This is a genomic window from Streptomyces sp. NPDC127114, from assembly GCF_042677525.1.
Taxonomy (GTDB): domain Bacteria; phylum Actinomycetota; class Actinomycetes; order Streptomycetales; family Streptomycetaceae; genus Streptomyces.
On the sequence record NZ_JBHXTJ010000058.1, the window covers coordinates 1 to 41,456 of the forward strand.

At 73.4% G+C, this 41,456-nt stretch carries 37 protein-coding genes; 20 read left to right on the top strand and 17 right to left on the bottom strand.

Features of this window, described 5'->3' with window-relative positions:
• Nucleotides 1–232 precede the first annotated feature (232 nt).
• Entirely contained in the window at nucleotides 233–910 is a 678-nt protein-coding gene (locus tag ACFVGS_RS34095) for a bifunctional DNA primase/polymerase (protein ID WP_384420995.1), read from the bottom strand.
• A gap of 331 nt (nucleotides 911–1,241) precedes the next feature.
• On the opposite strand from ACFVGS_RS34095, the gene ACFVGS_RS34100 reads away from it, so the two are divergent.
• Both ACFVGS_RS34100 and ACFVGS_RS34105 read left to right on the top strand, forming a co-directional pair.
• Nucleotides 1,242–2,624: a transcriptional regulator gene (locus ACFVGS_RS34100; RefSeq protein ID WP_384420993.1), complete on the top strand. Its 1,383-nt coding sequence runs from the start codon at nucleotides 1,242–1,244 to the stop codon at nucleotides 2,622–2,624.
• Between the two features lie 525 nt (nucleotides 2,625–3,149).
• Nucleotides 3,150–4,418 (top strand): hypothetical protein, encoded by a 1,269-nt coding sequence (locus ACFVGS_RS34105; RefSeq protein ID WP_384420991.1) that lies wholly within the window; start codon nucleotides 3,150–3,152, stop codon nucleotides 4,416–4,418.
• A gap of 31 nt (nucleotides 4,419–4,449) precedes the next feature.
• On the opposite strand, the gene ACFVGS_RS34110 is transcribed toward ACFVGS_RS34105, so the two are convergent.
• Nucleotides 4,450–5,754: an ABC transporter substrate-binding protein gene (locus ACFVGS_RS34110; protein WP_384421005.1), complete on the bottom strand. Its 1,305-nt coding sequence runs from the start codon at nucleotides 5,752–5,754 to the stop codon at nucleotides 4,450–4,452.
• A gap of 193 nt (nucleotides 5,755–5,947) precedes the next feature.
• Here ACFVGS_RS34110 and ACFVGS_RS34115 point away from each other — a divergent pair, with 193 nt between their 5' ends.
• Together ACFVGS_RS34115 and purU are read left to right on the top strand one after the other, a co-directional pair.
• Nucleotides 5,948–6,394 (top strand): hypothetical protein, encoded by a 447-nt coding sequence (locus tag ACFVGS_RS34115; protein WP_384421003.1) that lies wholly within the window; start codon nucleotides 5,948–5,950, stop codon nucleotides 6,392–6,394.
• 138 nt (nucleotides 6,395–6,532) lie between these two features.
• Complete coding sequence (gene purU, locus ACFVGS_RS34120) at nucleotides 6,533–7,384, top strand: formyltetrahydrofolate deformylase (RefSeq protein ID WP_384420989.1); 852 nt, start codon at nucleotides 6,533–6,535, stop codon at nucleotides 7,382–7,384.
• A gap of 60 nt (nucleotides 7,385–7,444) precedes the next feature.
• Here the strand turns inward: purU and ACFVGS_RS34125 are convergent, their stop codons facing one another.
• Both ACFVGS_RS34125 and ACFVGS_RS34130 read right to left on the bottom strand, forming a co-directional pair.
• Nucleotides 7,445–8,794: a zf-HC2 domain-containing protein gene (locus ACFVGS_RS34125; RefSeq protein WP_385696013.1), complete on the bottom strand. Its 1,350-nt coding sequence runs from the start codon at nucleotides 8,792–8,794 to the stop codon at nucleotides 7,445–7,447.
• On the bottom strand, nucleotides 8,791–9,384 hold the full coding sequence (locus tag ACFVGS_RS34130; protein ID WP_384420985.1) for a sigma-70 family RNA polymerase sigma factor: 594 nt from the start codon (nucleotides 9,382–9,384) through the stop codon (nucleotides 8,791–8,793). The genes ACFVGS_RS34125 and ACFVGS_RS34130 overlap by 4 nt, the downstream gene beginning before the upstream one ends.
• A 261-nt stretch (nucleotides 9,385–9,645) precedes the next feature.
• Between ACFVGS_RS34130 and ACFVGS_RS34135 the strand changes: the two genes are divergently transcribed.
• Nucleotides 9,646–10,020 carry an STAS domain-containing protein gene (locus tag ACFVGS_RS34135; protein ID WP_384420983.1) on the top strand — a complete coding sequence of 125 codons (375 nt, stop codon included), beginning with the start codon at nucleotides 9,646–9,648 and terminating at the stop codon, nucleotides 10,018–10,020.
• A 78-nt stretch (nucleotides 10,021–10,098) separates the two neighbouring features.
• On the opposite strand, the gene ACFVGS_RS34140 is transcribed toward ACFVGS_RS34135, so the two are convergent.
• Entirely contained in the window at nucleotides 10,099–11,616 is a 1,518-nt protein-coding gene (locus ACFVGS_RS34140; RefSeq protein ID WP_384420981.1) for a class I adenylate-forming enzyme family protein, read from the bottom strand.
• A 165-nt stretch (nucleotides 11,617–11,781) separates the two neighbouring features.
• Between ACFVGS_RS34140 and ACFVGS_RS34145 the strand changes: the two genes are divergently transcribed.
• The 3 genes from ACFVGS_RS34145 to ACFVGS_RS34155 all read left to right on the top strand — a co-directional run bounded on the left by ACFVGS_RS34145 (nucleotide 11,782) and on the right by ACFVGS_RS34155 (nucleotide 14,603).
• Nucleotides 11,782–12,915 carry an acyl-CoA dehydrogenase family protein gene (locus ACFVGS_RS34145; RefSeq protein WP_385696018.1) on the top strand — a complete coding sequence of 378 codons (1,134 nt, stop codon included), beginning with the start codon at nucleotides 11,782–11,784 and terminating at the stop codon, nucleotides 12,913–12,915.
• Nucleotides 12,916–12,923: 8 nt separating this feature from the next.
• Nucleotides 12,924–13,808 (top strand): acyl-CoA dehydrogenase family protein, encoded by an 885-nt coding sequence (locus ACFVGS_RS34150; protein ID WP_385696021.1) that lies wholly within the window; start codon nucleotides 12,924–12,926, stop codon nucleotides 13,806–13,808.
• A 342-nt stretch (nucleotides 13,809–14,150) separates the two neighbouring features.
• Nucleotides 14,151–14,603: an ATP-binding protein gene (locus ACFVGS_RS34155; protein ID WP_384420975.1), complete on the top strand. Its 453-nt coding sequence runs from the start codon at nucleotides 14,151–14,153 to the stop codon at nucleotides 14,601–14,603.
• Between the two features lie 154 nt (nucleotides 14,604–14,757).
• Here the strand turns inward: ACFVGS_RS34155 and ACFVGS_RS34160 are convergent, their stop codons facing one another.
• On the bottom strand, nucleotides 14,758–15,684 hold the full coding sequence (locus ACFVGS_RS34160; RefSeq protein ID WP_384420974.1) for a cyclase family protein: 927 nt from the start codon (nucleotides 15,682–15,684) through the stop codon (nucleotides 14,758–14,760).
• 102 nt (nucleotides 15,685–15,786) lie between these two features.
• On the opposite strand from ACFVGS_RS34160, the gene ACFVGS_RS34165 reads away from it, so the two are divergent.
• Nucleotides 15,787–16,719, top strand: coding sequence for an SDR family oxidoreductase (locus ACFVGS_RS34165; RefSeq protein ID WP_385696025.1), 933 nt, complete (start codon nucleotides 15,787–15,789; stop codon nucleotides 16,717–16,719).
• Nucleotides 16,716–17,765: a Zn-dependent alcohol dehydrogenase gene (locus tag ACFVGS_RS34170; RefSeq protein WP_385696029.1), complete on the top strand. Its 1,050-nt coding sequence runs from the start codon at nucleotides 16,716–16,718 to the stop codon at nucleotides 17,763–17,765. Before ACFVGS_RS34165 ends, ACFVGS_RS34170 begins: the two co-directional genes overlap by 4 nt.
• 3 nt (nucleotides 17,766–17,768) lie before the next feature.
• On the opposite strand, the gene ACFVGS_RS34175 is transcribed toward ACFVGS_RS34170, so the two are convergent.
• Both ACFVGS_RS34175 and ACFVGS_RS34180 read right to left on the bottom strand, forming a co-directional pair.
• Nucleotides 17,769–18,725, bottom strand: a complete 957-nt coding sequence (locus ACFVGS_RS34175) for an NAD-dependent epimerase/dehydratase family protein (RefSeq protein WP_385696032.1) — start codon at nucleotides 18,723–18,725, stop codon at nucleotides 17,769–17,771.
• Nucleotides 18,722–19,309, bottom strand: a complete 588-nt coding sequence (locus ACFVGS_RS34180) for a hypothetical protein (RefSeq protein ID WP_385696035.1) — start codon at nucleotides 19,307–19,309, stop codon at nucleotides 18,722–18,724. Before ACFVGS_RS34180 ends, ACFVGS_RS34175 begins: the two co-directional genes overlap by 4 nt.
• A 132-nt stretch (nucleotides 19,310–19,441) precedes the next feature.
• Here ACFVGS_RS34180 and ACFVGS_RS34185 point away from each other — a divergent pair, with 132 nt between their 5' ends.
• Nucleotides 19,442–20,131, top strand: coding sequence for a TetR/AcrR family transcriptional regulator (locus ACFVGS_RS34185; RefSeq protein WP_385696038.1), 690 nt, complete (start codon nucleotides 19,442–19,444; stop codon nucleotides 20,129–20,131).
• 226 nt (nucleotides 20,132–20,357) lie between these two features.
• Nucleotides 20,358–21,572: an MFS transporter gene (locus ACFVGS_RS34190; RefSeq protein WP_385696041.1), complete on the top strand. Its 1,215-nt coding sequence runs from the start codon at nucleotides 20,358–20,360 to the stop codon at nucleotides 21,570–21,572.
• Here the strand turns inward: ACFVGS_RS34190 and ACFVGS_RS34195 are convergent.
• Nucleotides 21,539–22,510 (bottom strand): GlxA family transcriptional regulator, encoded by a 972-nt coding sequence (locus ACFVGS_RS34195; protein ID WP_384420960.1) that lies wholly within the window; start codon nucleotides 22,508–22,510, stop codon nucleotides 21,539–21,541. The genes ACFVGS_RS34190 and ACFVGS_RS34195 overlap by 34 nt on opposite strands.
• Nucleotides 22,511–22,631: 121 nt before the next feature.
• Here ACFVGS_RS34195 and ACFVGS_RS34200 point away from each other — a divergent pair, with 121 nt between their 5' ends.
• From ACFVGS_RS34200 to ACFVGS_RS34210, 3 genes are all read left to right on the top strand, one after another.
• Nucleotides 22,632–23,918, top strand: a complete 1,287-nt coding sequence (locus ACFVGS_RS34200) for an MFS transporter (protein ID WP_385696064.1) — start codon at nucleotides 22,632–22,634, stop codon at nucleotides 23,916–23,918.
• A 132-nt stretch (nucleotides 23,919–24,050) separates the two neighbouring features.
• Complete coding sequence (locus tag ACFVGS_RS34205; RefSeq protein ID WP_384420999.1) at nucleotides 24,051–25,424, top strand: MFS transporter; 1,374 nt, start codon at nucleotides 24,051–24,053, stop codon at nucleotides 25,422–25,424.
• Between the two features lie 22 nt (nucleotides 25,425–25,446).
• Nucleotides 25,447–25,950, top strand: a complete 504-nt coding sequence (locus ACFVGS_RS34210; protein WP_384420958.1) for a hypothetical protein — start codon at nucleotides 25,447–25,449, stop codon at nucleotides 25,948–25,950.
• A gap of 8 nt (nucleotides 25,951–25,958) precedes the next feature.
• Here the strand turns inward: ACFVGS_RS34210 and ACFVGS_RS34215 are convergent, their stop codons facing one another.
• Nucleotides 25,959–26,540, bottom strand: a complete 582-nt coding sequence (locus tag ACFVGS_RS34215) for a flavin reductase family protein (protein WP_385696066.1) — start codon at nucleotides 26,538–26,540, stop codon at nucleotides 25,959–25,961.
• Nucleotides 26,541–26,630: 90 nt separating this feature from the next.
• On the opposite strand from ACFVGS_RS34215, the gene ACFVGS_RS34220 reads away from it, so the two are divergent.
• Nucleotides 26,631–27,092 carry a hypothetical protein gene (locus ACFVGS_RS34220; protein ID WP_385696044.1) on the top strand — a complete coding sequence of 154 codons (462 nt, stop codon included), beginning with the start codon at nucleotides 26,631–26,633 and terminating at the stop codon, nucleotides 27,090–27,092.
• A gap of 87 nt (nucleotides 27,093–27,179) precedes the next feature.
• Here ACFVGS_RS34220 and ACFVGS_RS34225 read toward each other — a convergent pair whose 3' ends face one another.
• From ACFVGS_RS34225 to ACFVGS_RS34240, 4 genes are all read right to left on the bottom strand, one after another.
• Complete coding sequence (locus ACFVGS_RS34225; protein ID WP_385696046.1) at nucleotides 27,180–27,971, bottom strand: enoyl-CoA hydratase/isomerase family protein; 792 nt, start codon at nucleotides 27,969–27,971, stop codon at nucleotides 27,180–27,182.
• On the bottom strand, nucleotides 27,971–30,211 hold the full coding sequence (locus tag ACFVGS_RS34230; protein WP_385696049.1) for an acetate--CoA ligase family protein: 2,241 nt from the start codon (nucleotides 30,209–30,211) through the stop codon (nucleotides 27,971–27,973). The genes ACFVGS_RS34225 and ACFVGS_RS34230 overlap by 1 nt, the downstream gene beginning before the upstream one ends.
• Nucleotides 30,212–30,408: 197 nt before the next feature.
• Entirely contained in the window at nucleotides 30,409–31,314 is a 906-nt protein-coding gene (gene bla / locus ACFVGS_RS34235) for a class A beta-lactamase (RefSeq protein ID WP_384420949.1), read from the bottom strand.
• Between the two features lie 120 nt (nucleotides 31,315–31,434).
• Nucleotides 31,435–32,589 carry a flavin-containing monooxygenase gene (locus ACFVGS_RS34240; RefSeq protein ID WP_385696053.1) on the bottom strand — a complete coding sequence of 385 codons (1,155 nt, stop codon included), beginning with the start codon at nucleotides 32,587–32,589 and terminating at the stop codon, nucleotides 31,435–31,437.
• 157 nt (nucleotides 32,590–32,746) lie between these two features.
• Between ACFVGS_RS34240 and ACFVGS_RS34245 the strand changes: the two genes are divergently transcribed.
• Nucleotides 32,747–33,229, top strand: a complete 483-nt coding sequence (locus tag ACFVGS_RS34245; RefSeq protein ID WP_384420946.1) for a Zn-ribbon domain-containing OB-fold protein — start codon at nucleotides 32,747–32,749, stop codon at nucleotides 33,227–33,229.
• On the opposite strand, the gene ACFVGS_RS34250 is transcribed toward ACFVGS_RS34245, so the two are convergent.
• Nucleotides 33,189–34,097 carry a GyrI-like domain-containing protein gene (locus ACFVGS_RS34250; protein ID WP_385696056.1) on the bottom strand — a complete coding sequence of 303 codons (909 nt, stop codon included), beginning with the start codon at nucleotides 34,095–34,097 and terminating at the stop codon, nucleotides 33,189–33,191. The genes ACFVGS_RS34245 and ACFVGS_RS34250 overlap by 41 nt on opposite strands.
• Nucleotides 34,098–34,314: 217 nt before the next feature.
• Between ACFVGS_RS34250 and ACFVGS_RS34255 the strand changes: the two genes are divergently transcribed.
• Nucleotides 34,315–35,085 (top strand): MerR family transcriptional regulator, encoded by a 771-nt coding sequence (locus tag ACFVGS_RS34255; protein ID WP_385696059.1) that lies wholly within the window; start codon nucleotides 34,315–34,317, stop codon nucleotides 35,083–35,085.
• 168 nt (nucleotides 35,086–35,253) lie between these two features.
• Here ACFVGS_RS34255 and ACFVGS_RS34260 read toward each other — a convergent pair whose 3' ends face one another.
• Nucleotides 35,254–37,536, bottom strand: a complete 2,283-nt coding sequence (locus ACFVGS_RS34260; RefSeq protein ID WP_384420940.1) for an MMPL family transporter — start codon at nucleotides 37,534–37,536, stop codon at nucleotides 35,254–35,256.
• A gap of 204 nt (nucleotides 37,537–37,740) precedes the next feature.
• On the opposite strand from ACFVGS_RS34260, the gene ACFVGS_RS34265 reads away from it, so the two are divergent.
• Complete coding sequence (locus ACFVGS_RS34265; protein ID WP_384420939.1) at nucleotides 37,741–39,681, top strand: glycoside hydrolase family 15 protein; 1,941 nt, start codon at nucleotides 37,741–37,743, stop codon at nucleotides 39,679–39,681.
• On the opposite strand, the gene ACFVGS_RS34270 is transcribed toward ACFVGS_RS34265, so the two are convergent.
• A complete protein-coding gene (locus ACFVGS_RS34270; RefSeq protein WP_384420937.1) occupies nucleotides 39,630–40,811 on the bottom strand; it encodes an alkene reductase in 1,182 nt (393 codons plus the stop codon). The two genes, ACFVGS_RS34265 and ACFVGS_RS34270, sit on opposite strands and share 52 nt — an antisense overlap.
• A gap of 62 nt (nucleotides 40,812–40,873) precedes the next feature.
• On the opposite strand from ACFVGS_RS34270, the gene ACFVGS_RS34275 reads away from it, so the two are divergent.
• The gene (locus ACFVGS_RS34275; protein WP_384420935.1) at nucleotides 40,874–41,269 is read left to right on the top strand and encodes a MerR family transcriptional regulator; all 396 of its coding nucleotides are present in this window, start codon (nucleotides 40,874–40,876) and stop codon (nucleotides 41,267–41,269) included.
• Nucleotides 41,270–41,456 lie beyond the last annotated feature (187 nt).

Here is a 41,456-nt window from a genome sequence, read left to right on the forward strand (position 1 = left end):
CAACCCCAACCTGCGGCCGCTTCCTTTTTTTTTTAATACCCCCCCCGGCGGCCCGGGGGGGGGCCCCCCCCCCCCCCGGCCCCCCCCCCCGCCGCCGCGAACTCTCCGTCGTATGCCTGGTCAGGCATCATGTTCCGTCAACCCTTCGGTTGTCCCCGTACAGTCGAGGACCACCTTACGGCTGAGCTCCTTCCGGCCACATTGCCTGAATCCAGCGGGAAGGACGGCTCGTTCACTGCCGACGTGACCGCGCGTCCGCCGCCTCCCGGCCGCACGCGTACGCCAGCGGGCTGATCAGCTCCTCCGCGTCGGGCAGCCAGCGGTTCGCGGGCGTGGGCTTGCGGGCCCACTGCACCGCCCCGAAGCCGCCGACCCGGGTCGGCGGCGCCGCCACGTAGAAGCCCTCGCCGCGGGTGGTCAGATCGATCGAGGACGGCACCCAGCCCAGCTTGCGCACCAGGTCCGGCACCTTGGCCGCCGCGCCGGGCAGCACGAAGAAGAACATCCGGCGGTCGGGCGTGCAGGTGACCGGGCCGAGCGTCAGCTCCATCCGCTCCATCCGCGCCAGCGCGAGGAAGCCGGCCGACTCGGGCACCTCGATCGCGTCGAAGGTACGGCCGGTCGGCAGCAGGATCGACGCCTTCGGCTGCTTCGACCACATCCGCCGGGCCCCGACGGCGCTGCCCGTCGCCTGGGTCGACCAGTCGGGACGGGCCGCGTGGGCGCCGGGCGACGGGCACGCCTCCGCGCCGCAGGAGCAGCGCTCCCTGCCCTCGACCGCCTCCAGCCAGGTCCCGGGGAACACGTCCCAGTGCCGCTCTTCCGCGTACCGCACGGCGTTGTCCAGCAGCAGCTCGCCCCGCTGCTTGGGGATCTGTGCGGCTTCCGTGACTCCGATGGTCTCTTCCACGTCGAACTCAACTCCCGCCGCCACCTGGGGTTACGGGCGTCACGGCGAGCGGTGTGACGCATCGATCCTGCATGCGGGGCGCACGGGTGCACGGGCGGGGGCGCGCGTGGGGCCGGGAAGCGGCGGGCGGGTAGACACGGACGGGGGGCGTCGGCGCCGTGCCGCTCCGATTCGCTCTGTGCCGCTGTGTTCCGCTGTGTTCCGCCCTGTTCGACTCGCGGCCGTGCGACCGACGTGTCCGGTTTCGCGTGTTCACATCTGCATTGACCGGATATCCGCCGGGCAGTGATCAGCCAGTCGATCACCGCACCGGCCTCAGGGGGTAGTCACCATGGCAGCCAGGCCACTCGTCGCACGCCAGCCCAACGAACGGCTCCAGGCGCTCATCCAGGAGGCCGGGTGCTCCAACGCCGGCCTCGCCCGCAGGGTCAACATGGTCGGCGCGGAGCGCGGCCTCGACCTGCGCTACGACAAGACCTCGGTGGCCCGCTGGCTGCGCGGCCAGCAGCCGCGGGGCCGGGCGCCGGGCATCATCGCCGAGGCGCTCGGCCGCAAGCTCGGCCGCACGGTCACCATCGACGAGGTCGGCATGGCCAACGGCCGCAACCTCGCCTCGGGCGTCGGCCTCCAGTTCGCGCCGACCGTGCTCGGCGCGATCGAGCAGGTCTGCGAGCTGTGGCGCAGCGACGTGGGGCGGCGGGACTTCCTGTCCGGCTCGACGGTCGCCGCGTCCGCGCTCGTCGAACCGAGCAGGGACTGGCTGATCACCGGCGCCGACCCGCTGGTCGCGCGGTCCGCCGGGGCGCGGGTCGGCGCCTCGGACGTCGCGGCGGTACGGGCGATGACGACCGCCCTGGTCGACCTGGACCGGCAGTTCGGCAGCGGCCACGTCCGGCCGGTCGTCGTCCACTACCTCAACAGCGTGGTGTCGGGCATGCTCTCCGGCTCCTACCGGGAGGCGGTCGGGCGGGAGCTGTTCGCGGCGGCCGCGCGCCTCACCGAACTCGCCGGGTACATGGCCGTCGACACCGGTCAGCCGGGGCTCGCCCAGCGCTACTACATCCAGGCGCTGCGGCTCGCGCAGGCCGCCGGCGACCGGGCGTACGGCGGTTACGTGCTCGCCGCCTCCATGAGCCACCTCGCCGCGCAGCTCGGCAACCCGCGGGAGATCGCGCAGCTCGCGCGGGCCGCGCAGGAGGGCGCCCGGGGCCAGGTGCCGCCGCGCGCGGAGGCGATGTTCCTCGCGGCCGAGGCCCGCGGCCACGCGCTGCTCGGCGACGCCCACGCCTTCGGCCGGGTCGCGGCGCTCGCCGAGGACGCCCTGGGCGCGGCCGAGCCCGAGTCGGGCGACGACCCGACCTGGATCGCCCACTTCGACGAGGCGTACCTGTCGGACGAGCTGGCCCACTGCCACCGGGACCTCGGGCAGGCACGGGAGGCGGCCCGGGCGGCCGAGCGCTCCCTCGCCGGACACCCGGAGAGCCGGGCCCGGCGGCGGGCGATCGGCCTCGCGCTGCTCGCCGCGGCGCAGGTGCAGCAACGCGAGGTGGAACAGGCCTGCCAGACCGGCACCCGCGCGCTCGAACTGCTCTCGACGCTGCGCTCCTCCCGTGGCGCGGAGTACCTGGGCGACCTGAAGGAGCGCCTGGAGCCGTACGCGGGGGAGCCGGCGGTACGGGAGTTCGGGGCCCGGCTCGACCTGCACGCGGCGTGAGGTGGCACACGCCGCGGGGGCCGTACGGGGCGTGGGACCACGCGTTTTCGGGAGGCTGCGCACGGCGTGAGGGCGGACGCGTCGAGGGGGCGTACGCGGCGAGGGACCGCGCGCCTTCGGGAGGCCGCGCACGGCGTGAGGTGGCACACGCCGCGGGGCCGTACGGGGTGTGAGGATGTGCGCCTTCGGGAGGCTGCGCATGGCGTGAGGACGGATGCGCCGCAGGGCCGTACGGGGTGCGAGGCCGCGCGCCTTCGGGAGGCCGCGCATGGCGCGAGGGCGGATACGTCGAGAGGGCGTACGCGGCGGGAGACCACGCGTCTTCGGGAGGCTGCGCATGGCGTGAGGGCGGACGCGTCGAGGGGCGTACGCGGCGGGGGACCACGCGCCTTGTCGGGCCGTACGCGGCGTGGGGCACGCGGTGCAGCGGCGAACGTCACACCTGTGTCACACGTGTGTGCGGGCCGCCCGGCGCACCCGGTAGCGTGAGCCGACGATTCCGTAGGTCCATCAGTAGGAGTCCCGGTGACGCACAGCGGACAGGGGCCGGAGCAGCAGTATCCGGCCGCTCAGCCCCTCCCCCCTGAGGTGACCCCTGGTGGCCCCTCGGACGCGCAGGCGACGCAGTACCTGCCGCCGGTCCCGCCGCAGCCGCCGGCCGCGGCGCCGGGACCGCAGCCGGGCTACGGCTACCCGCCGCCCGCCGCCCCGCAGCCGGGTTACGGCTATCCGCAGCCGGACTCGCAGGCGACGCAGTACCTCGGGGCGGTGCCGCCGCAGGCGCCCGTGCCGCAGGGGCCGGACGCGCAGGCGACCCAGTACATCCCGCCCGTGGCTGCGCCGGCCGAGGCGCAGACGCAGTACCTCCCGCCCGTCGCGGGGCCGGTCGGGGGCCCGGACGCCCAGGCGACCCAGTACATGGCGCCCGTACCGCCGCAGCAGGCGCAGCCGGAGCGGCCGCCGCTCGCGGACTTCGACAACCTGTTCCGCAGCGAGACGCCGCAGCACCAGGCGCCGCCCGCACCGGCTCCCGGGCCGCAGCAGCACTACCAGCCGCCGCAGCCGCCGCAGCACCATCACCCGCAGCAGGCCCAGCAGCACCAGTCGTACGGCTACCAGGACGCTTACTACGAGGAGCCCGAGCCGCCCCGCCGCAAGTCGCCGGTCGCGCTGATCGCGGCCGTCGTCGCCGGGTGTGCCGTGGTCGGTCTCGGCGCGGGCGCGCTGCTCAGCGGCGGTGACGACGACAAGGGCGAGAAGACGGGCGACAAGGCGGGGACCGTGGCCGCCAGCTCCGCCGCGCCCTCCGCCGGTGCCACCGACAAGCCCGCCGACCCGGCCGAGGAGCAGGCGAAGGAGCTCGACAAGCTCCTCGCGGACAGCAACAACAGCCGCGACGCGGTGATCCGCGCCGTCTCGTCGATCCGGCAGTGCGACAACCTCGACCAGGCGGCGAGCGATCTGCGCGGCGCGGCGAAGCAGCGGCGCGAGCTGGTGACCCGTCTCCAGTCGCTGAGCGTGGACAAGGTGCCGGACCACACGGCCCTGTCCGCCGCCCTGGTCAAGGCCTGGCAGGCCTCGGCCGCCGCCGACGACCACTACGCGGCCTGGGCGGACCAGGCGAAGAGCAACAAGAAGGTGTGCAAGGACGGCCGCGCCCGGAACACCAGCCACACCAACGAGGGCGACAAGAAGAGCCAGGAGGCGACGGCCGCCAAGAAGCAGGCGGCCGGGCTGTGGAACCCGACCGCCACCACGTACGGACTGCCGAAGCGCACCTACACCCAGCTGTAGACGGCCGGCCGCGCCCCGCGGGTCCCGGCCGTCAGGGCGCGGTCAGGACCGTCTCGCCGACGTCGACGAAGCCCGGCTTCTGTGCGACCAGCTTGCCCTGGCGCACCACCTGGAACGTCACGTCGTGGTTGACGATCCGCGGGAAGTCGCGCGCGCCCAGCAGGTCGTCGTAGCGCCAGCGCAGCGGTGGCGTGAGGCCGCCGGTGTCGATCTTCGTGCCCTGGTCGAGGGCGTGGCTGATCCGCAGCGAGGAGACCGAGTCGCTGTCGAGCGACTCGATGACCTGCTTGAGGACGGTGTACGCGATCCAGGTGGTCTGCACGCCCGCGTCCGCCGGGTCGACCCGGTTGTCGACGAAGGCGTGCTCCTTGATCACCTGCTTCATCGGCTCCCAGGCCTTGTTGTCGGCGTCCGGGTACCAGCCGGTGACGAAGGCGCCCTCGAAGGGGCTGTGGGCGCCGCCCGAGCGGTCGATGAGCGGCTGGCCGACGCTGCCGAGGACGGAGGAGATCCGCACGGTGCCGCCGTCGTCCTCGCCGTCGCCGGACTTCGCGTCGGACGTTCCGTCGGAGTCGTTCCGTTCGCCGGGCAGTCGGCGGAAGGAGTCGAAGAAGGTCTGGGTGCGCTCGCCGAGCACGGCGGTGACGCAGCCGTCCTCGGCGCCGGCCTTGGTGCGGGCCTTGCTCGCGGACGCGGTGTACTCGGCGGCGTCCTCGACCGCCGGGATGTCGACGGCACCGCTGTGGCTGGCCTTGCGGAGGCCGGAGTTGAGCAGGTCGGGCAGCTTGTCACCGGCGATGGTGTCGGGGCGGACGAGGGAGACCTTGCGGCAGTTCGCGGCGAGCTGCATGCCGTGGCCCGCGATGAGCGAGGCCTGGCCGCCGTTCACGGGGTAGGAGAGGGAGCTGGTGAACTCGTCCTCGGAGATGCCGTAGCCGCCGATGTACGGGATGCCGGCGGCCTCCAGCGGGGCCATGAAGGCGCGGCCGAACTGGCTGTAGGAGCCGACGACCGCGACGGCGCCCTCCTGGACGGCGCGACGGGCGCAGGCGGCGGCGCCGGCGTTGGTGTTCTGCTCGTTGCAGGTGAGGACGCGCAGCTCGTGGCCGTCGATGCCGCCGTTGGCGTTGACCCAGCGGGCGTAGGCCTGGGCCATGGCGGGCATTCCGGGCATGTTGGTGGCGCGGGTCTGGTCGGGCGCCCAGGTCATGACGGTGACGGGCTCCCTGGAGCCCCCCGTGGCTCCAGGGAGTACGCCGCAGCCGGTGAGCAGCGACGCTCCGGTCGCCGCTGTCGTGACGTACGCGAGGAGTGAGGAAAGTCGCCTACCGGTCATGGGCATGCACAATTCCGCCCCACGGGTAACGCGACAGTGAGCGAGGATCAACGCGGGGTGACGTGAAGGTGAATTACGGGGGTCGGCCGGGGCCGGAAAGGGCGCTGTCGGCGGCGGAACGTACGATCGAACGGTGTCCGCCACCACCTCCCCTTCGATGAACTCTTCCCGTCGCGCCCGCCGCTCCTCCACCATGGGCGGCATGCCGCTCAACGACATGCCGTGGTGGCGCTGGCGCGCCAACGTGCGCTCCGCGCTGCACATGCTCTCGGACCCGGAGTTCCACGAGACGACCTGGCTGGCCGGCCAGGAGGGGTTCGGCGACGTCACCGACGCCGTCTACCGGCTGGTGGAGGACACCTGGCTGGACAGCTGGTCGGCCGAGAAGTACGTGGGGACGATCTTCCGCGACTCCGGCGAGGCCGCTCTGGTCGACGTGGCCGTGCTGCGGGTGCTGCGCATCATGCACCAGGTCGGCGCGGACGCCCCGGTCTCCGCGTACCTGGAGCACCACGGCTGGCCGGAGGCCGTGCGGGCCGCCCGCGAGGCGCACGTCCGCATGGCGACGGCGGACGGCGAGGACCCGGACGTCCCGCCGCGCTCGCTGGAAGTGCTCCGGATCATGACCCGTTCCGCCTGACACCCGCCGAGGTGCCCGACGTCCGCTGATGCCCGCCGACGTCCGCCTGTGTCCCCCGGCGTCCGCCTGGTGTCCCCGTGATGTCCGCGTGACGGACGAGGCGGCTTTCGCGTCCTCCGGGTGTGGCAGGCTAGGCGAATGACCGACCAGTACGTCCTCACCCTCTCGTGCCCCGACAAGCAGGGCATCGTGCACGCCGTGTCGAGCTACCTCTTCATCACGGGATGCAACATCGAGGACAGTCAGCAGTTCGGAGACCGTGACACGGGTCTCTTCTTCATGCGGGTCCACTTCTCGGCCGAGGCCCCCGTCACCGTGGACAAGCTCCGCGCGAGCTTCGCCGCGGTGGGCGACTCCTTCACGATGGACTGGCAGATCCACCGGGCCGACGAGCGGATGCGCGTCGTGCTGATGGTGTCGAAGTTCGGTCACTGCCTGAACGACCTGCTGTTCCGCTCGCGGATCGGCGCGCTGCCGGTCGAGATCGTCGCGGTCGTCTCCAACCACACCGACTTCGCCGAGCTCGTCGCCTCGTACGACATCCCGTTCCGGCACATCCCGGTCACCAAGGAGAACAAGCCCGAGGCCGAGGCGGAGCTGCTGGACCTGGTCCGCGAGCAGGACGTCGAGCTGGTCGTGCTCGCCCGCTACATGCAGGTGCTCTCCGACGACCTGTGCAAGCAGCTGTCGGGCCGGATCATCAACATCCACCACTCCTTCCTGCCGAGCTTCAAGGGCGCCAAGCCCTACCACCAGGCCCACGCCCGCGGTGTGAAGCTGATCGGCGCCACGGCGCACTACGTGACCGCCGACCTCGACGAGGGCCCGATCATCGAGCAGGAGGTCGAGCGCGTCGGCCACGAGGTCACTCCCGACCAGCTCGTCGCCATCGGCCGCGACGTCGAGTGCCAGGCGCTGGCCCGCGCGGTGAAGTGGCACGCGGAGCGCCGCATCCTCCTGAACGGACGCCGTACGGTCGTCTTCGCGTAGCCCCTGGTCCTCGCGCAGCCCTGAGTCCTCCCCCGGCTCTCGTCCTCGCGCGGGCCCGCGCTACATCCGGCTCAGCGAGGCCGCCGCGAAGAGCACGTCGCGGATCGCCTCGCGGTCGCCGTCCTGGCCCGCCGCCGCGTCCTGCGGCGGTACGTGGCCCGCGACGAGCTGGCAGAACTCGACGCCGTCCATCGCGACCTGGGCCACCGCGTGGTCCGGGGAGCCGAGGGCGGCGGGCGAGTCCAGGGCGATGTACCAGTGGCCGCCGCCCGCGCCCTCGATCTCCAGGTGGAGCGAGCGGCCGGGCGAGCCGGCCGTGACGAGTTCGCGGGCCGGGGCCGCGAGGCCCAGGCGGCGGCGGTCGGCGAGGGCCGCCGGGAGGAGCCGGGCGGCCAGGTCGATCATGCCGTGCAGATGGCTGCCGCTCGGCGGGTTGTACGGGTAGGCCACCGCGTTCGCGATGTCGTCCGCGTGCACCCAGCACTCGAAGGCCCGCTCCAGCAGCGAGTCCCGCAGCGGCAGGGCGAAGTCCCCGTAGGTGACGGTCAGGTCGGCGACCCCGCGTCCGGCGAAGGACACCGTCCGGATCAGGGTGTGGCTCTGGTCCCGCCACGGCTCGCGGATCGTACGGGTCGGCGGCCGGGCGGAGGCCTTCCAGTACGCCTCGGTCCGCTCGGCCGGCGACAGCTCCGCGATGCCCGCGCCGAGCGGGTCGTCCAGACCCAGCGAGGCCGCCACCAGACCGTCCACGGCCAGCAGATGACCGATCACGCCGGCCACCGTGGTCTTCCGGTTCACGGCGCGCTCGCCCTCGAACCACTTCAGCCGCACCGGCGCGTGCCACTCCGCCTCGCCGATGTCGCGCAGCAGCGCGTCGAGCCGGGCGGTCTCCGCGTCGTACGGCGAAGCCCAGGCGGGCACCGGGATACGGGCGGGGCGGCGGCCCAGGCAGTTCTCCAGGACGCGGGAGCGCAGCAGCGGGTCCAGGTCGAGGTCGCGCTCGGCGTGCAGCAGCCCGACCGCGTCGCGCAGCCGCAGCGCCTCGTCCGCGCACGGGGCGCACTCGGTGAGGTGGGCCTCGACGGTCCGGGTCTCCTCGGGCGAGCAGGCGGACAGGGCCCACGCGCCGAGGAGCGACTTCAGGGTCCGGTGGGGCAGGTCGAGCAGTTCCAGGGCTTCCACGGCTTCCGGTGCTTCCGGGGCGGCCGGGACTTCCGGGGCCGTTTCGGGCCCGGGTGCCTTCGCGCGCGGGCCGTCCCCGTAGACGTCGTCGGCGAAGGGAGAGGACGCGGCGAACGGCGACGGGTCAGGCGGAGGGGTCAGGTCCGCGTGGTCGTCGGCCGCCGGGCGCGGGCCCGGTATCCGCGGAGCGCGTGCGATCTCCTCGGGATCGTCGTTCGCCCCGGTCACAGCGACCGTCCGTAGCCGCCGGTGCCGGGCGGCGAGGAGCCTTCCAGGGGGCGGGTGTTGGCGGTCGAGAGAAGCTGGAGCCCGAGCCGCAGCCGGCGCCGTGCCTCGTCCTCGGTCACGCCGAGGTCCGCCGCCGTCTGCCGGTAGTCCCGGCGCTGGAAGTAGGCCAGCTCCAGGGCCTGTCGCAGCGGAGTGGGCATGGACGTCACGATGTAGTCGGCGCGGGCAGCGACCGAGGCCCGGCGCACCTTCTGCTCCAGTTCCTCCGCCGTGCCCTCGCCGCGCTCCGCGAAGGCCACCGCCTCCGCCTGCCGCAGTCGGTGCACGGCCTGCCGCTGGGTGAGCCGGGCGACCCAGGAGCGCATGTTGCCCTGCTTCGGGTCGTAGGCGTCGGGGTTCTCCCAGATGTAGCCGAAGACCTCGCGGGTGATCTGGTCGGCGGCGTCGTCGTCGTCGAGCACGCGGTGGGCCAGGCTGTGCACGAGGGAGGCGAACCTGTCGTAGAGCTCGCCGAGGGCGGCGGCCTCACCGCGCGCCAGCCGCTGCTGCATCCTGCGGTCCCAGCGTGGCGGTGTGTCCTTCGTCGCCATGCGACACCCTCCCGACGACCTTGCCCGACGGCCTGCCCGATGACCTTCCCGACCCGATTTCCCTTCCCAAAGTAATGCGCCCGGACCCGGCGCACTTCTCTTTGCCGCAAGTGCGCCCTTGACGGTTCGCCGGATGGTAAGGAAAGCGCCAAGCCGACGTCCAGGGGTTTCGGAGCGCCGCGAGCGGGCAGCGGGAGGGCACAGGAAGGGCGGGCTCCGTTTGGCTCGTTCGCGTGTCCCGATGTCTGAAAGGCGCCGCTCGTGACGATCCAGGTCGACGAGGACGAGCAGGAACCGTGGACCGTGCTGCGCATCAGCGGGGAGTTGGACCTGGTCACCTCCCCGCTGATCCGCAGACGCCTCCACGCGGCGGTCGCGGGCGGCCGTCACGACGTGGTCCTCGACCTCTCGGCGGTGCGCTTCTGCGACTCCAGCGGTGTCGGCGTGCTCGTCGCCGCGCGCCGGCTGATGCGGTCCTGCGGCGGCCGTCTCCGGCTGATCCTGCCCGCCCGCGGCGCCGAGGACGGCGCGCACGTCAACCGGGTCCTCGCCGCGCTCGGCGTCCGCCGCCTCTTCGAGGTGTACGAGGACGTCCCGGCCGCGCTCGACGACACGGCGGAACCGCTGTCGGCGTGAGCCCCGTCGGCCTGAGCCCTGTCGGTCGGGGCCTTGTCGGTCCGGGCCTTGTCGGTCCGAGCCGGGTTCGGCGCGCGGCTACGCGTACCACTCGCGCAGCTTGTACTTGAGCACCTTCCGCAGCGTCTCGTTCCTGGGCAGGGCCTCCACGACCTCCAGCTGTTCCGGCAGTTTGAAGACCGAGAGTCCGGCCTCGCGCAGGAAGGCCGTGACCGCCTCCAGGGTCAGCGGCTCGGCGCCCGGGGGCTGTTCGACCACCGCGCAGACGCGCTCGCCGCGCTCGGGGTCCGGGAGTCCGACGACCGCGGCGTCGCCGACGCCGGGGTGTTCGTGGAGGAGGTCCTCGATCTCCTTGGCGGAGATGTTCTCGCCCTTGCGGATGATGACGTCCTTCAGCCGGCCGGTGAGGACGAGATGGCCGCTGTCGGTGAGCCGGCCCACGTCGCCCGTGACGAGGAAGCCCTCCTCGTCGAAGGCGGCGGCGGTCTGCGCCGGGTCGAGGTAGCCGCGGCAGACCGCCTCGCCGCGCAGCCGGACCTCGCCGCCCTCGGCGATGCGTATCTCCATCCCGGCGGGCGGCCGGCCCTCGGTCGTGGCCAGGTTCTCCGGGGTGTCGCCGGGATCGCCCATGGTGATCATGGGGACCTCGGTCATGCCGTAGCCGTGGGTCAGCTGACAGCCCAGCTCCCGCACCACCGCGTGGTAGATCTCCGGCGGCTTCGGGGCGCCGCCGCCGGCGAGGAGCCGCAGGGTCGGGATGATCGGCTCGCCCGGCCGCTTGCGCTGCTCGGCGAGGAACATCGAGTAGAAGGCGGTGGATCCGCCGGCCACCGTGACGCCGTGCCTGCGGTACTCGTCGAGCGCGTCGGGCAGCGCGAAGTGTTCGAACATGACGGCGGGGAACCCGTACAGGAGCAGCATGACCGTGTAGTCGGGCCCGGCGATGTGCGCGTACGGGAAGGCCATCGAGCCGACGTCCTCGGCGCTCAGGTGGAGGGCGTGGGCGAGGCAGGAGCCGCCGGCGAGGAGCGAACGGTCGGTGTGCAGCACGCCCTTGGGGTCGGAGGTCGTGCCCGAGGTCCAGTAGATCCAGCGGACGTCGGTGCCGGAGGCGGGCGGCGCGGGGAGGACGCCCGGGTCGCCGTCGGGCAGGTCCTCGTACGCCTCGAAGACCCCGCGCGCGCCGAGCCGCCGGGCCATCTCCGTGTGGTCGAAGCCGCGCCAGACGCCGGGAACGGCGAAGAACTCGGCGCCGGACTCGCGCAGCGCGAAGCCGACCTCCTTGTCCCGGTAGAACGGGATGACGGGGGACTGCACGGCGCCGAGGCGGGCGAGCGCGAAGGACAGCACGGCGGTCTCGATGCGGGTGGGCAGCTGCCAGGCGACGACGCTGCCGGGGCGCACGCCCCTGCCGTACAGGCCGGCGGCGCAGCGTTCGGCGCGGTCGCGGAGTTCGCCGAAGGTGAGGGTGCGGTCGCCCTGGAGGAGGACGGGCCGGTCGGGGGTGAGTGCGGCGCGGCGCTCGACGAGCTCCCAGAGGGTGCGGGACGCGCCCAGGGCCTGTGCGGTTTCGGTCGCGGTCACCGGAGTCTCCATTCCTGGCGGAGCATTTCTGACGCAGCATTTCTGACGGTGCGTCAGTTCGTGCCGAGAGCGTAAGGGGCCGCTCCTTGTCGGTCCAGAGGTCGCGGGCTAGCCTGGCTGCAGCCAGAACTGACGATCCATCAGAAAACGGATGGCCGGCGAAGGGGGCACCTCCCGATGGACCTCGCCTACAGCGAAGAGGAGGAGGACTTCCGCGCCCGGCTGCGGGAGTGGCTCGCCGCCGAGCTGCCCACCCTGCCGCCCAGGCCCGACCCGCTCGACTGGCCCGGCCGGCGCGCCCACGACTGCGGCTGGCAGCGACGGCTCTACGACGCCGGCTACGGGCACGTCCACTGGGACGCCTCGCCGACCCAGCGGCTCATCTTCCTCGAGGAGACCGAACGCGCCGGCGCGCCCTACGTCGGCGCCAACTTCGTCGGCCTCCTCCACGCGGGCCCGACGATCGCCGCCGAGGGCACGCCCGAGCAGCGGGAGCGCTGGCTGGAGCCCGTGCTCCGCGGCGACGAGGTGTGGTGCCAGGGCTTCAGCGAACCCGAGGCCGGCTCCGACCTGGCCTCGCTGCGGACCAGGGCGGTGCGCGACGGAGACGCGTACGTCGTCACCGGCCAGAAGATCTGGACCTCGCACGCCGAGGTCGCCGACTGGTGCGAACTGCTCGTACGGACCGACCCCGAGGCACCGAAGCACCGCGGCATCACCTGGCTCGCGATGCCCATGAACGCGCCCGGCGTCACGGTCCGGCCGCTGCGCACCCTCGCCGGCTCCGCCGAGTTCGCCGAGGTGTTCCTCGACGAGGTGCGGGTGCCGGTGGCCAACCGGGTGGGAGAGGAGAACGACGGCTGGCGGGTCACCATGGTGACCCTCTCCTTCGAGCGCGGCACCGCCTTCGTCGGCGAGGTCGTCGCCTGCCGCCGCGTCCTCGGCGAACTCGCCCGCACGGCACGGAAGAACGGCCGCTGGGACGACCCCGTGCTGCGCCGCCGCCTGGGCCGCCTCGGCGCCGAGTTCCAGGCCCTGTGGCGGCTCACCCAGTGGAACGTCAGCGAGGCCCAGGCCACCGGCGGCGTCCCCGGCGTCGGCGGCTCCGTCTTCAAGCTGCGCTACTCGCACGCCCGCCAGGAGCTGTACGACACGGCCGCCGCCGTCCTCGGTCCCGACGCGCTCGACCTCGGCCGCGAGTGGAACCTGGACCGGCTGTCCTCCCTCTCGTACACGATCGCCGCGGGCACCTCGCAGATCCAGCGGAACATCGTCGCCGAGCGCATCCTCGGCCTGCCGAAGGGCCGGTGAGACCGACCGTGGACTTCCGACCGACCGAGGACCAGCAGGCGCTCAGGCGGGGCGTACGGGAACTGCTCGACCGGCGCTTCGGACGCGAGGCGCTGCGGGCGGCCGTGGACGAGGCCGGCGTCCTCGACCGCGCCCTGTGGCGCGAGCTCGGCGCGGCCGGGTTCTTCGCGCTCCGGCTCCCGGAGGACGCGGGCGGGGTCGGTCTCGGGCTGCCCGAGGCCGTGCTCCTCTTCGAGGAGGCCGGCCGGGCGCTCCTGCCGGGCCCGCTGATCGCCACGCACCTCGCGGCGGGCGAGGTGCCCGGGGCGGCGGAGGGCGAGACCGTGGTCACCCGGGCCGACGGGGAGCTCGTGGAGTGGCTGGACGCCGCCGACGTGGTGCTCGGCCAGGCCGAGGGCGCCGTCCCGATCCGGTCCGTCGACCCCCTGACGCCGCTGCACCGGCTGCCCTCCGCCGCCCTCGCCGGGGACGAGGCGTCGCTGCTCACCGCCGCGGAGCAGCTCGGCTCCGCCGGCCGCACGACCGAGCTGGCCGTCTCGTACGCCCGCACCCGGGAGCAGTTCGGGCGGCCCATCGGGGCCTTCCAGGCGGTCAAGCACCTGTGCGCGCGGATGCTCGTACGGACGGAGCTCGCCCGCGCCGCCGTCTACGCCGCCGCCGTCACCGCCGATCCCGTCGAGATCGCCGGCGCCCGGCTGCTCGCCGACGAGGCCGCCGTGGACGGCGCCCGCGACTGCCTGCAGGTGTACGGCGGCATGGGCTTCACCTGGGAGGCCGACGTCCACCTGCATCTGAAACGGGCCTGGGTGCGGGCCGAGCGCGGCCTGTCGGGAGCGGCGGCGGAGGAGCTGGTGGCGGCCCGGCTCCAGGCCGCCGCACAGAGGGAGATGTAGTGCCCGCGTCACGCAGCGTCGATATCGTCTTGTGTCCTGCGCGGGGGTCGTCACGCGCCGGAGCCGGCCCTGTGCTCCGGTACGCTCCGTGGGATGCGAGTGCTTGTGGGCCCGGATCGCGCCGGTGCCGCCGACGCGGTGGCTCCGGGCAGGGGAATGCCCGCCGCTCGCGCCCCGCGTTCGACTCCTCGCGGCATGCGTCGCACAGTATGGACCATGCGTACTCCTTCGCGCTGGAATATGCCCGAAGCGCTTGTTGCGGTGACTGTACGTCAACCATGCTGTCTCACAAGGGAATCACGTTCCGTAAAGGTGTGTCCGCCGGTTCGGATGGTGTGAACGGTGCAGGTGCTTCAGGTGCAGTTGGAGGTCGGGCCCGACCCGGCGGAGGTGGGGCGGGCCCGGCGATGGGCGCGTTCGCGGCTGGCCGGGTCCGGCATAGGGGACGACGAGCCGCTGGCGGAGACGCTGGTGCTGCTCATCTCCGAGCTGGTGACCAACGCCGTGGTGCACACGGGCTGCCCGGCCGTGCTGCGGATGCTGTTCGGCGGCGCCGGGGTGCGGGTCGAGGTCGCCGACGCGAGCGACCGCCCGCCACGGCCACGGCACGCGGACGGCGACGACACCAACGGCCGCGGCCTGGAGCTGGTGGACGGCCTCGCCGACCGGTGGGGCTGGCAGCGCGAGGGCACCGGCAAGAGCATCTGGTGCGAGGTCGACCGGGCGCCGGCCGCCGGGCCGGGTGCCGGCCCCGGTCAGGGCGCCGGGGTGTCACCCTCATGGGTGCCCTGTTGACGGTTCGTGGTGAATTGATCACCCTTGGGTGAGCGATTCGTTCTGCGAGGGGAGTCGAGGGGCCGTGCCCCTCGACGAGCGCGGGTCGTGACGGGTGGCGGCTGTCGTGCCGTGCTCGGGGCGCGCGCGAGTGCGCCGCCACCCGCGGAATTCCCTACAGCACCGCCACCGGCGCCACCGGCGTCCCCGTGCCGCCCACGAACGGTTCGGGCATGGCGGACAGCAGGAACGCGTACCGCCGTTCTTGTGCACAGGCTGTGGACAACTCTTCCAGGTTCCAGTTCTGCCCCTGGAGCATCCCCATCTCGACCAGGTCGAGGGCGTGCACGGGCAGCCACAGGTTCTCGATCTCCGGCGGGAAGATCTCGAAGGTGAGCGTGTCGTTGGCGACCGCCGCCACGTCACGGGCGTGGAACCACTCGGGCGTACGGACGGAGAGCCCGGGCGACGGGAAGGCGTAGCCGTGCCGGTCACCGGCCAGGTACGCCTGGATCTGCCCGGTGCGCACGAGCACGACGTCCCCGGACCGTACGGTCACCCCGCCGAACTCCGCCGCCTCGTCGAGGTCCTCGGGCGTGACGGCGTGGTCGCCGGGCAGCCGGTCCACGCCCTTGGCCGCCGCCACGTCGAGCAGGACACCGCGCGAGACGACGTGCCGGGCGGTGTGGATGCCGCTGAACTCGGAGCGGCCGTGGGGGGTGACGGTGGCGGCGGGGCGGCCGTTGTAGATCCGGCCCGAGTGCGAGACATGGGTGAGGGCGTCCCAGTGGGTGCCGGCCTGCAGCCCCATGGTCACGGCGTCGTCGCTGGTGGCGACGGTGCCGGGGCCGAAGAGCTCCTGGTTGATCTGGACCATGACGTGGAGCGGGTTGACCCGGCCGGGGATCATGCCGGTCTGCACGCCGTCCTGCTTCAGGTCGACGGCGAGCGGGACGCGCCGGCCGCTGCGGACGGTCGCGACGGCCTCCCGTACCACCTCGTCGGTGATCAGGTTGAGGGTGCCGATCTCGTCGTCCCGGCCCCAGCGCCCCCAGTTGTTGACGCGCTTGGCGATGTCGTGGAACTCGACGGGAAGTGACATCGGGCGCCTCCGAGGTCTTGTTTTCCGGTATCTGACGGGCCGTAGAATCCTGCCGACGCACGAATCTAACGGACCGTCAGAAAGCGCGGGAAGGGGCCGGGCGTGGGGAACTTCTTGGCAGGGAAGGTCGTCGCCGTGACGGGAGCGGGCCGGGGGATCGGCCGCGCGGTCGCCCTCGCCTGCGCGGCCGAGGGCGCCAGGGTCGTCGTCAACGACTACGGAGTCTCCGTCGAGGGCGGCGAGCCGACGAGCGAGGTCGCCGCGTCCGTGGTGAAGGAGATCGAGGCGGCCGGCGGCGCGGCCGTCGCCGTCGCCGACGACATCTCGACGATGGCCGGCGGGCAGCGCCTGGTGGACGTGGCCCTCGCCGAGTACGGGCGGATCGACGGCGTCGTCTGCGTGGCCGGCATCCTGCGCGAGCGGATGCTCTTCAACATGTCCGAGGAGGAGTGGGACCCCGTCGTCGCCACCCACCTCAAGGGCACCTTCACCGTCTTCCGTGCCGCGTCCGCCGTGATGCGCCGCCAGGGCGCGGGCACGCTCATCGGCTTCACCAGCGGCAACCACCAGGGCTCCGTGGCCCAGGCCAACTACGCGGCGGCCAAGGGCGGCATCATCTCCCTGGTCCGCAGCGCGGCCCTCGGGCTCCACAAGTACGGCGTGACGGCGAACGCGGTCGCCCCGGTCGCCCGCACCCGCATGTCGGCCAACGTGCCCATGGAGCTCAAGGAGATCGGCGAGCCCGAGGACGTCGCCGCGCTCGTCGTCTACCTGCTCTCCGACCGCGCGAAGGCGGAGCGGATCACCGGCCAGGTCTACACGATCGCCGGCCCCAAGATCGCCGTCTGGGCCCAGCCACGGGAGCTGCGCGCCGGTTACGCGGAGGGCGGGGCGTGGACGCCGGAGCGGATCGCCGACTTCCTGCCGGGGACGGTGGGCACCGACCCGATGCCGATGCTCCGGCAGCTGGAGGAGATGGCCCGCGCGGCGGCCTCCGGTGAGCGCCCGAACTCCCGGAAGGAGGAGGGATCATGAGGGGCGTCGTCTTCGACGGGAAGCAGGTCCGGGTCGTCGACGACCTGGAGGTCCGCGAACCCGGCCCGGGCGAGGTGCTCGTCGCCGTCGCGGCCGCCGGGCTGTGCCACAGCGATCTGTCCGTCGTCGACGGCACGATCCCCTTCCCGCCGCCCGTCGTCCTCGGGCACGAGGGCGCCGGAGTCGTCGAGGCCGTCGGACCGGGCGTCACCCACGTCGCCCCCGGCGACCACGTGGCCCTGTCCACGCTCGCCAACTGCGGCACCTGCGCCGACTGCGACCGCGGCAGGCCCACGATGTGCCGCAAGGCCATCGGCATGCCCGGACAGCCCTTCTCCCGGGCGGGCACACCGCTCTTCCAGTTCGCCTCGAACTCCTCCTTCGCGGAGCGGACCGTCGTCAAGGCCGTCCAGGCCGTGAGGATCCCCGCCGACATCCCGCTCACCTCCGCCGCCCTCATGGGCTGCGGTGTCCTCACCGGCGTCGGCGCCGTCCTCAACCGCGCCAGGGTCGACCGCGGCGAGACCGTCGTCGTCATCGGCACCGGCGGCATCGGCCTCAACGTCATCCAGGGCGCCCGGATCGCGGGCGCGACGACCATCGTCGCCGTCGACACCAACCCGGCGAAGGAGGGTCCGGCCCGGCAGTTCGGCGCCACGCACTTCCTGGCGTCGACCGACGCCGTACGGGAGGTCCTGCCCACCGGTGCCGACCACGTCTTCGAGTGCGTCGGACACACCGCGCTCGTCCGCGCCGCCGTCGACCTGCTCGACCGGCACGGTCAGGCGATCCTGCTCGGCATGACGGCGCCGAAGGCCGAGGCGAGCTTCCTGCCCGCCGCGATGTTCCTCGACAAGGCGATCCTCGGCTGCCGCTACGGCTCCTCCCGCCCCCAGAAGGACATCGCCCTCTACGCCGAGCTGTACCGCTCCGGCCGCCTCCTCCTCGACGAACTCGTCACCACCACCTACCCCGTGGAGGACTTCGCGCGGGCGGTCGAGGACATGGAACAGGGGAAGGTGGCGCGGGGCGTGCTCACGTTCTGAGGCCTACGAGGCCGCGCGGTAGGCCGCCACCGTCCGCTCCAGCGCCTCCTCGACCGGGGTGGCGACGGCACCCAGCCGCTCCCGGACGAGGGTCGAGTCCACGACGAACGGCTCCTCGAACTCGTACCGCATCTCGATCAGTTCCCGCACCGTACGGTTCACCGCGCCCATCGCGTACAGGGCGAAGGTCGGCATCCGGCGCAGCCTGGCGGCGCCCGGGCGGCCGGTGGCGCGGTGGGCCAGGTCGACGAGCTCGCGGGTGGTGCGGGTGTGCGGGTCGTTGGGGAGGTGCCAGACGCGGCCGGCGGCGTCGGGGTGCCGGCCGAGGAGGGCGAGCGCCTCCCCGATGTCGGGGACGAAGGTGTACGTGTGGGGCTGGTCCGGATCCCCGAGGACGGTGGCGGTGCGGCCGGCGAGGAGGGCGGGGAAGACCAGGTCGCCGAGGTTGGACTGCTTGCCGCCGCGCGGTCCGAAGTAGTCGGAGGCGCGGCCGATCGCCACCTCCACGCGCCCGGCCCGGTGTGCGGCGAGGAGCCGCCGGGCCATCTCGCCCCGGAGCCTGCCCTTGCGGGTGGTGGCGGCGTCGGGGCTCGCCTCGGTGAACGGGCGGCCCGCGGGCGCGCCGTACGTGTAGACGTTGTCCATCGACACCAGCCGGGCACCGGCCGCCTGGGCGGCGGCGAGCACACCGTCCTGGAGTGCGGGGAACTCCTGCGTCCAGCGGTGGTACGCGGGGTTCAGCGCCTGGTAGACGACGGCCGCCCCGTCCGCGACGGCGGTGGTGAACGCGGGATCGGCCGCGTCGCCCGCGACCACCTCGACGCCGTCCGGGACGTCCGCGCGGCCGGACCGGTTGACGACGCGGACGGACTCTCCGTCGCGTACGAGTGCTTCGGCGAGGGCCGTGCCCACGGCGCCGGAGCCGAAGATCACGTGACGGGGGGTACCGGTGCGGTTCATGCGTCGACCTCGCTGGGGGTGGGAGTGCGGGTGGGAGTGGTGGCTGCGACGGGAAGGATCCCGTGGAGCAGGACGCCCGAGAGAGCGGAGAAGGTGAGAGCGCCGGTGGCGCCGAAGACCGTGAACCGCGCGTCCACGCCGACGCCCGCGAGCGTGGTCACCGTCCAGCCCGCCGCCCACAGGGCCGGCATCGCCACGGCCCAGAGCCAGGGCCGCGGGGCGGTGCGGCGGGGCAGGGCGGCGGCCTGGGCCACGCCGAGCAGCACGCCCTCGACGGCTCCCATGAGCGCCAGCGAGCCGAGGTCGGTGCGATGACCGACCAGCGCGGAACCGAGCAGGAGTCCGAGTCCGCTCCCCGCCGCGGTCGCCGCGGACCAGTGCGGCCACCGCAGGCGTCCGGACGAGGCCAGGGCCTGCCCGGCGCCGATGACCGCCCCCGTCACGAGCCCGCCCACCAGGGCGCTCGTCGGGCCGTCGACCGGACCGGCGACCGCGCGGCCGGCCAGACCGGCGACCGGGAACGCCAGGAAACCGGCCGTCCACCGGATCCAGGCGCGCAGTGCGGGGCGCGTGGGCACGCGCACGGGAACCACCTCCAATTTCTGTACGCCGTGCAGTTAATAAATTAATGTACGCCGTGCAAAAATGGCTCGCAAGGGGTTCATTGATGCACCGGGGCGGCCCCGGAAGACGAGGACGGACGAGGAGGCGTACGCATGACACAGGGCGCGCCGGCGGCGAGGCGGGGCCGGAAGCGGGCGGTCGGCGAGGACGAGGTCGTCGCGGCGGCCATGCGGCTGCTCGGGGCCGGCGGGGCCGAGGCGGTGAGCATCCGGGGGATCGCCGGCGAGCTGGGACTCGCCCCGAACGCCGTCTACACCTACTTCCCTGACCGCGCCGCCGTGATCGGCGCCGTGGTCGAGCACCTGCTCGGCGAGACCGACCTCGCCGCCCTCGCCTCCCGGGACACGCCCTGGCGGGACCGGATCCACGCGCTCGCCGCCGACCTCAGGCGGCGCCTGCTCGTCCACCCGGGAGCGGTGAACCTGCTGCTGTCCGGCCCGATGGACGGGCCGAACGCGCTCGCACTCGGCGAAGCCCTGCTCACCGCGCTCGCGGACGCCGGGCTCGACCGGGAGGAGGCCGCCCGCGCCTCCTACCTGCTGATCGTGCAGGTGCTCGGAGCGATCGCGCTGGAAGCCGCCGAACTGCCCTCGCCCGCACCGGCCCCGCCGGCAGCGGAGCGGGTCCGGGCGCGCCGCGCACAGCTCCGGGCCGTGCCCGCCGACCGCTACCCGCGCACCGCCGAGGCCGCCGACACGATCGCAACCTTCGTCTCCGACGAGCAGTTCGCCTGGGGACTCGACCGGGTCCTCGACGGCATCGCGGCGCGCGCGGACCGCTGACGCCTCGCGAATCCCGGCTCTCGGCTCGCGGCTCGCGAGTCCCGGCTCTCGGCTCTCGGCTCGCGAGTCCCCGCTCCCGGCTCTCGGCTCTCGGCACCCGGCTCCCGCAGCCGGGGCCGGGCCGGGGCCGGAGCTCGGACCCTGCCCCGGAATCCTCAGGCCCTCAAGCATCACCGGCGGGTAAACCCGGTGAGCCGCAGGGGCGTTGGCGGTTACGGTCCTGGCCATGTCCTACCGTGAGCTCGCCACCCGCCCCGTCCTCGCCTGGTCGGCCGTCTCCGTGGCCGCCCGGCTGCCCGTCGCGATGGCACCGCTCGCGCTGGTCTTCCTCGTACGGGAGCAGCCCGGCGGCTACACCCTCGGAGCGGTGCTCGCCGCCGCGTACGTCGTCGGCGAGATCGTCGCGGCGCCCGTGCTCGGCGTACGGATGGACGCCGAGCGGGCCCGGCCGCAGCTGGCCGTCGGCCTCGCGGTCGGCGCCGCCGCCTTCGGCGGGCTCGGGGCCGCCGGCGGCGGCGCCCACCCCGTACTGCTCGGCGCGCTCGCCTTCCTCGCCGGCGCGGGCCCGTCCGCCGCGCCCGGCGGCATGCGCGCCCTGCTCACCAGCCTGGTCCCGGAACGGGCCGTCACCCAGGCGATGAGCATGGAGTCCGTCCTGACCTTCGCCATCTGGGCCGCCGCGCCCGCGCTGACGACCGGTCTCGCCCTCGGCGTCGAGCCCGTCGTACCGCTGCTGCTGCAGGCCGCGCTCATGGCGCTCTCCGTGGCGGGACTCTGGCTGCTGCCGTACGGCTGGGCGGCGGAGAAGCCGCAGGAAGGGGAGTCGATGCGGCGGGTGCTGCTGCGCGCCTGGCCCGTGTACGTCACGGGCGCCGCCGGACTCACGCTGCTCGCGCTCGCCGAACTCATCCTGCCCGCCCTGCTCGAACAGCGGCACATCGCCGTCGGCTGGGCGGGGCCGCTGCTCGCCGGGTTCTCCGTCGGCTCGGCCGTCGGCGCCTTCGCGTACGGACTCCGCGGCTCCTGGCCCGGCCGGCTGCCGGTCCAGTCCGCCGTGCTGCTCGCCGGCGTCACGGCCGGCGTCGCCCTGACCGCCGTACTGCCGTCGACCGCCGGCATCGCCGTCGCGCTCGCCGCGGCCGGCCTGCTCCAGGCTCCCGCCGGCCTGACCCGCAACCTCGCCCTCCGTCAGGTCCTGCCGCCCGGGGCCCTGGCCGCCGGGTACTCGGTGATGTACGCGGCCGTCGGCGCCGGGTACGCGGCGAGCGGCACCCTGGCGGGAGGACTGCTGAACGTCGTCGCGCCGTCGACGGCGATCCTGTGCGGGGTGGGCCTGACGGTGTTCCTGACCGCGCTGGGCGTCTGGGGCGAGCGCCGGATCCCGCCGCGCGAGGGCGGTGAGACGACTCAGACCGAGGCGGCGCGGAAGGTGCGGCGGTAGGCCGTCGGCGTCACGCCGATCGCCGCCTGCAGATGCGTCCGCAGGGACTGGGCGGTGCCGAAGCCGGCGTCGTGGGCGATCTGGTCGACCGGCAGGTCCGTGGACTCCAGCAGGTGCCGGGCCCGCTCCACGCGCTGCTGGGTGAGCCACTGGCCCGGACTGACGCCCACCTCCTCCCGGAAGCGGCGCGTGAAGGTCCGTACGCTCATCGACTCCCGCACCGCCAGGTCGCGCAGCTGGATCGGCTCGTGGAGGTGGGCGAGCGCCCAGGCGCGGGCGGCGGTCGTGGTCGACGTGCCCGGGTCGGGCAGCGGCCGCGCGATGTACTGGGCCTGCCCGCCGTCCCGGTGGGGCGGCACGACAGTACGCCGGGCCACCTCGTTGGCGACGGCGGTGCCGTGGTCGCGGCGCACGATGTGCAGGCACAGGTCGATCCCGGCGGCCACGCCGGCCGAGGTGAGCACGTCGCCGTCGTCCACGAACAGCACGTCCGCGTCGACCCTGACCTTCGGGAAGAGCCGCTGGAAGTGGTCGGCGGAGGCCCAGTGGGTGGTCGCCGGGCGGCCGTCGAGATAGCCGGCGGCGGCGAGGACGTACCCGCCGGTGCAGATGGACACGAGCCGGGTGCCGGGCCGCACGTACGCGAGGGCGGCGGCGAGTTCGGCGGTCAGCCGGCCCTCCTCGTACACCGGCCCCAGCTCGTAGGAGGCGGGGACGACGACCGTGTCGGCGGTGGCCAGGACCTCCGGCCCGTGCTCGACGTGCACGGCGAAGTCGGCGTCGGTCCGGACGGGCCCGGCAGCGGTCGCGCAGGTCACCGTCTCGTAGAGCGGCCGGCCCTCGGAGTCCTTGGCGCGGCCGAATATCCGGTGGGGGATGCCCAGTTCGAAGGGAAGCAGGCCGGGCAGGGCGAGGACGGCGACGCGATGGGCCCGCACAGTTCTTCCCTCCGTAAAAGAGTGGTGGTCCAGACCACCGTGCTGATACGTGTGTCTGCTCGTGACGGACAACACGTACAAGGACACCACGTACAAGTCTGAGCCCGCCGACCGGATTCCCGTGACTCCCGTACCAGGATCCGGGCAGCAGGGGCAGCCCGCGGGCCCGCTCGCGCCGGGGGCGGCAGCGTCCGGGCCGCTCGTACCGCTCGCGCCGGGCACCCTCTGGAACCGCAACTTCCGGCTCTTCTTCGTCGCCCGGGCCGTCGCCGTCCTCGGCGAGGGGATGATCCCGGTCGCCTTCGCGGCCGGTCTCCTCGGCGCCGGGCATTCCGGCGCCTCCGTCGGTTACGCACTCGGCCTCTGGACGGCCGCCTTCGCGCTCTTCGTCCTCGTCGGCGGCGTCCTCGCCGACCGTTTCACCGCCCGCCGGATGATGATCACCGCCGATCTGCTGCGGCTGCCCGGCGCGCTGCTGCTCGCGGTCACGTTCGCGCTCGGCAGCCCGCCGCTGTGGGCCGTGTACGTGCTGTCCGCCGTGAGCGGCGTCGGAGCCGCGCTGTTCCAGCCCGGCGTCGCCTCCACCATCCCGCGCATCGCGCCGGACGTGCAGCGCGCCAACGCCGTCCTGCGCGTCGTCGAGGCGCTGACGACGATGGCGGGGCCGGCGCTCGCCGGGGTGCTCGTCGCCGTGTGGAGCGCGGCGGCGGCGTTCACCGTCAACGCCGCGACCTTCGCCGTCAGCGCCGTCTGCTTCGTCCTCATGCGGATCCCACCGGCCCCGGCCGACGGCGTCAGGCGTGGCTCGCTGCTGTCCGAGATGGCGCTGGGGTGGCGGGAGTTCCGGGCGCGGAGCTGGCTGTGGGGCGTCATCGCGATCTGGACCGTGTACGGCCTGACGGTCGCCGGGCCGATGGTGCCGCTCACCGCGAGCCTGGTCACCGAGGAGCACGGGGCGGCCGCCTACGGCGTCCTGATGGCGGTCAACGGCGCGGGCAGCGCCGTCGGCGGCCTGCTCGCGATGCGGCTGCGGCCGGTCCGCCCGCTGGCGGCGGGCGCGGTCGCGCTGCTCGGCCTGCCGGTGAACCTGCTGCTGCTCGGTACGGGCGCGCCGGTGCCGGTGCTGCACGCGGGCTCGTTCCTCGCGGGCGCGGCCTTCGCCTTCTGGCTGGTGATGTGGTCGACCTCGGTGCAGACGCACGTGCTGCAGGAGGCGCTGAACCGGCTGCACGCGTACGACGTGGCCGGATCGCTGCTGATGATGGGCGTCGGCCGGACGCTGTCGGGCCCGGTGGCGGCGGTGATCGGCGCGCAGGAGGTGCTGCTCGCGGGCTCGGCCGTCGCGGTGCTCGTGGTGGCGGCGCTGCTGGCGGTGCGCCCGATCAGGACGCTGCCGCGGGTGTCGTAGTCGTACGGGCGCTGGGGCTGCGGCTGGTGCTGGAGCTGGAGCTGTGGCGAGGCGGAGTCCACGACCGACCCATGGCCCGATCCTTTGGAAAGCTGGCATCCGGGCCAATGGTGGGGCGTGGCGCCGCTCGGGATGCTGGGTGACGTGACCCAGACAAGCGAGACTCCCGCCTCAGCCCGCAACGAGGACGCGGCCCAGGCCCGTGCCGGGACCGCGGCCGCTGTCCCCACCCCGTCCCCCACCCCGTCCCGGGGGACCCGGATCCACCGTGCGTGGTTCGTCGCCGCCGTCACGTTCGTCACGATCGTCGGCGCGGCGGCCTTCGCCTCCCTGCCCGGGCTGCTCATCGAGCCGCTGCACGGCGAGTTCCGCTGGTCGCGCGGCACGATCGGCTTCGCGGTGTCGGTGAACCTCGCGCTCTACGGCCTGACGGCGCCGTTCGCGGCGGCGCTGATGGATCGCTTCGGCATCCGCCGGGTCGTGGCGGTGGCGCTGAGCGTGATCGCACTCGGCTCGCTCCTCACGGTGTGGATGACGCAGCCCTGGCAGCTGGTTCTGTACTGGGGCGTCCTCGTCGGCCTCGGCAGCGGCTCGATGGCGCTGGCCTTCGCCGCGACCGTCACGAACCGCTGGTTCGTGGCGCGGCGCGGCCTGGTCACCGGCATCCTGACCGCGGCCGGTGCGTCCGGCCAGCTGGTGTTCCTGCCGCTCCTCTCCTGGCTGGTCGAGGACCACGGCTGGCGCCCGGCCGCCGTCACGGTGGCGCTGACCGCGCTCGCGGTCGTCCCGTTCGTGTGGCTGCTGCTGCGCGACCACCCGGCGGACGTGCGGCTGGCCCCGTACGGCGGCGACTACGCCGAGAAGCCCGCGCCCGTCACGGGCGCCGCGCGCCGCGCCGTCACCGTCCTGTTCAAGGCGGCCCGAACCGGCCCGTTCTGGCTGCTCGCCGGCACCTTCGCGATCTGCGGCGCCTCGACGAACGGCCTGGTCAAGACCCACTTCGTGCCCGCCGCGCACGACCACGGCATGCCGATCCAGGCGGCGGCGGGACTCCTCGCGGTCATCGGCGTCTTCGACGTCGTCGGCACGGTCGCCTCCGGCTGGTTCACCGACCGCTTCGAGGCGCGCCGCCTGCTCGCCGTCTACTACGCGCTGCGCGGGATCTCGCTGCTCTTCCTGCCGATGCTGCTGGCTCCGGCGGTGCACCCGCCGATGCTGTTCTTCATCGTGTTCTACGGCCTGGACTGGGTCGCCACGGTCCCGCCGACGATCGCGCTGTGCCGCGAGCACTACGGCGAGGACAGCGCGATCGTCTTCGGCTGGGTCCTCGCCTCCCACCAGGTGGGCGCCGCCGCCGTCGCCTTCGCGGGCGGCGTGGCCCGCGACGTCTTCGGCTCGTACGACGTCGTCTGGTACGCCTCGGGCGCCCTGTGCGCGGCGGCGGCCCTGATGGCCCTGGTGATCAGGCGGCCCCGGGCGGGAGCGGTGGCGGCGGCAGGAGCATGATGACACCCGGGGGGTGAGACGCATGGCGGTCTCGGAGGAACGGTCGGCGGCCCGGATGCTGCGGGTCTCGATGCTGGTGCTCTTTCTGGAGGCGGCGCTCGCGCTGGTCCTGGGGCTGGTGTTCGGCGAGACCAGGGAGCCGGAGCCGGGTGAGGAGTGGGTCGGCGCACTGACGCTGCTGGCGCTTCCGTTCCTCTCGGTGCTCGCCCTGCTGGCCGCTGCCGTGGTGTCCGCGGTCCTCGTGCTGCCGGCGGTGCTCCTCGGCGAGGACCTGGCCCGCCGGATCGAGAGCCGGCCCCTCGCGTGGCAGCTGCTCCTCACGACCGCCGCAGGCGCCCTCCTGTGGCCGCTCGCCGGTTGGCGCGGCTGGCTCGTGGGTGCGCTCGCACTGGCCGTGGCGGTCGTGGTCACCCGCCGCGCCAGGAGGGGCTTCTTCGTCTCGGTGCTCCTCTGGGGCACGCTCACGGTGCTGACGGTCTTCGCGCTCGGCGGCGTCGGGTTGTACGCGGGCGTGCTCGGCGAGTAGGCCGTCGGTCAGCCCGCGAACCGCCCGAACCGCCCCCGGTGGAAGAGGAGCGGGTCGGCTTCCTCCGTCGCGCCCAGGGACTCCACCCGGCCCACCACGATGAGGTGGTCTCCGCCCGTGTGGACCGCGGCGATCTCGCAGTCGATCCACGCCGGCGCGTCCGGCAGGCGCGGCGAGCCCGTCGAAGGGGCCGGGGTCCAGGACACGCCCGCGAACTTGTCCGCGCCGCTCACCGCGAATGCCCGGCACAGCCCGCCCTGTTCCGCGCCCAGGATGTTCACGCAGAAGCGTCCGGCGCGGGCGATCCTCGGCCAGGTCGTCGACGTGCGGGCGACCATGAAGGCGATCAGCGGCGGGTCGAGCGACAGCGAGGCGAAGGACTGGCAGGCGAAGCCCGCGGGCCCGTCCTCGTCCAGCGCCGTGACGATCGTGACCCCGCTCGCGAAGTGCCCGAGCACCCGCCGGAACTCGCCCGGATCGACGGGCATCCGCTCGTCGTCCCGCACCGCGCGCAGCGCGGGCCGCGGCAGCGCCTCCGCGGCCGTTGGCGCCCCGGCCGACCTCAGGTACCGGACGGCGGTGGCCGCCATCCCCGCGTGTCCCATCATGGCCCCATTGAAACTGACGGAACGTCAGATAGGAACCCTCGTGCTGTCAGTGGGGGCTGCCAAGCTGACTCCATGGCCTCGACCGCGAACGCACCCTCGAACCCGCCCACGAACACGACGACGGACACCGGCCCTGCCACCTGGAGCCTGCTCGACATCGACGCCGCCCTGCGGGCCTCCTGGGCCGCCGACATCTGCTCGCCCGACGATCAGGACGAGTGGCGCGCGGACAACCCCGCCTGGGGGCACTGCGACATCACGGCGCTCGTGGTGAACGACCTCCTCGGCGGCGACCTCGTCGTCGGCGAGGTGCATCGGGACGGCGCCCAGCGCGGGTACCACTGGTGGAACCGGCTCCCGAGCGGCATCGAGCTCGACCTGACCCGCGAGCAGTTCCGGGACGGCCAGGTCATCACCGCCGCACGGCTCGTCGAGCGTCCGCCGGGCCCGCTGCCCCGCCGCTGGGAGGAGTACCTGCTCCTGCGCGAGCGGGTCGCGGCACACCTCGGCGGCGCCCTCCCGGGCCCGGTCTGAGCCGGCGCCCGCCCCAGGCCGCGGTCGCCCCGAGCCGACGCCCGGCCCAACCGGCCCCGGCCCCCCGCCCGGCCGGCCCCGCCCCGGCTATCGGCCCTCGTACGACGCCGCCCGCCGTTCCACGAACGCCGCCACGCCCTCCCGTGCGTCCCGCGTCGTCATGCACAGTTCCTGGGCCGTCGCCTCCGCCGCGAAGGCGGTCGTACGGTCGGTGTCCAGGGACGCGTTGACGAGCTGCTTCGTCAGGGCGAGGGCGCGGGTGGGGCCCTGGGCGAGGCGTTCGGCCCACGCGCGGGCCGTCTTCTCCAGGTCCTCCGCCGGGACCACCCGGTTGACCAGGCCCATCGCCCGCGCCTCCGCCGCCGGCAGCGCGTCGCCGAAGAACATCAGCTCCTTCGCCCGCTGCGGCCCGACCAGCCGCGGCAGCAGGTACGCGCCGCCCCCGTCCGGCACGATCCCACGCCGGACGAACACCTCCACGAACGTCGCCGACTCCGCCGCCAGCACCAGGTCGCACGCGAACGCCAGGTGCGCCCCGATCCCGGCCGCCGTCCCGTTCACCGCCGCGATCACCGGCTTCTCGCAGTCCAGTACGGCCCCGACGAAGCGCTGCGCGCCCTGCCGGATCATCCGCGCCACGTCGCCAGTGACCCGGTCGCCCGCCCGGGCGGACGGGCCGCCCCGCAGGTCCGCGCCCGCGCAGAAGCCCCGGCCGGTCGCCGTCACCACCACCGCCCGGACCGCCGGGTCGGCGGAGGCCTCCGCCAGCAGGGCGATGATCCGCTCCCGCTGGTCCCAGGTGACCGCGTTCATCGCCTCGGGCCGGTTGAGCGTGATCCACGAGACGCCGTTCTCGACGACGTGCAGCACATCGGTCATCAGCAAGGCTCCTGTCGGCACACCGCGAGCGCGTCCAGGGCCACCGCCCCCTGCCCGCGCGGCAGCACCATCAGCGGATTGATGTCCAGCTCAGACAGCTCCCCGTCCAGTTCCAGCGCCATGCGCTGCACCCGCAGCACCACCTCCACCAGCGCGTCCACGTCCGCCGGCGGCGCCCCCCGCACCCCGTCGAGCAGCGCCCGCCCGCGCAGCTCGCCCAGCATGGCGCGGGCCTCCCGCTCGCCGAACGGCGGTACGCGCACGGCGGCGTCGTTCAGCACCTCCACCAGGACGCCGCCGAGCCCGACCGTGACCGTCGGCCCGAACAGCGAGTCGTGCGTGACGCCCACCACCATCTCGACCCCGCGCCCGACCATCTGGCACACCAGGACGCCGTCCAGGTCGACGCCCTCGTAGCGGGCGATGTCGGTCAGCTCCCGGTAGGCGTCGCGTATCTGGCTCGCGGACGTCAGGCCCACCTTCACCAGGCCCAGCTCCGTCTTGTGCGCGAGCTGCGCGCCCGAGGCCTTCATCACGACCGGGTAGCCGACGAGACCCGCCGCCCGCACGGCCGCCGCCGCGCTCGTCACCAGCTGCTCGCGCGGCACCCGTATCCCGTACGCCCGCAGCAGCTGCTTCGCCGCGTGTTCGCTCAGCCGGTGGCCGGGCCGCATCAGGGCCTGCGCCTTGCGGAAGGAGGGGGACGGGGTGCGCGGCGCCTCGTCGAAGGGCGAGCGGTAGCCGGTGGTGAAGCGGTGGTGGTCGAGGTAGGCCTTGACCGCGCCGATGCAGTTGCCGAAGGTGCGGAAGGTGGCGACGCGCGAGGAGCCGAGCAGGGTCGTGCGGTAGGCCTCCTCGGTCCCGACGGGCGACCCCCACACCACGCAGATCAGCTTGTCCGTCTCCTCCGCCGCGTCGACGAGGTCCTGCGCGAGCTTGTCGCTCATGGGCGGGAAGGGGCCGGTGATCGGGCAGATCAGCACCCCCACCTCCGGGTCGGCGAGGATCGCGTCGATGATCTTCCGGCCGCGCCAGTCGCCCACCGGGTGCCCGCCGTTGTCGACGGGGTTGGCCACGCTCAGGTACTCCGGTATCCACTGGTGCAGCTCGTCCTGCCGGGCCCGGGAGAGGGTGGGCAGGGTGAGTCCTGCCGCCGTCGCCAGGTCGGAGAAGTGGGCGCCGGTGCCGCCGGAGATGGAGTAGACGACCACGCCGTCGGCGACCGGTTTGCGGGCGCGGGCGAGCAGCGCCGCGGTGTCCTGGAGCTGGTCGAGTCCGTCGACCCGGATCACCCCGAACTGCCGCATGGCCGCGTCGACGACCTGGTCCGCGCCGGTGAGCTTGCCGGTGTGCGAGGCGGCCATCCGGGCCCCGGCCTCGGTGCGGCCGACCTTCACGGCGACGACGGGCACCTGGCGGCGGGCGGCCTGGTCGGCGGCGAGCAGGAAGGAACGGCCGTCCTTCAGCCCCTCCACGTAACAGGCGATGGCCCCGACCTCGGGCCGGTGTGCGAAGTACGAGATGAAGTCGGCGGTCTCCAGGTCGGCCTCGTTGCCGGTGGGCGCCCAGTGCGAGAGCCGTACGCCGAGCTCCTGGAGGGTGAAGACGGGCCGCCCCTGGTGCCCGGACTGGGTGATGAGCGCGATGGCCGGCCCGTCCAGGTCCTCCCGGAAGCGCTCGAAGGCGTTGAGGTTGGTGTTGGGCCCGAGCAGCCGCAGCCCGGAACGCCCGACGGCGGCCGCGAGCCGCTCCTGGGCGCGGGCGCCCTCCTCGCCGGTCTCGGCGAAGCCGGACGCGAACGCGACGGCGAACCTCACCTTGCACTCGGCGAGCTGCTCGATGACGGGCAGCGGGTCGGCGACGAGGAGGACGGCGACGTCGACGGACTCGTCGAGCTCGCTCACCGCGGGCACGCAGTCGATCCCGAAGACGGCGGTACGGGTGGGGTGCACGGGCACCAGCCGCGCGCCGACCCGGCCGGCCCAGTCGATCAGCTGGCGGGTGATCCCGGTGTTCGGCCGCCCTTCGGCGTCGGACGCCCCGACGACCGCGACGACCTCGGGCCGGAAGAACCGGTCGAGCTCGGGCACGGGAGCGTGCAGCGGGCGCCCGCTGACGTCGGTGTCGCCCTCGACGGCGGCGACGTCGTGCACGACCACCCGGCCGGCGTGGTGCTCCCCGCAGGCGTCCACGCGGGCGCGGAGGTCGGTGGTGAAGGTCCCGTGAGTCGATCCCAGCATCGTTCCGCACCGCCCATCCCGATCCCGAAGACCGGAGCCGTCCCTTGCCGTCCCTGGCATGGCTTGATCTGACGCTTAGTCAGATTACTCAACTGACGGTCAGTCAGGAATAGGGCGTGCGGCAAGCGGTCGGCGGTACGGACGCCCCGGGCGCCGGGAGGCACCCGGGGCGCCACAGGCACCCGGAGCGTCGTCGGCTACCGGGCGCCCACCGCGTCCGCGAGTACTGCCGCCGCCCCCGCCACCAGCGCGTTGTCGGCCGTCGCGTCCTCCTCCGGCTTGGTCGTCATGACGGCCAGGACCACCGGCGGCCGGCCGGGAGGCCAGGCCACACCGGCGTCGTTGTTGCCGCCGTACCGGCCGCCGCCGGTCTTGTCGGCCAGGATCCAGTCGCCCGGCAGGCCCTTGCGGAAGCGGTCGTCGCTGGTCGTGTTGGCCAGCATCCAGCCGGTCAGCCGGCGCCGGTCCTCCGGCGCGAGCGCGCCGCCCAGGACGAGCCGGCCGTACGAACGGGCGATGGCGCGCGGAGTGGTCGTGTCCGTCTCGCGCCACGGCTCGGCCGAGTTGAGTTCCGGCTCCCAGCGGTCCAGCCGGGTCACCCCGTCGCCGACGGACCGGGCGAAGCGGGTGATCGCCGTCGGCCCGCCCAGCTCCTGGAGCAGCAGGTTGGCGGCGGTGTTGTCGCTGTGGGTGATGGAGTACTCGCACAGCTCGGCGATCGTCATGCCGTCGGCGACGTGGTCGCGCGTGATCGGCGACCAGCCCGAGCGCGTCACGTACTCCTGCGTGTAGTGCACGCGCCGAGCGAGGAACTCGCCGTCGCGGTCCAGGTCCCGTAGAACCGCCGCCGCGCCGAGTGTCTTGAACAGCGAGCACATCGGGAAGCGCTCGTCGGCGCGGTACGCCACCACGCGGCCGCTCCCGGTGTCGTACGCGTACGCGCCGAGCCGGGCGCCGTGCTCGCGCTCCAGGGCGCGTAACCGCTGCCGGGCCTGCCCCGACGGGAGGTGGGAGGGTGCGGCGTGGGCGGAGGTCAGGGGCAGGGCGGCCGCGAGGGCCGCCGCGGCGCCGGCGGTGAGCATCGTCCGACGGGTGGGGCGCATGATCGGTGCCTTCCTTGATACGGGTGAGACGTGTGTCATCGGTCGTGACGTCGCTTCCCGTACGGGCAGTTGCACCGCCACCTACGGCGGCCGGCCCCGGACCAGGTGAAACCCGCCCCGTTACCGCCGGTGTCCCGCGATCCGGCGGGCGATCCGCTCCGCGTCCAGCGCCATCTCCCGGAACATGCCGCTGATCGGATTGGTGAACCCGGTGAAGTAGAGCCCGGGTGCCTCACGCGGGCAGCGCGCGCCCGTCACCGACGGGCGGCCGCGCTCGTCCAGGACTCCGAGGTGGCCGAGCAGCGGTTCCAGGGCGCGGTCGTAGCCGGTCGCCGCGATCACCGCGTCCGGGGCGATGCGGGACCCGTCCGCGAGGACGACCTCGCCGTCGTCGAAGGACTCCACCGCCGCCACCGGCTCGACCTTCCCGGCCCGTACGGCCGCGACCAGGCCCACGTCCTGCACGGGAATCGCGCCGGCCCGCACCCGCGAGTACAGGCCGCCCTCCGGCCTCGGCATCCCGTACGCCGACAGGTCCGCCGCCATGAACCGCCCGAGCAGCCCGGTCAGCCGGTCCACGAGGCCCACCGGAAGCCGCCGCACCAGGATGCCGTTGCGCTGGCTCGGCCAGCCGAACGTGGCGCGGCGGATGATGTACGGAGGCGTGCGCACCGCGATCCGGACCCGCTTGGCGCCGCCCTCCGCCAGGTCGGCGGCGATCTCGGCGCCGGTGTTGCCGACGCCGACGACGAGCACGTCCTTGCCCTCGTACGGCGTCGGGTTGCGATAGGCGCTCGCGTGGACGAGCTCGCGGCCGGGCGTGCGCTCGTACGCGCCGAGGCCGGGCCACGCGGGCAGTCGCGGGGTGTGGTTGTAGCCCGTCGCGACCACGACGGCGCTGCCGAGCAGCCGGCGCCCGCCCGTCGCGTGCAGCGTCCAGTGCGCGCCGTCCCGTTCGACGCGGGAGACCTCGACGCCCGTCACGACCTCCAGGTCGTGGAACTCGGCGTACGTCTCCAGGTACCGCACCACGTCCGCGCGGGCGACCCAGCGCCCGAAGGAGCGCGGCATCTTCAGGCCGGGCAGCGCGGAGAGCCGCCGGGTGGTGTGCAGCCGCAGCCGGTCGTAGTGGTGGCGCCAGGAGTCGCCGACGGCGTCGGCCTTCTCCACGACGACGGCCCGTACGCCCCGCGCGCGCAGCGCGGCGGCGACGGCGAGTCCGCCGGGGCCGCCGCCGATGACGTAGACGGGGTGGGGCTGGGGGGTGACGGTCATGAATGCTGAGCGTAATGACGCGTACACGCCGTGGGTCTCGGTCAAGAGGGGGTTGGGTTGCGAATCGGTCACGGGTGCACGGGTCTTGCGGAGAAGCGGGCGCATCCGATGAACTGATGCTCCGTCAGATTTCACGTACGGGAGGCGAGCCCCGCACATGCAGACGACCCGGACGTCCGGCCCCGTGACGGCCGGCTCCCCGAAGGCCACCCCCGCGAGCCTCCCGGAAGCCGACGCCTTCACCCGCCCCTACTGGGACGCCGCCGCCGACGGCCGCCTCCTGCTGCGCCACTGCACCGCCTGCGACCGGCCCCACCACTACCCGCGCGAGTTCTGCCCGTACTGCTGGAGCGAGGACGTCGAATGGCGTCAGGCGGAGGGCCGGGCGGTGCTCTACACGTGGTCCGTCGTCCACCGCAACGACCTCCCGCCCTTCGGCGACCGCGTGCCGTACGTGGCGGCGGTCGTCGACCTCGCGGAGGGCCCGCGGATGATGACGGAGATCGTCGACTGCCCCGAGTCCGAACTCCGCATCGGGATGGACCTGGAACTCGCCTTCCGCCCCGAAGGCGAACAGGGCGAGTTCCAGGTCCCGGTGTTCACGCCCCGGCGCTCCCCGGGCCCCCGGCACCCCCGCTGACCCGCTCGACCGGGATCCACAGCTCGGAGTCCGTCTCCTTGCCGATCTCCACCGGCTGGGTCCGCAGCAGCTCCGGACCCGGCCGGCTCACGTACGGGTTGGACGGGAACCACTGGGTGAACACGTCACGCCACAGCTCCTGGAGCGCCGCCGGGTAGGGCCCGTGGTTCTCGAAGACCGCCCAGGTGCCGGCCGCCACGTCGAGGGCGTCGAGGACGCCCAGCTCGTCGGCCGTCGTACCGGTGCCGGTCACCACGCCGATCCAGTAGTCCAGCTCGGCGCCCTCCTCCCGGCTGTCGGTCAGGTGCACCACCGCCGACAGGACCCCCTCCGGCTCCCCCTCGGCCAGCTCCTTCATCCGGACGATCGCCCGCTCGTCCAGGCTCTCCACGTGCGCCGCGGCGGCCGCGTTGACCCCCTCGTGCACGAGCGGAACCCGCGCCTTGCTGCCGACGACCCGGAAGGCGCCCTTCTCGACGATCCGGTACCGCATGGTCGTACTCCCCTCGATGACGACACGGAAGGACATCCGGGGCTGCGAGACGAGCGCCGCACCGGCACGCCGGGCCTCGCCCGGGCCGATGCCGTGCACGGACCGGAACGCCCGCGCGAAGGCCTCGCCCGAGCCGTAGCCGTAGTGCACCGCGATGTCGAGCAGCGTCCGCTCCCCGGCCAGGACCTCGGCCCCGGCGAGCGTCATGCGGCGGCGCCGCACGTACACGGAGAGCGGCATGCCGGCGAGCGCCGAGAACAGCCGCCGGAAGTGGTACTCCGAGGTCGTCGCGATCCGCGCGGCCTCGGCGACGTCCACCTCGCGGTCGAGATGGCGCTCCACATGGTCCAGCGCCCGGTTCAGCCCGTCCAGCACGCCCGTCCGCCCTTCCTGCCTGGTGTTTTCCTCTGTGTCCTCACCGTAGGAACCACCACCTTCCCAGGACCCGACGATCCGTGCCCGGAACGGTCGGGTCACCGCGGGTCCCGTTCCCGGGCGGCCCCACGGGCCGACTTGCGGTTTCCGCAGCGTCAACTCCTACGGTCTTCGTGTGGGGCCGGAACGACCGGCCCCGGCGATGGAAGGAACCGTCATGGCCTGGTCGATCGCGGACGTGGCCCGGATGTCCGGGGTGACCCCCCGGACCCTGCGGCACTACGACGAGATCGGCCTGCTGCCGCCCGCGTGGACCGCGAGCAGCGGGCACCGCTACTACGAGGAGCCCCAGCTGCTGCGCCTCCAGCAGATCCTGCTCATGCGGGAGCTGGACGTGGGTCTGCGGGAGATCCAGGCCGTCCTGGACAGCCAGGCCGACCCCGTGGCCGTCCTGCGCGAACACCACGCGCGGCTGGTCGAAGAACGGGACAGGCTCGGAACCCTGGCGAGGACGGTCGCCCGCACCATCGCCGACCTCGAGGCACGACACGAAAGCGAGGACGAGGACATGGTGAGCGTCAACCGGCCGGAGAACCTCTTCGAGGGCTTCCAGCACGACCCGGAGATGGAGGCCGAGGTCCGCGAGAAGTGGCCGGAGGCGTACGAGGAGTCCCGGCAGGCGGTCGAGGGGATGACGCCCGAGGCCACCGAGCAGTGGCAGCGCGAGGCCACCGCCCAGATGATCCGCTTCGCGGAGCACATGGCCGCCGGCACGCCCGTCGACGACCCGGCCGTCCAGGAGGAGGTGGCCGCCCACTACCGCACCGTCTGCCGCTTCTGGACCCCGACGGCCGAGGCGTACAAGGGCCTCGCGGCGACCTACGCGGAGGACCCGCGCTTCCGCGAGAACTTCGACCGGATCGCCGTCGGCCTCGCGGACTACCAGCGCGCCGCGATGGCCGTCTACGCGGACACCCGGCTGAGCTGACCCGGCAGAGCGCGTGAGCGCCGTCGTCGAGGGGCTGCAGACCCTCGACCCCGGCCGCGGACCCGACCGCGCACCGGGCCGCTGACCCGACCGCGCACCGGGCCGCGGACGCGACGGCGGACCCGGCCGTGAACCCGCCCGCGGGACCTCCGACGAGCGGCGGCCGGCCTACGGCTCCCGACGCCCCGCCGCCACCGCCGCCGGCTTCTCCTCCTCCAGAGCGCCCTCGCCCTCCGTGTCGAGGTGGGGCAGGATCCGGTCGAGCCAGCGCGGAGTCCACCAGGCGTGACGGCCCAGGAGGGTCATCACCGCGGGCACCAGGAGGAGCCGGACGATCGTCGCGTCGATGAGGACGCTCGCCGCCAGCCCGAGGCCCAGCATCTTCACCACGATGTTGTCCGACACGATGAACGCCGCGAACACGCTCACCATGATCAGCGCCGCACACGTGATCACCCGCGCCGTGATCTCCAGCGCGTGCGCCACGCTCGCCTTGGGATCCCCGGTGCGCAGCCACGCCTCGCGCACCCGCGACAGCAGGAAGATCTCGTAGTCCATGCTCAGGCCGAAGACGATCGCGAACATCATCATCGGCACGTAGCTCTCGATGGGCACCTTCCCGGAGACCCCGAGCGCGGGACCGCCCCAGCCCCACTGGAAGACGGCCACGACGACCCCGTACGACGCCGCGATCGACAGCACGTTCAGGACCGCCGCCTTCACCGCCACCAGCAGGCCGCGGAAGACGGTCAGGATGACGAGGAAGGCCAGCGCGACGACCACCGCGATGATCAGCGGCAGGCGGCTCGCGACGATGTCGAGGAAGTCGACCTGCGCGGCCGTCGTCCCCGTCACGTACGTCTGCGCGTCCGTCCCGGCCACCGCCTGCGGCAGCACGTCGTCCACCAGGTGGTTCGTGAGCTCGGTGGTCCGCTCGTCCTGCGGCGACGCGACCGAGTACGCGGTGCCGATCAGCACGTCACCGTCCGGCGTCGCCTGCAGCGGCGTGATCGAGGCCGCGTCCGGCACGTTCGTCAGCGACTGCTGGAGCCTGCTCGCGAGCGCCGCACGGTCTCCCGAGGGAACGGCCGACTGGTCCACCACCAGCGTCAGCGGCCCGTTCGCACCCGGCCCGAACGCCGTCGAGATCAGGTCGTACGCCCGCCGGTCCGTGAACGACTTCGGATCCGCGCCGTCGCCGATGTGCCCGAGCTGGATGAAGAGCAGCGGGAACGCCAGGACCAGCAGCGCCACGACCCCGCACACCAGGAACCACCACGGCCGCCGCTCCACGCGCTGCGCGTAACGGTGCCAGGTGCCGGAGCCGGCCCCCGCGTCCACGTTCGTCTCCGCGACCGGCTTGCGCACGTGGTAGCGGTCGATGCGGCGCCCCACGAGCCCCAGCATCGCCGGGACCAGCGTCAGTGCCGCCAGCACGGCCGTCACGACCGTGAACGCCGCCGCGAGCCCCAGCTTGCCGATGAAGGTGACGCCCGAGACCCACAGCCCGGACAGCGCGATGATCACCGTGCAGCCCGACACCAGGACCGCCCGGCCGCTCGTCGTCGTGGCGAGGGCCGCCGAGTCGGCGGGATCGTGGCCGTTCATGAGGTTCTGGCGGTGCCGCGTGATCAGGAACAGCGCGTAGTCGATGCCGACGCCCAGACCGATCATCGTGGCCAGCGTCGGCGACACCGTGCCGAAGGTGAACGCCGCCGCCATCAGACCCAGCAGCGCGAGCCCGCAGATCGCCCCGATCAGCGCCGTGACCAGCGGCAGCACGGCCGCGATCAGGCTGCCGAAGCCCACCAGGAGCACCACGATCGCCACGGCGAAGCCGATCGCCTCGCTCGTGCGGTCGTCCGGCGCCGGCCGGGCCAGCTCGCCGAGCGACCCGCCGTACTCGACGGTCACGTCCGCGTCCCGCAGCGGCTGTACGGCGGCGTCGACACCGTTCAGGTAGTCCACGCCGAGCGTGGACGGCGGCACGCTGAACCGCATCGTGATGTACGCGGTCTTGCCGTCCGTGGACAGCGGCCCCGTGTTCGGCGCCGTGGACGACGCCGGCGGCGGGGAAGTACCGGGCGGCGGCAGCGGATTCTGCACGCTCAGCACGTCGGGCAGCTTCTGCAGCGCCGCGACGGTCGAGTTCACCGTCGACGACTCCTGGGTGAGCGGCCCGGAAGGCCGGTTCAGGACGATCTGCGCGCCGTAACCGCCGGCCGCCGGATCATGCGCCTTCAGGACGTCCAGGCCCTCCGCCGACTGCACGCCGGGCAGCGCGAAGTCGTCCGAGAACTGGCCGCCCACCGCCCGGTCCGTGAGCTGCAACCCGGCGACGGCGGCCAGCCACAGCACGATGACGACGACGAAATGCCGGGCACACCAGTGCCCGAGGCGGTAGAGCAGGCCCTTGTCGACCGGGGTCTTCACCGGGCTCCGTGCGTTCATGGCACCGCCGCGTGCGGGTAGGCAATCCCCGAGCGTCACTACGAAGTCAATTCTTGGTGCTCCGGGCGGACCCGTCATCTCGAACCGCGACCCGCGACGCGTGACCCGCGACGTGCCACCTGCGACCCGCGACGCGTGACCTGCGGCGCGTCACCTCCGACCCGTCGGCGGGCCGGATCCACCGTCCTCCCGGATAGTGGAATCGTGAAGCGCTATCCGCTCATCGCCGATCACGGCCTGGTGGGCGACCTGCAGACCTGCGCGCTCATCTCGGACGAGGGCGTCGTCGACTGGTTCGCGGCGCCCCGCTTCGACTCGCCCGGCATCTTCTCGGCGCTCCTCGACCACGACCGGGGCGGCTACTTCCGCCTCTCGCTGGAGGCACCGCGCGCGGAGGGCAACGCCGGGGAGACGACCGCCGGGGAGACGAGCGCCGGCGTGACGACGAAACAGCTCTACTACCCCGACACCGCCCTCCTCGTCACCCGCTTCATGTCACCCGACGGCGTGGGCGAACTCATCGACTGGATGCCCCCCGACCGCACCGGCCACCCCACCGACCGGCACGCCATCCTGCGCGTCCTGCGCTGCACCCGCGGCACCGTCACCTTCACCCTGGAGTGCCGGCCGCGCTTCGGCTTCGGCAGCAACCCGCACGAGACGCGTGTCGACGGCCGCACCGCCACCTTCCGCGCCCCCGGCGTCACCGCCTTCCTCCAGTCGAACATCCCGCTGGAGCAGGACGGGCCCTACGACGTCCACGGCCGCCTCACCCTCCGCGAAGGGGGCGTCGCCGGAGCCTCGTTCACCGTCACCGGACCGGAGGCGGAGCCTCCGCCGCTGCCGGCCACGGGCGAGGCCGAAGCCGCCCTGTGGGACGCCGTCGACTTCTGGCAGAGCTGGGTGCGCACCGCCCGCTACCGGGGCCGCTGGCCCGACATGGTGCACCGCTCCGCCATCACCCTGAAGCTCCTCACCTACCTGCCCACCGGCGCCCCGATCGCCGCCGCCACCCTCGGACTGCCCGAACTCGTCGGAGGCGAACGCAACTGGGACTACCGCTACACCTGGATCCGCGACGGCTCCCTCGCCGTCCGCGCCCTGCTCGACCTCGGATTCGTCGACGAGGCCGCCGCGTTCACCGACTGGCTCACCGACCGCGTCACCGAACGCGCCTCCGCGCGCGCCTCCGTCACCGGGACCGAGGCGACCCGGCCGCTCCAGATCATGTACCGCGTCGACGGCGACCCGTGGCTGCCCGAGGAGATCCTCACCGACTTCGAGGGCTACCGCGGCTCCGCGCCCGTACGCGTCGGCAACGCCGCCGCCGACCAGCTCCAGCTCGACATCTACGGCGAGGCCCTCTACGCCCTCGCCCAGGGCCGCGGCCTCGACACCCAGCCCACCCACCAGGGCTGGCAGGCCGTCTCGGCGCTGCTCGACTGGCTGGCGAAGTCCTGGGACGGCCCCGACGAAGGCATCTGGGAAACGCGCGGCGGACAGCAGGACTTCACCTTCAGCCGGGTGATGTCCTGGGTGGCCTTCGACCGCGGACTGCGCCTCGCCGACGAGTTCGGCCGGCCCGCCGCCCTCGACGCCTGGCGGGCCGCACGCGACGAGATCTACGCCCAGGTGATGCACCGCGGCTGGAGCGAGCGGCGCCGGGCCCTCGTCCAGTACTACGGCGGAGAAGTCCTCGACGCCGCGCTGCTCCTCGTACCCCGGTCCGGCCTGCTCAGCCCCACCGACCCGGCCTGGCTCTCCACCCTCGACGCCATCGAGCGCGGCCTCGTCCAGGACAGCCTGGTCCACCGCTACGACCCCGGCGCCTCGCCGGACGGGCTGCGCGGCGCCGAAGGAACGTTCAGCCTGTGCACGTTCCTCTACGTGGACGCGCTGGCCCGGGCGGGGCGGGTGCGACAGGCCCGGTTCACGTTCGAGAAGATGCTCACGTACGCCAACCACGTCGGCCTGTTCGCCGAGGAGATCGGCCCGAGCGGCGAGCAACTGGGCAACTTCCCGCAGGCGTTCACCCACCTGTCACTGATCATGGCGGCCACGACGCTGGACGAGGCGCTGGACCGGCCCGACGCTCACGCGGCCGGGACCGCCTCCCGGGGAGCCCGGGCAGCCAGAACGGGATAGTCGTTGTAGCCCGTCTCCCCGCCCGTGTACATCAGGTACCGGTCCCGTACGGGATTCAGCGGCGCGCCCGTCCGCAGCCGCTCGACCAGGTCCGGGTTGGCGAGGAAGCCGCGGCCGAAGGAGATCAGGTCGGCCCCGGCGGCGAGCAGCCGCTCACCGGCCGCCCGGCCGCCGTCGGCGGGCAGCGGCAGGCCCCAGCCCAGGTCGGGGTTGGCGATCAGGGTGCTGGGCCAGGCCTCGCGGATCTGGTGGAAGAGCGGCTGGTCGGGGTCGGCGAAGATGACGTGGAGATAGGCGAGGTGCGTGCCGAGGGAGGCGCCGGACGGGCCGGTCGGATCGGCCAGACCGGCGAGAGCGGAGACCAGCGCCGGATAGAGGGCGTCGGTGTCGCCCTCCTCGATGCCGTTGACGGTGACTCCGGGCGAGACGCGGACGCCGACCCGCTCGGGCCCGATCGCCTCGGCGACGGCCCGGACCACCTCCACGGTGAAACGGATCCGGTTCTCGACGGAGCCGCCGTACCCGTCCGTCCGCAGGTTGGTGTTCTTCGAGAGGAACTGGTGCAGCAGATGCCCGTTGGCGGAGTGCACCTCGACGCCCTCGAAGCCCGCCTCGACCGCCCGCCGCGCGGCGGCGGCGAAGTCGGCGGCGGTGGAGCGGATGTCGTCGGGGGTCATCTCGCGCGGCACGACGGAGGGCACGCGGCCGGCGGCGGTGTGGATCTCCTCGGGCAGCGCGACGGCGGAGGGTGCGACGGGCGTGAACCCGCTGTTGTCGGGATGCCCGACGCGCCCGCCGTGCTGGAGCTGCACGAACATCCGCCCGCCGGCGGCCCGCACGGCGTCGGTGACCGTACGCCAGCCGTCGACCTGGGCCGGGGTGTGGAGCCCGGGAATGTTCGGGTACGTCTGGCCGACGGCGTTCGGCGTCGTCGCCTCCGCGATGATCAGGCCGGCGGTGGCGCGGTCCGCGTAGTGCGTCGCCATGATCGGGGTGGGTACGCCGTCGGAGGTGGCGCGGTTACGGGTCAGGGGGGCCATGACGAGACGGTTGGGAAGGGCGAGGGAGCCGAGGGTGGTGGACTCGAAGAGGGGGGAGGGGGCCGGGAGTTCGGAGGTCGTGTTCGTCATGCCGGTACCGTAGAAGCTGACACCGGTGTCAGGTTCAAGCGGCGAGGGGAGGCGGGTGGACGATGCGGATCGGTGAGCTGGCGAGCCGGAGCGGCGTGAGCGAGCGTTCGCTGCGCTATTACGAGAAGCAGGGCCTGTTGCTGTCCGAGCGCACCCCGGGCGGGCACCGGGAGTACGGGGACTGGGCGGTCGACCGCGTGATCCGCATCCAGTCGCTGTACGCGGCGGGCCTGAACAGCAAGAAGATCGCGAGGCTCCTGCCGTGCATGCGAGACGTGGACGCGGGCCCGACCGAACGCACGACACCCCAACTGGTCAGGGAACTCCAGGCGGAACGCGAGCGCATCGACCGCCTGATCGGGGACCTGGTCCGCTCCAGGGAGGTCCTGGACGAGTTCATCGAGACGGCGAGGGTGGGGGTGGGGGTGGGGGAGGCCTCTGAGGTGGGGACGGGCTGAGGTTTGGGTGGGGTGGCGGGTTTCTGAGGTGGTGGGGGCTGGGGTCCGGGTGGTGTGGCGGGTCTCTGAGGTCGTACGGGTGGGCGATGCGGGTGGGCTTCTGGTGCGGCCGCCCTTGATCCGAGTGTGGCTCCCTCCACCGCCGCGTCAAGGGCGCTCCCTTCGGTCGCGTCGCTTCGCGATGGCC

Coding starts and splice junctions, on each gene's coding strand:
- ACFVGS_RS34225 (WP_385696046.1), bottom strand. CDS start 27,971: ATGACCGATGTGCTGCACGTCGTCGAGAACGGCGTCTCGTGGATCACG.
- ACFVGS_RS34260 (WP_384420940.1), bottom strand. CDS start 37,536: ATGAACGCACGGAGCCCGGTGAAGACCCCGGTCGACAAGGGCCTGCTC.
- ACFVGS_RS34215 (WP_385696066.1), bottom strand. CDS start 26,540: ATGGCGGCCACCGCCGTCCGGTACCTGAGGTCGGCCGGGGCGCCAACG.
- ACFVGS_RS34205 (WP_384420999.1), top strand. CDS start 24,051: ATGCTGGGTGACGTGACCCAGACAAGCGAGACTCCCGCCTCAGCCCGC.
- ACFVGS_RS34130 (WP_384420985.1), bottom strand. CDS start 9,384: ATGGCGACGAAGGACACACCGCCACGCTGGGACCGCAGGATGCAGCAG.
- ACFVGS_RS34190 (WP_385696041.1), top strand. CDS start 20,358: ATGTCCTACCGTGAGCTCGCCACCCGCCCCGTCCTCGCCTGGTCGGCC.
- ACFVGS_RS34270 (WP_384420937.1), bottom strand. CDS start 40,811: ATGACGAACACGACCTCCGAACTCCCGGCCCCCTCCCCCCTCTTCGAG.
- ACFVGS_RS34245 (WP_384420946.1), top strand. CDS start 32,747: ATGCAGACGACCCGGACGTCCGGCCCCGTGACGGCCGGCTCCCCGAAG.
- ACFVGS_RS34140 (WP_384420981.1), bottom strand. CDS start 11,616: ATGGAGACTCCGGTGACCGCGACCGAAACCGCACAGGCCCTGGGCGCG.
- ACFVGS_RS34170 (WP_385696029.1), top strand. CDS start 16,716: ATGAGGGGCGTCGTCTTCGACGGGAAGCAGGTCCGGGTCGTCGACGAC.
- ACFVGS_RS34100 (WP_384420993.1), top strand. CDS start 1,242: ATGGCAGCCAGGCCACTCGTCGCACGCCAGCCCAACGAACGGCTCCAG.
- ACFVGS_RS34185 (WP_385696038.1), top strand. CDS start 19,442: ATGACACAGGGCGCGCCGGCGGCGAGGCGGGGCCGGAAGCGGGCGGTC.
- ACFVGS_RS34210 (WP_384420958.1), top strand. CDS start 25,447: ATGGCGGTCTCGGAGGAACGGTCGGCGGCCCGGATGCTGCGGGTCTCG.
- ACFVGS_RS34220 (WP_385696044.1), top strand. CDS start 26,631: ATGGCCTCGACCGCGAACGCACCCTCGAACCCGCCCACGAACACGACG.
- ACFVGS_RS34110 (WP_384421005.1), bottom strand. CDS start 5,754: ATGACCGGTAGGCGACTTTCCTCACTCCTCGCGTACGTCACGACAGCG.
- ACFVGS_RS34145 (WP_385696018.1), top strand. CDS start 11,782: ATGGACCTCGCCTACAGCGAAGAGGAGGAGGACTTCCGCGCCCGGCTG.
- ACFVGS_RS34175 (WP_385696032.1), bottom strand. CDS start 18,725: ATGAACCGCACCGGTACCCCCCGTCACGTGATCTTCGGCTCCGGCGCC.
- ACFVGS_RS34240 (WP_385696053.1), bottom strand. CDS start 32,589: ATGACCGTCACCCCCCAGCCCCACCCCGTCTACGTCATCGGCGGCGGC.
- ACFVGS_RS34230 (WP_385696049.1), bottom strand. CDS start 30,211: ATGCTGGGATCGACTCACGGGACCTTCACCACCGACCTCCGCGCCCGC.
- purU (WP_384420989.1), top strand. CDS start 6,533: ATGACCGACCAGTACGTCCTCACCCTCTCGTGCCCCGACAAGCAGGGC.
- ACFVGS_RS34160 (WP_384420974.1), bottom strand. CDS start 15,684: ATGTCACTTCCCGTCGAGTTCCACGACATCGCCAAGCGCGTCAACAAC.
- ACFVGS_RS34115 (WP_384421003.1), top strand. CDS start 5,948: ATGGGCGGCATGCCGCTCAACGACATGCCGTGGTGGCGCTGGCGCGCC.
- ACFVGS_RS34255 (WP_385696059.1), top strand. CDS start 34,315: ATGGCCTGGTCGATCGCGGACGTGGCCCGGATGTCCGGGGTGACCCCC.
- bla (WP_384420949.1), bottom strand. CDS start 31,314: ATGCGCCCCACCCGTCGGACGATGCTCACCGCCGGCGCCGCGGCGGCC.
- ACFVGS_RS34275 (WP_384420935.1), top strand. CDS start 40,874: ATGCGGATCGGTGAGCTGGCGAGCCGGAGCGGCGTGAGCGAGCGTTCG.